Genomic DNA, 57,671 nt, shown 5'->3' with positions numbered 1-57,671 from the left:
AACATACGATTTGCAATACCTATCAATTCTTCAGCTGCCGGGCTATCTCCCATACCTGAATGTTGAGCTTTAATATTTAAACCAAGAGATTGGAAAAAACCTATACCTTTTGCTCCAATTAAACCTAAAGAAACTTCGATATTTTGTTCTTTCCAATTTTTTATTTCAGAAAGTGCGGTCTTAAATAAATTTATATTTAAACCTCCGCACAAACCACGATCGGTTGAAATAACTAAAACACCAACATTTTTAACTTCTCGTTCAACTAAAAATGGATGTTGATAATCAATATTGGCTTTTGATATATGGCTAATTACACTTCGTATTGCTTTAGAATACGGGCGTGAAGATGACATACGATCTTGCGTTTTACGCATTTTCGATGCTGCAACCATTTCCATTGCTTTAGTAATTTTTTGCGTACTTTGCACACTGGATATTTTGGTTCTTATCTCTTTTGCACCAGCCATTTTATTTCTCCGTTAATTAACTATTACTACGCAACATTTGCTTTGAATTGATCTAAAATGGTTTTTAATGTGTCTTTAATTTCATCATTATAATTACCAGTTTTAGTTAATTCCGTCATAAATTCTGCGTAGTTATAGTTTGCATATTCTAAAAGTGCGGTCTCAAAAGCGCCTATATGACTTAATTCAACATCATCTAAATAACCAAATTCAACAGCAAATAATACTAAAGCCTGTTGAGCAACACTTAACGGCGAATATTGTTTTTGTTTTAATAATTCAGTTACTTTTTGTCCATGTGACAATTGTTTGCGTGTAGCCTCATCAAGATCTGAAGCAAACTGAGCAAAAGCCGCCAATTCACGATATTGAGCAAGTGCAGTACGAATACCACCAGCTAATTTCTTAACAACTTTAGTTTGCGCAGCACCACCCACACGAGAAACCGAAATACCAGGGTTTACCGCAGGACGAATACCTGAGTTAAATAAGTTAGACTCTAAGAAGATCTGACCATCAGTAATAGAAATTACGTTGGTTGGCACGAATGCAGAAACGTCACCAGCTTGAGTTTCAATAATAGGAAGTGCGGTTAAAGAACCTGTTTTTCCTTTGACTTCACCCTTAGTGAATTTTTCTACATATTCTTCACTAACACGTGATGCACGCTCAAGTAAACGAGAGTGTAGATAGAATACATCACCAGGGAAGGCCTCACGACCAGGTGGACGGCGTAAAAGCAATGAAATTTGACGATAAGCAACAGCTTGTTTTGATAAATCATCATAAACAATCAATGCATCTTCACCACGATCACGGAAATATTCCCCCATTGCACAACCAGAATATGGGGCAAGATATTGTAAAGCTGCGGATTCAGAAGCTGATGCAACAACAACGATTGTATTTTGTAATGCGCCATGTTCTTCTAATTTACGCACTACGTTAGCAATTGTTGATGCTTTTTGACCAATAGCAACATAGATACATTTAATGCCTGAATCACGTTGGTTAATGATTGCATCAATAGCTAATGCTGTTTTACCTGTTTGACGGTCACCGATAATTAATTCACGTTGACCGCGACCAATTGGTACCATTGAGTCAACCGCTTTATAGCCAGTTTGTACAGGTTGATCAACAGATTTACGCTCAATTACCCCTGGAGCAATAACTTCTACAGGAGAGAAACCGTCATTTTCAATCTCACCTTTACCATCAATTGGTTGACCAAGCGTATTGACTACACGGCCAAGTAATCCACGACCAACTGGTACTTCAAGAATACGGCCTGTACATTGAACTTCCATACCTTCTGCTAAATCAGAATAAGGACCCATAACTACCGCACCTACCGAATCACGTTCAAGGTTAAGTGCCATAGCATAACGATTACTAGGTAATGCAATCATTTCCCCTTGCATTACGTCGCTCAAACCATGGATACGAATAATACCATCGCTCACAGAAACTATTGTTCCTGTATTACGGGCTTCGCTTACCACTTCAAACTGGGCAATACGTTTTTTAATTAATTCACTAATTTCTGTCGAATTTAGTTGCATCTTCTATATCCTCTTATAATTGCAACTCATTTGCTAGACGGCTAATTTGTCCACGACTACTACCATCAATAACAAAATCGTTTGTACGAATAATAGCTCCTGCAATTAATGAGCTGTCTATTCTGCAATTTAATTTCACTTTACGAGCAAGTCTTTTTTTCATTGCGGTAACAATTTTTTGTTGCTGCGCATCATTTAATGGTTGAGCAGAAATAACTTCAACTTGTGCTATAGAATTATATTCTTCAACATAAGATTTAAATTCGTTAAATACAGCAGGAAGAGCTGCTAAACGCTTATTTTCTGCCATCAACCGAACTAGATTTTGCCCATATTGATCAAGTTGTTCGCCACAAATCGAAATAACAGTATCAGCAAGTTTTAAAGTAGAATTTGAACTTGTTAGATATAATTGAACTTTATCATGATGAATAAGTTCTGCCAAAAAAGCTAACATATTAGTCCATTTTTCTACCGCACTTTTATATTGTTCAGATTGCTCAACTGCAAAATCAAATGCTGCTTTTGCATAGGGGCGAGCTATCGTAGTTAGTTCTGACATAAGCTCAATCTTCCTATAAATCTGCAACTAATTTATCAATAATGTCATTATTCGCCGCTTCATCAATGGAACGACCAACAATTTTCTCAGCACCAGCAACCGCAAGCGATGCTACTTTAATGCGTAATTCCTCTTGAACACGTTTACGTTCATTTTCAATTTCAGCGTAACCTTGCGCTATAATTTTAGCTTTAAGCGCTTCTGCTTCAACGCTTACTTCATCTAAAATTTCATTGCGACGTTTATTAGCTAGATCTACAATTTCTTGAGCTTGAAGTCTAGCTTGGCTAATTTCTTGTTCTACTAAAACTTTTGAATCAGCTTGCTCTTTTTTTGCAGCTTCAGCTGAGGCTAATGCATTTGCAATAGAACTTTGGCGTTCTTCAATAGCTTTGATAATTGGTGGCCATACATATTTCATACAAAACCACACAAAAATAGCGAAAGCAATTAACTGACCTATTAATGTTGCATTTAAGTTCACAATCTCCCCCTTAAAGTTGGATTTATTGTTCTGGATAACAAAACAACTTTTTTGCTTTACCCAACTTTAAATTAACCCAATAAACCGATAAATGGATTTGCAAAAATAAACAACAATGCAATACCAACCGCAATCATTGCTATCGCATCTAACAGACCTGCAACAATAAACATTTTTGTTTGTAAATTACTTGCTAATTCTGGTTGGCGAGCTGAAGATTCTAGAAATTTACCCCCTAAAATGGCAAAGCCAATTGCTGTACCAAGAGCGGCAAAAGCAAGTAAAATAGATGCTCCAATAATTGTTGCTGTAATAACAGTTTCCATAATATTCTCCTATAGATTTAGATAGAAATTTTAGCTAAAAGCTAAGTTTTTTAAAGTAATTAACTGAAGTTAGAAATATAAAACAAAAACTAATGTTGTGTTTTATTGTAAGCTATACTTAGATATACCACCGTAAGCATCATAAAAATAAAAGCTTGCAAAGTGATAACTAAAATATGAAAAATAGCCCAAATTAAATGTAACGGAATTCCCAGTAATTGTGGCACAATGCTATTCGCCATATACATAACTGCAATAAGAACAAAAATGAGTTCTCCTGCATACATATTACCAAATAAACGGAAAGCTAATGAAATAGGTTTTGCAACGAGAGTAACAGCCTCTAATATAAAATTTACAGGAATAAAAATCCAATGATTAAATGGATGTAGAGTGTATTCTTTAGCAAAACCTGTTAAACCTTTTGACTTAATAGTATAAAAAATAATAAGAAAAAAAACACCAATAGACATACCCAACGTAGCATTTATATCTGCTGATGGCACCGCACGCAAGTAGTTAATACCTAAAAGTCTTGCAAACTGCGGTAAAAAATCAACTGGAATTAAATCAATAGCATTAATAACAAAAACCCAACAAAATACAGTTAAAGCCAATGGTCCAATTTGATAACGAATAAAATTTCCATGAAAATTTTCTTTCACTATACCATCAATCCATTCTACTAATATCTCAACTAAACACTGGAATTTATTGGGTACGCCTGTGGTTATCTTTGTGGCTACACGATAAAAAAGGAAAAGAACAAAAAAACCTGTAATTAAAGAAAAAAATAGAGTATCAAGATTAACATTCCAAAAACCTTGCCCAGTAGTTAAGAATGTTAGGTGATGACCAATATAGTCAGCGGTAGTGTGACCAGCCATAGTTAATCCTTTTAAAATTAAATTTTAAAGTACTTACTTACCATAAAAGGTAACAGATTATTTAATAAAAGAGTTATAAAATAACCAATAAAAAAAACAATAAAATTAACCATAAATGTTTTAAAAATAAAAACAACAATACAAATGGTTAATATAAACTTAACTAGTTCTCCATAATAAAACATTTTTAGAGTATTTTCGTATTCTTGCTTAACAAAGAACATCAACCATACAAAAACACAATACGGAACAAATACAGATAATGAACCAAATAAAAAAGACAAAAATACTATATAATTATCTGCACTAAAAAAAACTAAAACTACTATAAAAATAACAATTTCAACTAATAATGAAATTTTATATTTTTTTTGAGTTTGTTTTAATACAGCGGACATTTTATCTTTTAATTCACTACTTGCAAAAAGCGAGCCAATTATACGCCTGTTTTTAGGGCTTTCAACTCAAAAACTAAAAAAACAAGAAAAAAAATTTTATATAAATCACAAATTTAGCATTATTATAAATAAATTATTACACTTATTCTAACATTTTTTTAATAAAACCAAATGTCTTTCACCAATCAATTCTGGGATTTCCAATTTAATCACTTTTACTACAGAAAACTCATTAGGTAAAAGTAGCACTTCTTCAAGGTTGTATTGCCCTTTTAATGCATAAAATAAACCTTGTTCTGTTAATAAATGTTGGCACCATACAGTCATATCTTTTAAAGATGCAAAGGCTCTACTTAAAATACCATCAAATTGGTAATTAGGCTTAAATTCTTCAACTCGACTTAATACTGGTTCAACATTTGTTATCCCTATTTCACGGATCGCATTACGAATAAAGCTGATACGTTTACCAAGACTATCTAATAAAAAAAACTGTTTATCAGGATTTATTATAGCCAAAGGCAAGCCAGGCAAACCTGGACCTGTTCCAACATCAATAAAACGCTGACCTTGTAAATAAGGGCTTACAACGATACTGTCTAAAATATGCTTAACAAGCATATCTGTTGGATTACGCACGGATGTCAGGTTATAGGCTTTATTCCATTTATTTAGTAACAAAACTAACTGAATTAACTGCTCTTTTTGCTTTTCTGTAAGTAAAAGGTTGGTACTTTTTAGTAAAATATTTAGTTTTTCAGTTAGTTGCCTTTGTAAATCAGCCATTATTCACCTCGTTTTAGCATACCTTGCTTTTTCAAATTTACGAGTAAGATAGAAATAGCTGCTGGTGTGATGCCTGAAATTCGACTAGCTTGTCCAATAGATACTGGTCGATGTTGTTCTAATTTAGCACGAACTTCATTAGATAATCCGGATACACTTGTATAATCAAAATTAGTAGGAATAGCTGTATTTTCATGACGTTTTTGGCGCTCAATTTCTTCTTGCTGATGTTCAATATATCCTTGATATTTAATTGCAATTTCAACCTGCTCAACCGCTTCTTTATCTTCCATTGCTGGTTTAAATGGCGTAAGTGCGGTCAAAATTTGATAATTTATTTCAGGGCGACGCAATAAATCTTCACCATTTGCTTCACGAACAAGCGGGCTACTTAATACTTCATTAGCCTCATTTAAATATTCAGAACGAGGATGTAACCAAATTGAACGTAAACGCTGGCGTTCTAATTCAATATTTTCCATTTTTTTATTAAATCTTGCCCATCGAGCATCATTAATTAGCCCTAATTCTCTTGCAATTGGCGTTAAACGAATATCTGCATTATCTTCACGTAGTAATAAACGATATTCTGCACGAGAAGTGAAAACACGATAAGGTTCTTTAGTGCCTAAGGTACAAAGATCATCAACTAATACACCTGTATAAGCTTGATCTCGTCTTGGGAACCATTGATCTTTATCTTGAACAAATAATCCAGCATTAATACCAGCTAATAATCCTTGTGCTGCCGCTTCTTCATAACCCGTTGTTCCATTAATTTGTCCAGCGAAGAATAATCCCGAAATAGTCTTAGTTTCTAAAGTAGGTTTTAAATCTCTTGGATCAAAATAATCATATTCAATTGCATAGCCTGGTTTAACAATTCGTGCTTTTTCTAGCCCTTTCATTGAATTAACAATTTTCATTTGAACATCAAAAGGTAGACTAGTTGAAATACCATTTGGATAAATTTCATTACTGGTTAAACCTTCTGGTTCTAAATAAATTTGATGTGAATTACGTTCAGCAAAACGCATGACTTTATCTTCAATTGATGGGCAATAACGTGGACCAATACCTTCAATAATGCCTGTATACATAGGACTACGATCTAGATTGTTACGAATCACATCATGGGTTTGCTCATTAGTATGAGTTACATAGCAAGGTATTTGACGGGGATGCTGCTCAACAGAACCCATAAAAGAGAAAACAGGTAAATTTTCATCGCCATGTTGTTTAGCAAGAATATCAAAATTAATAGTACGAGCATCGATCCTTGGAGGTGTACCAGTTTTTAATCGATCAACGCATAAATTAAGATCTCTTAGTCTAGCTGCAAGATTGATGGATGCAGGATCTCCAGCTCGTCCACCAGCATAATTTTCTAATCCAATATGGATCTTACCTGCTAAAAATGTACCTGCAGTTAAAATAACTGATCTTGATCGAAATTTCAGACCCATTTTTGTTTCAACGCCAGTAACACGATCATTTTCCAAAATGATGTCTGTAACTTCTTGTTGAAAAATGTCTAAATTAGGTTGATTTTCTAAAGCGATCCTTACTGCTTGGCGATATAAAACACGATCCGCTTGAGCTCTTGTCGCTCGCACAGCTGGCCCTTTACTACTATTTAAGGTACGAAATTGAATACCAGCTTTATCAGCAGCAGTAGCCATTAATCCACCCATAGCATCAATTTCTTTTACTAAATGCCCTTTTCCAATTCCACCAATCGCTGGGTTACAAGACATTTGCCCCAAAGTATCAATATTATGGGTCAATAAAAGGGTTTTTAATCCCATATGTGCTGGAGCTAGCGCAGCTTCTGTTCCTGCATGTCCACCACCAATCACAATCACATCATAATTTTCTGTATAAAACATAATAGTCCGAAATTTTCTCAAAGATCTTTCATTTAAAAGTAACTGCGTATTCTACATGAAATTACTAGAGACATAAAAGAAGATTTAAAGAATAGATCACTATGAGATCTTTTATGATCGAAAATTAGATCTGATTTAATATTAATAAGATCTCTTTTTATATATAAAGATCTTATTGTTTTTATTATTAGGATCTTTTTTATTGTGAATAATGCATTTTTTCCTTTTTAAATAAACAAGTTAGATCCTATTTTAAATTGTTATGATCCAGATCTATTACAGTATTATTTCCTGTGGATAATATATTAATTTATCCACAGTTTCTTTTTATTAATGACTTATTATTATAAAAATAACAGGATTTTTACAGTTTTTAATTGAGTTATCCACATTTTATTTTGTTCAAAATTTAGCTAAATAAATTTAGATCAATCTCATTTAACCAGTTTTCAGCACAATGATCAGGGTCATTTACGCTAATTACATCAATTTTTAAACTTTCAGAAATTTTAACCGCACTTTTGCTTAGTAATATGTCTTCTACTTGGTTTACCGCATAACAAAAAGTGTCATAATCAGAATTTCCTAAACCAATGACAGCAAAATAGAGCTGAGAAAGATCTGGGTTTTGTTGGACTATTTCCTCAAATAATGGCTTCAAATTATCTGGTAGTTCACCAGCACCATGAGTGGAGGTTACTATTAACCAATTTTTATGTTCGATCACATCATTTAATGATGGACCATGTAATAAATGAGTAGATACATTTTTTTCATCTAGTAAGGATTGAACATGTTCAGCTACATATTCTGCTCCACCTAGAGTGCTTCCTGTTAAAATACAAATACTTTTATTCATTTTTATTTCCTTAATTTTAGCTAAAAAAATAGGCTTAGAATAAATCTAAGCCCATGATATTTTATTATAAATTAAACGTTATCAATACGACCTAACAAGGAGCGTAAACGTTCCTGCCAGTTATTATGTTCACTTTTTAAATGTTCATTTTCGTTACGCAGTTGTTCATTAGCTTGGCGAGATTGCTCATTTTTTTCTTTTAATTCTTCAACTTCTAATTGAAGTAATTGGATGGTTTCAACTGCTTGTTTAATTTTTTCTTCTAATTGGTCTAAAATTTCTAAAGACATAATGGTTTCCTTTTAAATAAAACTGATTTGCGCGTTTATTCTAACTCAGTTGACAGTTATTTTTAAAGGAAATTGTAAAAATTCAGTATTTTTTTATTTTCCATTATGCAAGCGTTTGCTTGGTGCTAAAATAGCGGTGTTTTTTATTAATGGCAACAGTAAGTAAGGATTATCAGTATGAATAGATCATTGGCTATTGAATTTTCAAGAGTTACCGAAGCTGCGGCTTTGGCTGGATTTGCTTGGTTAGGGCGTGGGGATAAAAACTCAGCGGATGATGCTGCTGTGCAAGCTATGCGTTTGATGCTAAATCAGATTGATATGGCTGGTGAAATTGTGATCGGCGAAGGAGAAATTGATCAAGCGCCAATGTTATATATAGGTGAAAAAATTGGTTCTGGTAAAGGCGAAGAAATTTCTATAGCCGTTGATCCAATTGAAGGAACTCGAATGACTGCTATGGGACAAGCAAATGCTTTATCTGTTTTAGCTGCTGGTGGTAAAAATACTTTTTTACGAGCGCCAGATATGTACATGGAAAAATTGGTTGTTGGTCCTGAAGTGAAAGATATGGTGGATTTAGATTTACCTTTAGAACAAAATTTACGCCGTGTTGCCTCTAAAATGGGAAAATTACTTTCTCAATTGACAGTTGTTACATTAGATAAGCCTCGTCATTCTGACTTTATTAAGCATATGCAGAATTTGGGCGTGAAAGTGATGGCTATTCCTGATGGTGATGTTGCAGCCTCAATTTTATGTTGTTTACCTGAAACTGGAGTAGATATGTTATATGGCATTGGTGGGGCTCCTGAAGGTGTGGTGGCTGCGGCAGCAGTGCGAGCACTTGGTGGCGATATGCAAGCGCGTTTAATTCCTCGTGATCAAGTCAAAGGGGCATCAGCAGAAAACCAAGCAATAGCAGCGGATGAAATTCGCCGTTGTCAAGAAATGGGCATTGACGTAAATAAAGTACTGAAATTAGATGATTTAGTTCATGATGATAATTTAGTTTTTTCTGCAACAGGTATTACAAATGGTGATTTGTTAAAAGGCATTCAACGTCGCGGCAATTTAGCGACTACAGAAACCTTATTAATTCGTGGTCGTTCAAGAACAATTCGCCGTATTCAATCAATTCATTATTTAGATAGAAAAGACACCGCACTTTATCGTTTAATTGGTGCATAATTTACTTTTCATTATCAATTGCTAAGTGATAATAATTAGCCTATTAAGCAAATTTTTGCTATAATTCGGGCTAATTTTTTATTGATAAAACAGAGAAATTTTATGTCAGAAAATACAGCTGAAAATTATGGTGCAGGAAGTATCAAAGTTTTAAAAGGGCTTGATGCGGTACGTAAACGTCCGGGAATGTATATTGGTGATACTGATGATGGTACTGGCTTACACCATATGGTTTTTGAGGTTGTAGATAATGCAATTGATGAAGCTTTAGCAGGTTATTGCAAAGATATTATAGTTACTATTCATGCGGATAATTCTGTATCTGTGCAAGATGATGGTCGTGGAATTCCTGTTGATATACATCCTGAAGAAAAAGTTTCTGCTGCAGAAGTGATCATGACTGTACTACATGCAGGCGGTAAGTTTGATGATAATTCTTATAAAGTGTCCGGTGGTTTGCATGGCGTGGGTGTTTCAGTGGTAAATGCCTTATCAGATAAACTGCAACTTACTATTCGTCGTCAAGGGAAAGTACATGAGCAATTCTACCATTTAGGTGATCCTCAAGCACCTTTAGCTGTCATTGGCGAAACGGAACAAACAGGTACAACTGTACGTTTTTGGCCAAGTCCTACAATATTTACTAATATTGATTTTGAATACGAAATTTTAGCAAAACGCTTGCGTGAACTTTCATTTTTAAATTCTGGTGTATCAATTAAATTATTTGATAAACGCAATGATCGCCAAGACCATTTCCATTATGAAGGCGGTATTCAAGCATTCGTTGAATACTTAAATAAGAACAAAACGCCTATTCATCAAAAAATCTTCTATTTCAGTGCAGAAAAAGATGATATTGGTGTAGAAGTTGCTTTACAGTGGAATGATAGTTATCAAGAAAATGTTTATTGTTTTACCAATAATATCCCGCAACGAGATGGTGGTACGCATTTAGCTGGTTTCCGTGGAGCATTAACTCGTGTATTAAATAAATATGTAGAAGAAAACTCAAACAAAAAAGATAAAAAAGATGTAGCAACTTCTGGCGATGATGCAAGAGAAGGTTTAGTTGCGATTGTTTCTGTTAAAGTACCAGATCCAAAATTTTCCTCACAAACCAAAGATAAATTGGTTTCCTCTGAAGTTAGAGCGCCAGTTGAATCTGTTATGAGCGATCGTTTACAAGAATTTTTAGAAGAAAATCCAAACGATGCAAAAATTATCGTGATGAAAATTATTGAAGCAGCGCGAGCAAGAGAAGCGGCGCGTAAAGCTCGTGAAATGACACGTAGAAAAGGGGCATTAGACATTGCTGGATTGCCAGGAAAATTAGCTGATTGCCAAGAACGAGATCCTGCTTTATCTGAATTGTATCTTGTGGAGGGGGACTCTGCTGGAGGTTCTGCAAAACAAGGACGTAATCGTCAAAATCAGGCTATTTTGCCATTAAAAGGTAAAATTCTGAATGTAGAAAAAGCGCGTTTCGATAAAATGTTATCTTCGCAAGAAGTGGGTACATTAATTACCGCACTTGGTTGTGGTATCGGGCGTGATGAATATAATCCAGACAAATTGCGCTATCACAGCATTGTTATTATGACCGATGCAGACGTGGACGGTTCTCATATTCGCACATTGTTATTAACTTTCTTCTATCGCCAAATGCCAGAATTAATTGAACGTGGCCATGTTTATATTGCGCAACCGCCTTTATATAAAGTGAAAAAAGGAAAACAAGAACAATACATTAAAGATGATGAAGAAATGCAACAATTTGAATTAAATTTAGCATTAGAAGGTTCATCACTTTATGTTAATGAAAATGCACCTGCAATGAGCGGAATGGCGTTAGAAAAACTGATTTCTGAGTACAATTCTGTACAAAAAATGATTAGTCGTTTATCTCGTCATTATCCAGAAACTTTATTAAAATCATTAGTTTATCAACCTGAATTAATGCATGAGTTAATGGCTAATGAAAGTGCGGTGGATTTTTGGGCTAAATCTTTAGTTAATGTTTTAACTGAAAAAGAAGTAAGTGGTAGTAGCTATAATTATCGTATTAGTTTCAATAATGAACGTAAATTACATGAAGTTATTATTACAGTTCGAACTCATGGTGTAGATACAGATTATTTCTTGAATTTTGAGTTTGTAAATGGTTCAGAATATAACCGTATTGTTAGTTTAGGCCATCAATTACAAGGTTTATTAGAAAAAGGTGCTTATGTTGCTCGTGGTGAACGTCAACAACCAGTTTCATCTTTTGAGCAAGCGATTGAATGGCTTACAAAAGAATCTCGCCGTGGTTTAATTGTTCAACGCTATAAAGGGTTGGGGGAAATGAATCCTGAACAATTGTTTGAAACTACTATGGATCCAAATAAACGCACTATGTTAAAAGTTTCCATTAAAGATGCCGTTGCTGCGGACCAATTATTTACCACATTAATGGGAGATGAAGTTGAACCTCGTCGTGAGTTTATTGAAACAAACGCATTAAGAGCTAACCTAGATATTTAAATTTATCTTTATATTAATTAAAGCCTATTTGTTTAAATGAACAAATAGGCTTTTTTTCTATCATAGAAAATATTTATAAATATATTGAATATTAATGAAGTAAAATTTCTAATTAAATAAATTTGGTGATGTTATTTTTATTTATTAAATTATTTTAAAGGTTTTATATAATCTATTAAATTGTGATCTATTTCACGGATTTTAAATAAGTGGCTAAATATAATGAAAATGATGATTTTATTTCATAATTTTTTACATCGTTTAATTATCGGAGGATTATTATGAAAGATGAAATAAAAAAACGTTATTTGTTTTCAAAAGAGTTAGTGAAAAAAGTCGGTGAAAAAGCATTGGATTTTTATTTAAATAGAGAAAATTTAAATATAGAATTTAAAAAAGGAGAACATCAAGATCTAGTTAGTATTGCAGATAAAACAATAGAGAATATTATTAAAAGTGAATTAAAACTAAATTTCCCTAATGATGGTTTTTTAGGAGAGGAGTCAGGATTTGATAATATTGAACAAGAGTTTTGTTGGGTTATTGATCCTATAGATGGTACAAGTCCATTTTTATATGGATTACATGCATGGTGCATATCTATAGCTGTTTTATATCAGGACAAAATAGTATCGGGGGTTATATTTGATCCTGTTCATAATGAACTTTTTCATGCAATGAAGGATAATGGTGCATTTCTAAATAATAAATCAATATCTACCGCAAATGCTATTTCTTTAAAAGATGGGCTAATGGGGCTTGGTGTTTCTCATCGGGTTCATCCAAATTCATTTACTCCAGTAATGCAAAATATATTGTTAGAAGGTGGTATGTTTATTAGAAATGGTTCAGCTGCATTAATGCTGGCTTACATTGCTGCAGGACGTTTAATAGGTTATTTTGAACCTCATATAAATTCTTGGGATACTTTTGCTGGAATATTGTTAATTAATGAAGCTGGAGGAATGACTAATAATTTCATGGAAAATGATGGATTATTAAAAGGAAATTATATTTTAGCCGCTTCATCAAAAGAAATTTTCGATAAATTAAATGATATTAGAAATTTAGCTGTTAAATAAAAATTTATTTTAATTTCATATAAATAGTGGTTGGTCTTATCAAATTTATATTAAAGGAGGATTACCATGTCTATTTTTACTTTTTTTAAAGCTAGTCCATCTATTCCATTAAAAAATTACACAGAAAAAATGTTCAAAAGCACTAGAATGAAGAGCTTTTGGGCTTTTTCTTTTGCTTATGCTATTTATTATGTTTGTCGTTTATCTTTTAATGTAGCAAAACCAGTTTTAGTAAATAATAATGTGTTAACTGCAACCGAGTTAGGAGTAATTGGCTCAGCAGTTTTTATTACTTATGCGGTAGGTAAATTTGTAAATAGTGCTGTTGCTGATCATTCTAATATTGTTAGGTTTTTATCCGTAGGTTTATTTTTTTCCGCATTATGTAATTTTGCTATGGGGATGAATACCAGTGCAATAGTTTTAACCATTATTTGGGGATTTAATGGATGGGTTCAATCAATGGGTGTTGGGCCTTGTGTAGTTGCATTATCTCGTTGGTATCGAGATGAGGAAAGAGGCTCTTATTATGGTTTTTGGTCTGTAGCTCATAATGTTGGAGAAGCTATTACATTTGTAGTTACAGCAGCTGTTATTACAGCATTTGGTTGGAGAGCCGGATTTGGATTTGCTGGTGTTATGGGATTATTGGGTGTACTCATTGCTTTAATGTTTATGAAAGATTCTCCAGCCTCTTGTGGATTTAAACCTATCATAAATGTCAATACTAATAAGGAAGAATTAGATAACAAAGAAGTTCTAAAACATCAGTGGGCAGTAATTAAAAATCCAGCTATCTGGATTTTAGCAGTGGCTTCTTGTTGTATGTATATCGCTCGTTATGGGGTAAATAGCTGGGGAGTATTTTTTCTAGAAAACGGAAAGGGTTATTCAACTCTTGAGGCTGCATCTATTATTAGTATTAATAGTATAGTCGGAATTTTAGGTACGATAGTTTCTGTGGTTATCAGATAGATTTTTACATGGAAAACGTAATCTGATGACAATAGGAGTGAGTTTACTTAATACTATATCTCTTGCTGCATTTTTATTTGCTCCTATAGGAAATACTTGGTTTTCTATCATATCATTATCCGTTTTTGGTATTACATTAGGTATTCAACTTTGTTTTTTAGGTGGATTATTAGCAACAGATATTTCTCATAAATCAGCTTCAGGAATAGCTCTTGGTATGATGGGTGTATTTGGTTATGCTGGTGCAGCTGCAGGAGAATTTTTAACTGGGTTTATGATTGATAAAACGGCCGTAATTAATGAAGCTGGGCAAAAAATATACGACTTTGATAGCTTATCTTATTTTTGGATTAGTGCTGATCTATTTTCTGTTTTGGCCTCAATATTGTTTGCTATCGTTGTTTACTATCAGAATAAAAAAACGAGCTAACTTTTACTATATTAGTGGGTAATGGAGTTGGGTTCACTCTGAGTGTATAGAAATAAACGCATTAAGAATTAACTTAAATACTTAATTTTGTATTTATCCTAGCTAAAGCCTATTTGTTTAAACGAACAAATAGGCTTTTTTTTGATATAGATCTTATTATTAAACAAATGATAATAATTGTTATTTATTTTTGTTGTAAGTTTTTATATGATACGCCTAATCTTTTAGACTTTTAATTTAGGAATTTATATGAAAACAAAGAAGAGTTTGATGCGGTTATCTTTGATTACCATCGCAGTGATGAGCTATTGTTCTTTTGCCTCTGCTCAAGGTGATTCTAGTGAGCTTGATACTATTAATGTTAATGGAAGTTATAGCTCTGAAGATGTAAAACAAAAAAAAGTCGGTGAAACAGTAAAAACAGCGAAAGAATTAAAAAAACAACAAGTGCAAGATAGTCGAGATTTAGTTCGTTATGAAACAGGCGTGAGCGTTGTTGAAAATGGTCGTTTTGGTTCCAGTGGTTATTCTGTGAGAGGAGTTGATGAAAACCGTGTGGCAATTACTGTTGATGGTTTACATCAAGCAGAAACTCTATCATCTCAAGGATTTAAAGAGCTTTTTGAGGGATATGGTAATTTTAATAACACAAGAAATAGTGTAGAAATTGAAACATTAAAACAAGTATCAATTAGCAAAGGTTCAAATTCAGTAAAGGTAGGTAGTGGGGCGTTAGGAGGTGCGGTCATTTTTGAGACTAAAGATGCTCGGGATTTGTTGATTGATAAAGATTGGCATGTTTCTTATAAAACAGGTTATAACTCGGCTGATAATCAAAATATGGACAGTATTACATTAGCTGGTCGCTATAAATGGTTTGATGCAATAATTATAAAAACTAAACGAGATGGGCATGAATTAAAGAATTATGGTTATAAAAATTACCCCAATGTAAATACTAAAATTCGTGAAAAAGCAGATCCTTACAATATCATAAAAGAAAGTTCATTAGTAAAATTATCCGTTTCACCTACAGAAAATCATCGCCTTACAGTTATAGCAGATTTGTATAAAAATAATACAAATGGTCAAGATCTCTCTTATAGTTTAAATGCAACTCCAACTCAACCGAATGAACCAAACACATCAACACGTCATGCTAAAGATTCTAGTGAACGTAAAAATTATGCAATAAGCTATGAAAACTATTCAAGCAATCCATTATGGGATACGCTAAAAATTACCTATTCTGAACAAAAAGTTAAAAATAGAGCACGTACAGAAGATTATTGTGATGAAGACAGTTGTAAAGGAACTAAAGATCCGCTAGCAAATCCATTAGGTATTGCTTTAAAAAACGGAAAAATTGTTGATAAAAATGGCGATCCAATAACGTTGAAAGCTACTAAAAAAAATATGTCGGGGGATTTTATTTATGAATTAGTGGATAAAAATGATAAAGCATTTGATTATCCCAACCCTGATGGAACAGTATCACAAAGTGCTTATTTCAATCTAGCTCCAATAGACGGTCAATGGTTTGACTGTAGTTTATTTGATTGTGATAAACCAATAGAATATTACGAACTTCCATATTATAACAATGGAAATAAATTAACAAAAAAAAGCATTAACCTTAAGAAAGAAGAATTTAATGGAAAATTTTTCGCAAGACGAGAGGGTCAATCTTACTTAGGTCCTAACAAAGTAGTTATATTGCCAAATTCAGTTGGCTATTTAGAACGTAACTATCATGATCGCTCAATTAATACCAATACTAAACAATTAAACTTAGATTTATCTAAAGCAGTAGATATTAGTAATATTATGCATAACATCGATTATGGTTTAAGTTACAGCAAAATAAGAAAAGAAATGATAAATTACTCGGGATATGATGCTAAATCCCCACAATGGTGGGCAGAACGCTTTTTAGGAACAGATTTTTCTGATAAACCTAAAACTTGTGAAAGTTCAGGAAGTTTTAACGCACTTTTATGTCCAAAAGTTGATGGTCCCTATTCCTTCCTTATCCCTGTAGTAACAAAAAATTCAGCCGTTTATTTGTCTGATAATTTTAAATTAAGTAATCATTTTAGCTTTGATGTGGGTTATCGGTATGATCGTATTAGATATAATCCTCATTATGTTGCAGGTTCTACGCCTAAAATTCCTGATGATTTGGAGGCTGGATTAGCTAAAAATTTTGTTCCTCCTCATCAAATAAGTAATGAACAGCCTAAATATTATGATAATGGTTATAGAGGTCCAACTGATCCAAAATTTCTTAAAGATCTAAAAGAATGGCAAAGAAAAAACGAAGAAAATAAATTAGCTAAGCATCAAGCTGATATTGATAGCTTAGCTCAACCAAATAAATATTCAGCTAGCTCTTATTCTTTATCGATGAATTTTGATCCAACCGATTATTTGCGTATACAACTTCATCATGCAAAAGGCTTTAGAGCTCCAACCTCTGATGAAATTTATTTCACATTTAAACACCCTGATTTTACAGTATTGCCGAATCTTAATTTGAAATCTGAAAAATCGAAAACACAAGAAGTTGCTATAACCTATTATGGCGATTTTGGTTTTATTAGTACTAGTTTATTCCAAACTAAATATCGTGATTTTATTGATTTGAAATATCTCGGATCGAGAAATTTTCAAACAATCCATGGAGGACAAGCTAGAGCTCACCCATTCCAAGTTTATCAAAACGTAAATCGTCAAACCGCAAAAGTAAAAGGAGTTGAGATTAATTCAAAACTCTATTTAAACAAAATACATAGTAGTTTAGATGGTTTTAGTTTTAGTTATAAATTCAGCTATCAAAAAGGTAGAACAGACGGAAATATTCCAATGAATGCTATTCAACCCAAAACATCAGTATATGGTTTAAGTTATCAACAAAAAGAAGATAAATTTGGCATTGATATTTATTTAACCCATGTTGGAGAGAAAAAAGCAAAGGATAGCTATAATATGTACTATATGGAGCAAGGTTTGCCTAACTCAAATTTAAAATGGAGAAGTAAATCTTATACAGTTACAGATATTATTGCCTATGCAAAACCGTTGAAAAATTTGAAATTACAATTTGGCATATATAACCTAACTAATCGTAAATACATCACTTGGGAATCAGCTCGATCTATTAAGCCATATGGTACAAGTAATTTAATTGATCAAAATACTGGAAAAGGCATCAACCGCTTCTACTCGCCAGGCAGAAACTTCAAATTCAATATGGAATTTGTTTTCTAAAATCCTTTAAATTAACAATCAACTTGAGTATTCTTTACTCAGGTTGTTTTTTTTATTTATTTGTATAAAAAAGGAACATTATTTTATGATGATCGATAAACGATTAATTAATACTGTTACCGATAGTAAAAAATGGATTGCTGTTAATGTACTATGGAATTGGGTAGCATTAATCGGCGGGATTATTAGTAGCCTCGTGTTTGCATTTGTGTTGCAACAAGCCTTTCAACATCAGCTTAGCTTAAAAAGTGCGGTGCTTTTGCTAGTAGTTTTATTATTGGTTTTAATTCTACGATCTTACGCAGGTAAAATGGCAGTTCAAGCCTCTTATAAAGCCAGTACCAAAGTAAAACATCAGTTGCGTAGCTTAATTTATCAAAAGCTGTCTTCTATGCCGTTAAATCAAGTTAATCAACAATCAACATCATCAATAATTCAAGTTGCCTCAGAAGGTGTTGAACAATTAGAGATCTACTTTGGACGTTATTTACCTCAACTTTTTTATAGCTTATTAGCACCCTTAACCCTATTTATTTTTCTCGTCTTTTTTAATGCGCCAACCTCTCTAATTCTATTGGTGTGCGTTCCCCTTATTCCTTTATCCATTGTTGCTGTAAACAAAATTGCAAAACGTTTATTGCATAAATATTGGTCTGTTTATGTGGGCTTGGGAAGTAGTTTTTTGGATAATTTGCAAGGCTTAATTACCTTAAAAATCTATCAAGATGATGCTTATAAAGCACAAAAAATGGATATAGAAGCAGAAAATTTTCGTACCATTACGATGAAAGTGCTGACCATGCAATTAAATTCCGTTTCTATTATGGATTTACTGGCTTATGGCGGTGCAGCATTAGGTATTTTGACCGCACTTTTACAGTATCAAGCAGGAAATTTAAGTATTTTTGGAGTGATTTTATTTATTTTATTATCCTCAGAATTTTTCATTCCATTACGTTTATTAGGTTCTTTTTTCCATGTAGCAATGAACGGCAAAGCGGCATCAGATAAGATTTTTACTTTGCTCGATACACCCGTTGAGAAAAATGAAAGTGCGGTAGATTTTCAGGTAGAAAATTCGATTCGAGTTGATATTGATAATTTACATTTTGCTTATGACAATGAGAAGAAAGCAATTAATGGACTAACCCTTTCCATTAAACCACAAAAATTGACGGTATTTGTTGGAAAAAGTGGTTGTGGAAAATCAACCTTAGTTTCTTTATTAATGGGCTTTCATCAGGCTCAACAAGGGCAAATTTTATTTAATCAACAGCCTTCATCACAGCTCACTCGCCATTCCTTTAACCAACAAGTTTGTTTAGTCAGTCATAGCAGTTACATTTTCAAAGGCAGTTTGCGTGAGAATATGTTGATGGCGGATTTACAAGCTACAGATGAGCAAATTTATCAATGTCTTGAACAAGTAAATTTGGCTCAATTCGTGCGTGAAAATGGCGGTTTAGATATGCAGTTACTCAGCAGAGGAACTAACTTATCTGGTGGACAAATTCAACGTTTAGCATTAGCTAGAGCCTTATTACACAATGCTTCACTTTATATTTTTGATGAGGCAACGAGTAACATTGATGTAGAAAGTGAAGAAATCATTTTGCGATTTATTCAACAACTCAAAGCGGAAAAAACCATCATTATGATTTCTCATCGTTTAGCCAATGCTATTCATGCAGATCAAATTTATGTTTTAGATAAAGGTTTATTAATTGAACAAGGTACTCATACACAATTAATGGCACAAACAGGGATGTATTTTGAGATGTTCAATCAGCAAAAAAATCTAGAGAATATTAGAGGAGCAAATCATGCGTAAAAATGGCTTTGTAATTATGTGGCATTTGCTCAAATTAGTGATGCCATTAGCCCATATTATGAGTTTTACCATTATTACTGGCGTATTAGGCTTTCTATCCGCTATTTTTATTATGGTGCTTGGGGCAATGGGGCTTACCAATTTATTAGGGTTTAGCTCTCATCTCAGTTTCTCTCATATTTTAATTGCTTTAATTGTGCTCGCTGTTGCTCGAGGCATTTTGCGTTATTTAGAACAAATGTCAGGGCATTATATCGCTTTTAAATTATTGGCATTATTGCGTGATAAAGTCTTTTCAAGTTTACGAAAATTGGCTTTTGTTAAATTACAAGGTAAGCAATCTGGGCAACTTTTATCATTAGTGACTAACGATATTGAATTATTAGAAGTTTTTTATGCTCATACCATCGCCCCTATCGCCATTGCCTTTTTAACTTCATTAATTTTACTTGGCGTATTTGCCCATATTTCTTTGTGGTTCGCTATTATTGCCTTATTTGCCTATATTACTATTGGCTGTATCCTACCTATTTTCACCACCAAAATGGCACGTGAAGAAGGGCGTGAATATCGAGAGTTAGTCGGCGAAATGAACGATTATTTTCTTGATAGCGTGAGAGGAATGAAAGAAATTCAGCTGTTTAATCATGCTGAACAACGTATGGAAGCTATTCAACAACGCAGTGAAAAAATCGATCAGGCGTTTGCTCGGATTAAAAAGCAAGAAGGTAAAGTGCGGATTTATACAGAAAGTGCGGTGTCATTTTTCAATATTTTGATTTTATTTACAGGGCTTATGCTTTATAGCCAATCAAGCATTGATTTCGCTGGTTTGCTTGTTGCCGTGATTTTATTAATGTCAAGTTATGGCCCCGTAATTGCCTTAAGTAATCTTTCTAATAATTTGCTGCAAACATTAGCCAGTGGCGAACGTGTTTTAGCCTTATTAGCTGAACAGCCAGATTTGCCAGAGGTAGAACAAGGACAAGATTTAACAGATATTGAAAAAATTGAAGTGAAAGATCTCAGTTTTGCTTATGCTGATGAACAAATTTTAACGGATTTATCTCTTAGCTTAAGCAAAGGCAATATATTAGGTATTCATGGACGTAGTGGAAGTGGCAAAAGTACCTTATTAAAATTGCTAATGCGTTTTTATGATCCAAAAGGCGAAATTAGCATTAACGGTGTTAATTTGAAAGAGATTAATACACAAAATTTGCGTGATAACATGGCTTACATTACGCAACAAACCTATATTTTCAACGAAAGTATCTATGAAAATATTTTAATGGCAAATCGAAAAGCCACTAAAGAACAAGTGATTGAAGCCGCAAAAAAAGCCTCTATTCACGATTTTATTATGAGTTTGCCACAAGGTTATGAAACTAAAGTCGCTGAATTAGGCAGTAGCCTATCTGATGGTGAAAAACAACGCATTGGCATTGCTCGTGCATTTTTACATAACGCACCAATCATTCTGCTTGATGAACCGACCAGCAATTTAGATAGCTTAAATGAGGCAATTATTCTGCAATCATTATTGAATGTAAAAGCAGACAAATTAATTATCCTCGTAAGCCACAGAGCCTCAACCATGGCAATTTGCGATCAAGTTATCAAAATAGAAAATGGAAGGATGTCGTAAATAGACGAAAAAAACACCGCACTTGTGAAAAAGTGCGGTGTTTTTTTATCTGAAATTTATTATTCTTTAGGTAGTTTTAAGACTGATACAGCTAGTCCGCCCCAAATAATTACCAAAGAAACAATCATCATCATAATAGCGCTATTACTCATTTTACTCTCCTTTTTTATGAGCCAATTCTTCATCTTTCCATTTCAAACGAGAAAGCAAGAAAGCGGCAACTAATAAACTTACTGACATACCCCAACCGAAAGTATTCACAAACCAAGCTGGATAACCTTCATAGCCTTCAGAGAACACTTTAGCACCTTCACTGAATAGCATAAATGCGAGGATACCTGTTGTTAAAACGATACATAAGCGCCAGAAGAAACCCACTTTGAAAGAAGATGTTTCATTTAAGTGGTTACCTAATAAAGTTAGTTTTTCATTAGAAACAATTGCTACTAATGATACAAATGCAACAGCTACAATACCAAAGTAGTTTACAAATTTATCTAATACATCAAGCATTGGTAAACCTGTGGTGGTGCCAAATAAAATCACAGAAACAAACATCATTGGTAAGCCAACAATAAAGGTAACTTTTACACGGCGCATTCTTAATTTATCTTGTATCGCAGAAATAATAACTTCGATAACAGAAATAAAAGATGTTAAAGCAGCAAAAGTTAGTGAACCGAAGAATAATACTCCCACAATTTCGCCAAAAGGTAATTGATTGATGATTGTTGGGAAAGCAAAGAATGCAAGTCCAATACCACCTTTTGCCACTTCACTCACTTCTTGTCCTGCAGCTGTTGCCATAAAGCCAAGTGCTGCAAATACGCCGATACCTGCTAATAATTCAAAACTACTATTGGCAAAACCAACAACTAAACCACTTCCCGTTAAATCAGAGTCTTTTTTCAAATAAGAAGCATAGGTGATCATAATGCCGAAACAGATTGAAAGTGAGAAGAAAATTTGTCCATAGGCTGCAATCCATACACTAGGATCAGCTAATTTAGACCAATTTGGTGTAAATAATGCATCTAATCCTTTTGTTGCTCCAGGTAGGAAAAGTGATGAAACAACGAGAACCATGAACATGACAACAAGAATAGGCATTAAAATACTTGAAGATTTTGCAATCCCTTTTTGTACGCCTAAAGCTAATATGCCTAAAGCAACTAACCAGACTGCAATCAATGGACCAGTGACCACGCCAACAAATTCAAAGCTAACGCCTTGTGTGATGTCGCCCATTTTTAGAAATTCGTGCAAGAAGAAATCAATGGGTTTATCGCCCCAAGCCCCACTTATTGAAAAATAGGTATAACTTGCTGCCCAACCTAAAACTACGGCGTAATAAATACCGATAATGACATTCACTAATACTTGCCACCAACCAAAAGTTTCAAAGTGCGGACTAAAACGGCGATAAGATAAAGGTGCACCACCACGATGGCGATGTCCAATAGCATAATCTAAGAAAAGTAATGGAATACCTGAGGTTAATAATGCGATTAAATAAGGAATGATAAATGCGCCACCACCATTTTCATAGGTAGTATAAGGAAAGCGCCAAATATTTCCTAAACCAACGGCAGATCCAATCGCTGCAATAATAAATGCGCGGCGACCAGAAAAGGTTTCTCGCTTTTGAGTTGAATGTTCCATATTGTAGACCTTTTATGTTATTTATTTGTTATAAGACCTTTAGCAATATATCCAAATATTTTAACTAGTCAATAGGTTGTATTTAGATTAAATATCTTTGTTTTGTTGGTTTTTGTTTGTTTTGTTAGTTTTATATTTTATTTTTGTTTTTATTTTTAGGTTTTTATATGTTTTTGGTTTTTGTTGTGATTTTTGTCACTAAAAAAATAATATGGAACCAGAATAAAAAACTATGTTTATTTAGGTGAACTTTTCGCAGAAAAAATAGACTAAACTTAGTTAATTAATTTATGAATTGAGGAAACTTTATGAATTTTAATAGTCTTTTAAATCAAGTATTAAATGTTGCCAAAGAGCAAGTAGGTAACACAGTGAAAGGGAAAAGCACAGCAGACACCATAACAAAAGTTGGTGGTGGAGCGGCTGCTCTTGGACTACTTTCTATGTTTCTAGGAAGAAAAGGTGGTGCAAGTTTAACTAAATTAGGATCACTAGCTGCACTAGGAAGCCTTGCCTATAAAGCCTATCAAAGTTATCAGCAAAACCAAGACAATACATCAATCACAGAACAACAATTTAATTCTGTTATTGAAGAAAATACTGATGTAAGCCAATTAATTTTACAAGTGATGATTGCTGCAGCTGCATCTGATGGCGAAATTTCAGCAGAAGAAAGACAAGCTATTATGGCTGAAGCTGGCAATGATCCAGAGGTTTATCAATGGTTGGAAAATGAAATTAAACAACCTATTACTGTTAGTGAAATAGCAAGTAAAGTAGGTAATAATCAAGCATTAGCGACACAACTTTATCTTGCAGCACGTATTATTTGTGCTGATCTACAACGTAAAGAAATTGTCTTTTTAGCTAATTTAGCGACCGCACTTAATTTAGATGATCAATTAGTGGAACAATTGGAAAAACAAGCTGGGTTTTAATTTAGCTTGCTTCAATGGATTTTAATGGAAAATGGGCGAATTAATCGCCCATTTTTTATGAGTAAAATTATATTTACAGCAAATTTTCTAAACGCCACAATTCTGCAAATTCTTCACGGCGCTTAATTAAATGGACTTGTTCATCATCAACCATAATTTCAATAGCTCTTGGACGAGAATTATAGGTTGATGCCATACTTGCGCCATAAGCCCCAGCTGAACGTTGAGCAATAAAATCGCCTTGTGCAATAGCAAGAGAGCGTTGTTTGCCAAGGAAATCCGAAGTTTCACAAATTGGTCCCACCACATCATATACTTGCGTTTCTCTTGGTAAAGTGCGGTCGATTTCAATGATATTCATGTATGCTTGATATAAAGCTGGTCTAATCATGTCATTCATGCCTGTATCAACGATAGCAAAATGGCGACCTTCATTGCTCTTTATATATTCGACTTTGGTTACTAAAATCCCTGCATTTGCCGTAATTGCTCTACCGGGCTCCAAAATAATTTCGAGATCTGGATAATCTTTTAATTTTGCTAATAAAGCTGCTGCATATTCACTTGGATGTGGTGCTTGTTCATCGCTATAAGTGACACCTAAGCCACCGCCAAGATCTAAATGTTCTAGCGTAATTCCATCTTGTTTTAATTGTTCCATCAGCACAATCAGACGATCTGTTGCATCTAAAAATGGTTGGAGCTCTGTTAATTGCGAACCAATATGGCAATCCATTCCCACAATTTTTATATTTTCTAATTGGCTAGCTTGGCGATAAACTTCTTGCGCTTGCTTTACACTGATACCGAATTTGTTTTCTTTAAGTCCTGTTGAAATATAAGGATGAGTATGAGCATCGACATCTGGATTTACGCGCAAAGAAATAGGTGCAACTTTTCCCATTTCTCCTGCAACTTGATTAATTCTGATTAATTCATCCGCACTTTCCACGTTAAAACAGCGAATGCCCACTTCTAATCCACGAGCAATTTCTTGAGCTGATTTCGCCACCCCAGAAAACACTACTTTGCTTGGATCTCCGCCTGCAAATAATACGCGCTCAAGTTCGCCTTGTGACACAATATCAAAGCCAGAACCCAGCTTTGCCATCATATTCAAAATAGCAATATTGGGATTAGATTTGACCGCAAAACAAATTAAATGAGGGTGCTGCCCCAACGCCTGATCAAAAGCATGCCAATGACGTTCTAATGTGGCTCGTGAATAAATATAAGCAGGCGTACCAAACTGCTCTGCAATTTGTTTCACAGGAACATTTTCAGCCATTAAATGCCCATCTTTATATAGAAAAAAATCCATAAAATTGTCCTTGCATATTGATTATTGTTATTTTTATGAGATTGTTTATTTATTAATTTTTTTGTTGATTTTGTTCTGTTTCAGGAAAATATAAGGGACCTTTAACTCCACAGCCAGTTGCTAAAAAAGCCATTGCACTCAGTAATAAAATGGAAATTATTTTTTTCATTGTCTATATCCTCGTTAGTTGAAAACTTACACTTTTTACCATTAAAAACGCCTTTGTGCTATCACTATCTTTTAAAAATCTTTATAATTCTTTGCCATTCATTTTTATTAATAGGTAAACTTTATGAACGTAGCTGAATTTCACCAAAATATCGAACAAGTTTGGTTAAAAATTGAAGAACAATTGGAAGAACAAGGCTGTGATGTAGATTGTGATACGCAAGGTTCTGTGTTTACGATTACCTTCGCTGATCGTAGTCAAGTTGTGGTAAATAAACAGGAGCCATTGTTAGAATTATGGCTGGCAAGTAAGGCTGGCGGTTTCCATTTTGCATTTAAAGATAACCAATGGATTGCCAATGATGGAAAATTATTCTGGCAATGTTTGGAACAGGCTTGTTTAACACATGGTGAGCAAGTGAGCTTTTCTTAATGTCTGTTGAGGAATGGAAACAACAAAAAAGTGCGGTGGATTTTAAGCAAATTTCTGCGGAAAAATCCACCGCACTTGCTGTTTTACATTCTGTCTTTGGCTATCAATCCTTCCGCAAGGGGCAACAAGAAGTTATCGAAGCAACCCTAGCTAAACAAGATAGTTTAGTGATTATGGCAACAGGTAACGGCAAGTCCTTATGTTATCAAATTCCAGCTCTTTGTTTTTCTGGCTTAACTTTAGTTATTTCGCCATTGATTTCATTGATGAAAGACCAAGTGGATCAATTATTGGCAAATGGCATTAATGCTGATTATTTAAACTCTAGTCAAACCTTTGAACAACAGCAGTTAGTTCAAAATAAAGCCATGTCTGGCGAATTAAAATTGCTTTATATTTCGCCTGAAAAAGCCATGACAACGAGCTTTTTTCATTTTATCTCTCATTGCAAAGTCAGCTTTATTGCTATTGATGAAGCTCATTGTATTTCACAATGGGGCCATGATTTCCGCCCTGAATATACGCAACTTGGCGGATTAAAAGCGAGTTTCCCTGACGCACCAATTATGGCATTAACCGCCACCGCAGATCAGGCAACCAGACAAGATATTCTTGTTCATCTCAAATTAGACGAACCTCATATTTATATTGGTAGTTTTGACCGCCCAAATATTCGCTATTCCTTAGTAGAAAAATTTAAACCCATGGAACAACTCATCCAATTTGTTGCAAGGCAGAAAGGAAAAAGTGGGATTGTTTATTGTAATAGTCGCAATAAAGTAGAGCGGATCGCAGAAAGTTTACGCAAAAAAGGCATTTCAGCAGAAGCTTATCATGCGGGAATGAGTAATGAGCAACGTGAGTTTGTGCAACGAGCTTTTCAACGAGATAATGTGCAAGTGGTTGTAGCAACAATTGCTTTTGGTATGGGAATTAATAAATCTAATGTACGTTTTGTTGCGCATTTTGATCTTCCTCGTAGCATTGAAGCTTACTACCAAGAAACAGGGCGTGCAGGGCGAGATGATTTACCTGCTGAAGCAGTTTTATTTTATGAGCCAGCAGATTATGCTTGGTTACAAAAAATTTTATTGGAAAAACCAGAAAACCCACAGCGCCAAATAGAACAACATAAATTGCAGTCCATTGGCGAATTTGCCGAAAGCCAAACTTGTCGGCGTTTAGTGTTGCTAAATTATTTTGGTGAATATCGCCAAAAACCATGTAATAACTGCGATATTTGCTTAGATCCACCAAAAAAATATAACGGTTTGATTGATGCACAAAAAGTAATGTCAACTATTTATAGGGTAGGACAACGCTTCGGTGCTACTTATGTTATTACAGTGTTGCGTGGTTCTTATAATCAAAAAGTTAAAGAGCATCAGCATGATAAACTTAGTGTTTTTGGTATTGGTCAAGATCGTAGTTGTGAATATTGGCAATCAGTTATTCGACAATTAATTCATTTGGGGTTGGTTAAACAGGTAATTGAACGATTTAATAGCACTTTACAACTCACGCAAGAAGCGTTGCCGATTTTAAGAGGTGAACAACCGCTACAATTGGCTGTACCGAGAATATCTTCTATAACCAACGTAGTTATGACATCCAAAAGTGCGGTCAAAAATTACGATAAAAATCTTTTTGCACGTTTACGCTTTTTACGCAAGCAAATTGCCGATAAAGAAAATATACCTCCTTATATTGTGTTTAACGATGCGACATTGCAAGAAATGGCTCAATATAAACCAACAACAGAACAAGAAATGTTACAAATTAATGGTGTTGGGTTGATAAAACTAGAGCGTTTTGCTCTGCCGTTTATAGCGTTGATTAGGGAACATCAATCATCTAGGAATCAATAATTAGATATCATTCAAAAAAATCATTGTTTACTCTTTGTTTTACAAAATTTTTATTTTCTAATTTTTATAGTTGTTTGAATGTTTACACCTATTTCATCTATAATCTAAATCAAACATTTATTTTGTTTAAAAATATTTCATTTATTAATTTTAAGGTACAGCCCATGAAAAAATTTACTTATACTTGTATAGCTGCATTTGTTATGTGTTCTGTAAGTGCTTATGCGACTAATGATGAAGAACTTGTAGCGGAAGATCCAAATGTTTCTACAACATTCCGTTAAGTTGAAAAATTGGGGCATGCAAATTGGTTACGATCACCCATTCCAATTAGAAAGTGCGGTATTAAGATTGGGATTTGCTGCTGACTTAGGGAAAGGAAAGGGGGGAATCAAGAATACAGATGAGCGTTTAACGAGTAATCAACATGGTGTGACGCTTTATGGTTCTTATGAAACTGAAACAAATCATTATATTGATTTCTTCTTGAGAGCTGCTCGTTCTTCAATTAAATGGACTGATTCCAGTAAATTCCATAACAACAGTTATACTGTCGCATTAGGCTATAGCAAATTGATTGATGTCTCTAATATATTATCTCTTGAGCCAAGTGCTAAGTTATCTTACAGCCATGTAAGTGGTACGAATTTTGTGAAAAATAATTATCCAGTTTACTTAGAGCCTATGGACATTATGGTTGGAAATGTAGGGCTAAAAGGTATTGTGAAACTAAATGGTAAATTCTCTACTCATGCTAAAATTGAGCTAAATAAAGAACTTTTAGGTAAAACTAAAGGAAGTGTAGGTTCAACATATTTCATGAGTAAACAAAGAGCGTTTTGGACAACTATTGGTGTTGGTGTTAAGTCTCAACTTAGCCAAAATTCAAGCCTATATTTAGACGCAGATACGAATTTAGGTAATGGCTATAGAAACACTTATCAACTAAACTTAGGTGTAAATATTAAGTTTTAAATGAAAATAATTAGAGTGCAAAGCGTTTCAGAAACTGATTACATTTAACTTCGAAATCATCAACTTTAGAGCGGTTCAAAATAATAAAAATTTTGACCGCTCTTTTCTTTAGAAATCTAACTTTATTTATAAAACCTAAGTGCTTTTCTTTTGTTATTTTGGTAAAGTATATGCACCAAATTTCAAATTGATTAATTAAAAATTGAGAAAAATGATATGTATACATCAAATTTTACCAATTTAATCTTAAATGTAGATAGCTATAAAGCCTCACATTGGTTGCAATATCCAAAAGGAACAGAATATATTTCCTATTACATTGAAGCTCGCCGAGGCGAGTTTGATGTGGTCATGTTTGGCTTGCAAGCCTTTATCAAAGAATACTTACTCAATCCGATTAGCCAACAAGATATTGATGACGCTGAAATTGTATTAAAAGCTCATGGCTTACCTTTTCACAAAGAAGGTTGGCAACATTTATTAGATAAACATCAAGGCTATTTACCACTAAAAATTGAAGCAGTACCAGAAGGTACAGTTCTACCTGTTGGCAACGTGGTGTGCCAAATCACCAATACCGATCCTAATTTCTTTTGGTTAGTCGGTTATTTAGAAACCGCACTTTTGCGTGCCATTTGGTATCCATCTACGGTTGCAAGCCTTTCCTATCTTTGCAAAAAACAGATTAAACAAGCCCTAATCAAATCTGCCGATGATTTGTCTAGCTTAGATTTCCAATTACATGATTTTGGGGCAAGGGGCGCTTCAAGCCTTGAAACCGTTGCCTTGGGCGGATTGGCGCACTTAGTCAATTTTAAGGGAACGGATAGCGTTTCTGCATTACTTGCAGCAAAACGTTGGTATAACGTGAATGAAATGCCTGCCTTTTCTATTCCTGCAGCAGAACACAGTACGATTACTGCTTGGGGTAAAGAGCGAGAAGTAAATGCTTATCAAAATATGGTTGAGCAGTTTGCTGGAGAAGGAAAACTTTATTCAGTGGTGTCAGACAGTTACGATCTTTGGAATGCCTTAGAACATATTTGGGGTGAGCAGTTAAAAGATATGGTAATTGAGAAAAGTGGACGATTAGTTATTCGTCCAGATAGCGGCAATCCAATTGAAATAGTTTGCAAAACCTTAGAAATCCTTGCGGAGAAGTTTGGCTATCGCCTAAATCGAAAGGGCTATAAAGTCTTACCTGATTATCTACGGATTATTCAAGGTGATGGCATTAATCCTAAGAGTTTGCCACAAATTCTTGATGCAATTATGGAAAAGGGATTTAGCGTTGAGAATGTCAATTTTGGAATGGGCGGCGGGCTGTTACAGCAAGTCAATCGAGACACTATGAGCTGGGCGATGAAAGCCAGTGCAATTTGTATTAACGGGCAATGGCAAGAGATTTATAAAGATCCTATCACTAGCCAAAGCAAGCGTTCTAAAAAAGGGGTGTTGGCGTTAGTGAAATCAGAAAATAATTGGGAAACAATTAAATTATCCGAATTAAACGGGCAAACCAATCAGCTACAAACTGTTTTCCTAAATGGAGAACTCTGTTTTGAAGAAAATTTAACGGAAATTCGCTTGCGGAGTGAGGCGTATTCTTTGTAAGAACATAAAATAATTTTCTCAAAAAAGAGAAGAGCGGTAAGAAAAAATTATTTTTTCCTACCGCTCTTTTTCTATTACCTTAAGTTGTGCTTTTGACAACTATTTTGCTTGGAGTAATAAATTAATTTGAATAATAGTGAATTGCTCTTGATATATCTTGATCTTGATAAATTGATTTAGTCATATCATCTAATGTGCGTTTGAGTACTTTCTGGATTTCATCGTTATTTGCACCAAATGCACCTTCTTGGACATTACTTGCACTTATATTTTTGCTGAATTGTCCTTTTTGTCCTTGGACTTGAACATTCAAATTAATTCTACTGGTGATTTTATAGCGTAAGTTCCCTTGGTCAACTTGTGCATAAAAATCTGTTACATTAATTGTAAGGTTGGTATTTGCTTGTGCTAGTGTTGTGGCAATACGAAATCCCTTTGCATTTAAGTCTTGTTTCACAATTTGATCAAATAGCTGTGCTACATCAGGCGATGAATATAATTTGAACATTTCTCCATTACGTACATAAGATGAAATTTCTTGTGTATTTCTTGTGTTACGTGTTGCAACATTAACAATTGAAGTTTGATTTGCTGCGTTAAATGTACTATTTGGTGATAAAGGGGTAAATCTTAAAGTGTTACTTTGAGAGCTACAAGCAGCAAGAAAAAGAGTGTTTGTTGCAAGTAGTGCAAATGAGATTTTTTTGTAAGATGTCATATTTTTCTCCATGTATAATATATGTCGTTATTCTTGCAAACATTCACAAGGAATGTATAGCCTTAGGCGCTAATTAATAAAAGTAAGGAATTGTTTATGTCGATAGAAAAAGTATTAGAAGAAAAACTATTTCAGGAATTTGCACCGCTCTTTTTACAAGTGGAAAACGAAAGTTATATGCATAGTTCTGGTCGAGGCGCTAATTCTCATTTTAAATTTGTGGTTGTCAGCGACAAGTTTGTAGGAATGACAAAAGTTGCTCGTCATCGTTTGGTTTATTCGCTCTTTAGTGATGAATTACAACAAGGCATACATGCTTTAGCATTGCATTTATATAGTCCAGAGGAGTGGGAAAAATTAGGTAAGGCGTTTCCTAAATCACCAAATTGCTTAGGTGTAGGTCAGTAACTCTTTAATGGTATTTTTATTTGGAATTAGGTATTTTCACAAATTTAGATCAAATTTTTCATTAAAAACCATAAAAAAAGACCGCCTAAAGTGGAACCAAAGGCATTATTTAGTTAAAATGTCTTGCTTATTTTTATCAAAATTTTAACTTTATTGTTTCTATTTTGGCTGGAAACGATAAACAAACAGAATTTGAGTTTTATTTTTATGTGATAGATGCCGATAAATTGATTTTCTTTGTAATTTATCGGTTGAAATCATTACTCAAGATGCGGTTGCTACTTTTTGTGGCAACTATATTTTTAATCTAACGAAAAGTAGTGCAAACAATATGATTACGATTAAAAAAGGCTTGGATCTTCCTATTGCAGGGAAACCAGAACAAGTAATCCATAACGGCAATGCTGTTAAAGAAGTTGCTTTGCTTGGCGAAGAGTATGTGGGTATGCGTCCTTCAATGAAGGTGCGTGAAGGTGATGTAGTAAAAAAAGGTCAGGTGCTTTTTGAAGACAAAAAAAATCCTGGTGTTGTATTTACTGCGCCTGCAAGTGGTACTGTAACTGCGATCAATCGTGGTGCTAAGCGAATTTTACAGTCTGTAGTAATTAAAGTAGAAGGTAATGAGCAAATTACTTTTACTCAGTATAGTGCAGATGAATTGAAAAACTTGACTTCAGAGCAAGTTCGTCAAAATTTACAATCTTCTGGTTTATGGACCGCACTTCGTACGCGTCCTTTCAGTAAAGTGCCAGCAGTTGATGCTGTTCCTTCTTCCATCTTTGTTAATGCAATGGATACAAATCCATTAGCAGCAGATCCTGAAGTTGTTTTAAAAGCACATTGGCAGGATTTTACCGATGGTTTAACGGTGTTAAGTCGTTTACATGAAGGTAAATTACATTTATGTAAAGCTGGCGATAGCAATATTCCAACTGTTGATTTACCAAACTTAGCAGTGCATGATTTTGGTGGTCCACATCCAGCTGGTTTAAGTGGTACGCATATTCATTTTATTGATCCTGTTAGTGCAACTAAGTCTGTTTGGTATTTAAATTATCAAGATGTTATTGCAATTGGTAAATTATTTACGACAGGTGAAATTTATACTGATCGTGTAATTTCTTTAGCTGGACCACAGGTTAAAAATCCTCGTTTAATCCGTACCCAATTAGGTGCGAATCTTTCTCTATTAACGGAAAACGAATTAAGTGCGGGCGAAAATCGAGTTATTTCTGGATCTGTATTAAGTGGTAACACGGCAACTGGACCTCATGACTATTTAGGCCGTTATGATTTGCAAGTATCTGTGATTGCTGAAGGTCGTGAGAAAGAGTTTTTAGGCTGGATCATGCCGGGCGCAAATAAATTCTCTATTACTCGTACCGTATTAGGTCATTTCACTAATAAATTATTTAACTTTACCTCAGCGGTAAATGGTGGTCATCGTGCTATGGTGCCAATCGGTGCTTATGAGCGTGTTATGCCATTAGATATTATCCCTACATTATTATTACGTGATTTAGCATCAGGTGATACTGATAGTGCTCAAGCTTTAGGTTGCCTTGAATTAGATGAAGAAGACTTGGCTTTATGTACTTTCGTTTGTCCAGGTAAAAATGAGTACGGTCCAATGTTGCGTGCAGCATTAGATAAGATCGAGAAGGAAGGTTAAAAATGGGTTTAAAACATCTTTTAGAGAAAATGGAACCTGCATTTTTACCGGGTGGTAAATATGAAAAATGGTATGCGTTGTTTGAAGCTACTGCAACATTTTTATATACACCAGGTACTGTAACAGGTAAGTCTTCGCATGTTCGTGATGCACTAGACTCAAAACGTATGATGGTGCTTGTATGGCTTGCGTTATTCCCAGCTATGTTTTATGGAATGTATAACGTTGGTGCACAATCAATCCTCGCATTAAGTGTTGGCGATTTTTCTGCAAATCTAGCTCAAAACGTTGCAAATGACTGGCATTTTGCTTTAGCAAATATGCTTGGTTTAGTATCTGTCGATGCTGGCGTTTTAGCTAAAATGACATTAGGTGCAATTTTCTTCCTACCAATTTACTTAACTGTCTTTTTAGTGGGTGGTTTCTGGGAAGTTTTATTTGCAATGGTGCGTAAACATGAAATCAATGAAGGTTTCTTTGTTACGTCAATTTTATTAGCATTAATCGTTCCTCCAACATTACCATTATGGCAAGCAGCATTAGCAACAACATTTGGTGTTGTTGTAGCAAAAGAAGTATTTGGTGGCGTAGGTAAAAACTTTATGAACCCAGCATTAGCTGGTCGTGCGTTTTTATTTTTCGCTTATCCAGCTCAAATCTCTGGTGATTTAGTTTGGACTGCTGCTGATGGATTCTCTGGCGCAACCGCACTTTCTCAGTGGGCCGCAGGTGGACAAGCTGCATTAAAACATGTTGCAACAGGTGAGCCAATTACTTGGATGGATGCTTTCTTAGGTAATATCCCTGGTTCTATTGGTGAAGTTTCTACTCTTGCCTTATTAATTGGTGCTGCTGTGATTGTTTTTGCTCGTATCGCATCTTGGCGCATTATTGCTGGGGTGATGATTGGTATGATCGCAACTTCAACATTATTCAATATTATCGGCTCTACAACTAATCCACTATTTGCAATGCAATGGCATTGGCATTTTGTATTAGGTGGCTTTGCATTAGGTATGTTGTTTATGGCAACAGATCCAGTTTCTGCCGCATTTACTAATAAAGGTAAATGGTGGTATGGCGCATTAATTGGTGTAATGGCTGTAATTATTCGCGTGGCAAACCCTGCGTATCCAGAGGGTATGATGTTAGCTATCTTATTTGCTAACTTATTTGCGCCATTATTTGATTACATTGTTGTTCAAGCAAATATTAAACGTCGGAGAGCTCGCAATGGCTAAATTTAATAAAGATAGTATTGGCGGAACAATCTCTGTTGTTGTTCTGTTGAGTTTAGCTTGTTCTATTATTGTGGCTGGTTCTGCGGTATTGCTAAAACCAACACAAGAAGAACAAAAGCAACTTGATAAACAAAAAAATATTTTAAGTGTTGCTGGGTTATTACAAGCTGATACCAAAGCAAGTCAAGTTAAAGAAATTTTTGCTAAGAATATTGAAGCACGTTGTGTGGAATTAGATTCTGGTGATTATGTCGCTTGCCCTGCTGGCTTTGATGCAAAATCTGCAGCAAAAGACGCTACTCAAAATGTTTCTATTGCACCTCAAGATGATAAAGCTGGTTTACGCCAACGTGCTAAATTGGCAGAAGTTTATCTTGTGAAAGATGAAAATAGCCAAGTAAACCAAATTGTTTTACCTATGTACGGCACAGGTTTATGGTCAGTTATGTATGGCTTCGTTTCAATTCAACCAGATGGTAATACAATTAAAGGTATTACATTCTACGATCATGGTGAAACTCCAGGTCTAGGTGGTGAAATTGAAAATCCAAAATGGCAGGCGAATTTTGTGGGTAAATTATTACTTAACGAGCAAAATCAACCAGCTATTCGTGTAGGTAAAGGCGCATCTTCTGATGCAAAACATGGAATTGATAGTCTTTCTGGAGCAACATTAACCTCTAATGGTGTGCAAGGAACCTTTGATTATTGGTTTGGTGCTAACGGCTTTGGTCCATATTTAGCAAAACTAAAAGCGGGGGCTAACTAATGGCAAATGCAAATCTTAAAAAGTTATTGTTATCACCAGTTACAGATAACAACCCAATTGCATTACAAATTTTAGGTATTTGTTCTGCGTTAGCGGTAACCACTAAACTTGAAACTGCGGTTGTTATGGCGATTGCAGTAAGTTTTGTTACAGCTTTCTCAAACTTATTTATTTCTTTAATCCGTAATTATGTGCCGAACAGTATCCGTATTATTGTTCAAATGGCAATTATTGCATCTCTAGTAATTTTGGTTGACCAAATTTTACGTGCTTATGCTTATGGATTATCAAAACAACTTTCGGTTTTCGTTGGTTTGATTATTACAAACTGTATCGTAATGGGACGTGCTGAGGCATTTGCGATGAAATCTGCACCAGTAGAAAGTTTCGTTGATGGTATTGGTAACGGATTAGGCTATGGTGCAATTTTAGTGACTGTTGCTTTCCTACGCGAATTAATTGGTTCAGGTAAACTATTTGGTATGACTATTTTCCAAACTATCCAAGATGGTGGTTGGTATCAAACTAACGGTTTATTCTTATTAGCACCAAGCGCGTTCTTTATCATTGGTTTCATTATTTGGGGTCTGAGAACCTGGAAACCAGAACAGGTGGAGAAATAATTTATGGAACATTATATTAGCCTTTTCGTTAAATCTGTCTTTATCGAAAATATGGCGCTTTCTTTCTTCCTTGGAATGTGTACATTCCTTGCTGTTTCTAAGAAAGTGTCAACTGCTTTTGGTTTAGGTGTTGCAGTAATAGTTGTATTAGGTATTGCTGTACCAGCAAACCAATTAGTTTATTCTTTAATTCTTAAAGATGGTGCTTTAGTTGAAGGTGTTGACTTAAGTTTCTTAAACTTCATCACTTTCATTGGGGTAATCGCTGCATTAGTTCAAATTCTTGAGATGGTTTTAGACAAATATTTCCCCGCACTTTATAACGCATTAGGGATTTTCTTACCATTAATCACAGTAAACTGTGCAATTTTTGGTGGAGTATCTTTCATGGTTCAACGTGACTACAATTTCGCAGAGTCAGTTGTTTACGGTGTTGGTGCAGGTACTGGTTGGATGTTAGCTATTGTTGCGCTTGCTGGTATTACAGAGAAAATGAAATATGCAGACGTTCCAGCAGGTCTTCGTGGATTAGGTATTACCTTCATCACTGTTGGCTTAATGGCGCTTGGCTTTATGTCATTTTCCGGTATTCAGTTGTAAGAGGGGATACTTAAATGGAAATTACTCTTGGTATTGCAATGTTCACTGTTATCGTTTTAGCTTTAGCTGTGCTAATTTTGTTTGCTAAATCTAAATTGGTAAATTCAGGGGACATTACTATTGAAATTAATGATGATCCTAATAAGGCAATTAGCTTACCAGCTGGTGGTAAATTATTAGGCGCATTAGCAAGCAAAGGTATCTTCGTATCTTCTGCTTGCGGTGGCGGTGGCTCTTGTGGTCAATGTATTGTTAAAGTAACTGAAGGTGGTGGCGATATTCTACCAACAGAACTTTCTCATATTTCTAAACGTGAAGCGAAAGAAGGCTATCGTCTTTCTTGTCAAGTAAACGTGAAAAACAGCATGAAAATTGAATTACCAGAAGAAGTTTTTGGTGTGAAAAAATGGGAATGTACTGTTATTTCTAATGACAATAAAGCGACCTTTATTAAAGAGCTTAAACTTCAAATTCCTGAAGGGGAAGAAGTTCCATTCCGTGCTGGTGGTTATATCCAAATTGAAGCTGAACCTCATACAGTTCATTACAAAGATTTTGATATTCCAAAAGAATACCACGAAGACTGGGATAAATTTGATTTATGGCGTTACACTTCAAAAGTAGATGAGCATATTATCCGTGCCTACTCTATGGCTTCATACCCAGAAGAGAAAGGTATTATTATGCTAAACGTGCGTATTGCAACGCCTCCACCACGTAATCCTGATGTTCCACCAGGTCAAATGTCTTCTTACATTTGGTCATTAAAAGAAGGTGATAAAGTAACTATCTCTGGTCCATTTGGTGAATTCTTCGCTAAAGAAACTGATAACGAGATGGTATTTATCGGTGGTGGTGCAGGTATGGCGCCAATGCGTTCACATATCTTTGACCAATTAAAACGTTTGAAATCAAAACGTAAAATGTCATTCTGGTATGGTGCTCGTTCTAAACGTGAAATGTTCTATGTAGAAGATTTCGATATGCTGCAAGCAGAAAATGACAATTTCGTATGGCATGTGGCTCTTTCAGATCCTCTTCCAGAAGATAATTGGGACGGCTACACAGGCTTTATTCACAATGTTCTTTATGAAAACTATTTGAAAAATCATGAAGCACCTGAAGATTGTGAATACTATATGTGTGGACCACCAGTGATGAATGCTGCCGTAATTAAGATGTTAAAAGATCTTGGTGTTGAAGACGAAAATATCTTATTAGATGATTTCGGTGGTTGATCCTAAATAATATCAATTAAAAGTGCGGTCAGATTTCATAAATTTTGGGAACTGACCGCTTTTGTATTTCATCTAGATGGGTTATAGGAAGGAGAAAATATAATGAATATTCAGACTATTTATCTCGCAGGAGGCTGTTTTTGGGGATTAGAGGCTTATTTTCATCGTATTGATGGTGTGTTAGATGCTATTTCTGGTTATGCTAATGGAAAAACTGAAAACCCAAGCTATCAGGATGTTTTATATAACAACACAGGTCATGCAGAAACAGTCAAGGTTATCTATGATCAGGATAAACTCAGTTTAGAAGATATTTTGCAATATTATTTCCGAGTGATTGATCCGACTAGTTTAAATCAACAGGGTAATGACAAAGGTACTCAATATAGAACGGGGATCTATTATACAACCCCTTTACAAAAAGAGATTATTTCAACCGCACTTGCACAGGAGCAAGCCAAATATTCCCAACCCATTGTTGTGGAGAATTTACCATTACAACGTTTTGATCCAGCGGAGGAATATCATCAGGATTATTTGCTGAAAAATCCAAATGGTTATTGCCATATTGATATTAGAAAAGCAGATGAACCCTTGCAAAAAACTCGCTCAGTAAAGAAGTTTATTAAACCTTCGGAGCCACAATTACGCCAAATGCTCACACCAGAACAATATTTTGTTACTCAACAAAACGGTACGGAACGACCGTTTAGCCATGAATATGATCACTTATTTGAAGATGGTATTTATGTTGATATTGTGAGTGGAGAGCCTTTATTTAGCTCAAAGGATAAATTTAATTCTGGTTGTGGTTGGCCAAGTTTTAGTAAACCTATTACAGCTGATGCACTCATTGAGCATCAAGATTATAGCCATAATATGTTACGCACAGAAGTTCGTAGCCAACAGGCAGATTCTCATTTAGGGCATGTATTTCCTGATGGTCCTAAAACACTAGGTGGAATGCGTTACTGTATTAATGGCGCAAGCCTAAAATTTATACCTCTCAGCAAAATGGATGAATTAGGTTATGCTGATTGGAAAGATAAGCTAAAATAAGCTCATTCAATGAAAAATTATAGAAAATAGACCGCACTTTATGACTAAGAAATTCCTATTAAATTTAATAAATATACTTGCATTAGCATTCTTGCTTAGTGCTTGCCAAAAAGAAGAAGTTGTATCATTAAATGGCAAAACCATGGGTACAACCTATCACATCAAATATATTGATGAAGGTAAAGCAAAGTTAAATTCAGAGCAAATTTATCAAGGCATAGAAGCAATTTTGCAAGATGTAAATGCCAAAATGTCCACTTATATTCCTGATTCAGAATTAAGTTTGTTTAACAAAAATCCTGAAGTTAATACGCCAATTGAGGTTTCTGCTGATTTAGCTCGTGTAGTGGCTGAGGCAATAGAATTAAATCAAATCACTCAAGGTGCTCTTGATGTAACCGTTGGGCCAGTGGTGAATTTATGGGGGTTTGGACCTGAAAAACGAGTGGAAAAAGCCCCAACAGCAGAACAAATAGCTGAACGAAAAGCTTGGGTGGGTATTGAAAAGGTCAAATTAACACAAAAGAATGACAAATTCTTTTTAACAAAATCTGTTCCTCAGCTGTACATAGACTTATCTTCTATTGCCAAAGGTTTTGGTGTGGATAAAGTGGCGGATTATATTGCAGAGCAAGGGATTACTCATTATTTAGTGGAAATCGGTGGCGAAATTCGTGCTAATGGCCATAATGCTGAAAATAAAGCTTGGCAAATAGCCATTGAAAAACCAACTTTCGACGGAACAAGATCCGTATCACAAGTGATAGGTTTGCAAGATTTTGCAATGGCAACTTCTGGGGATTATCGCAACTATTTTGAGCAAGATGGAAAACGTTTTTCTCATGAAATAGATCCTAAGACTTGCCAGCCCATTCAGCATAATTTAGCTTCCATCACGGTTTTATCTAAAAGCTCAATGACGGCTGACGGGTTATCTACGGGGTTATTTGTCTTAGGGGCGGAAAAAGCATTAGAAGTTGCTGAACAGTATAATTTACCCATTTATTTAACCGTCAAAACGACACAAGGTTTTGAAAATAAAATGTCTTCTAAATTTGCAGAAATTTTATCAACACAGAAAAAATAAGGAACTTTTATGAAACTCTTTTTAGTCACTTTTGCAATTTTCCTCTTAGTTATCTTTGGTATGGCGCTTGGTTATATCGTAAAACGTAAATCCATTGCAGGAAGCTGTGGTGGTATTTCTGCATTAGGTATGAAAAAAGTTTGTGACTGCGACACACCATGCGATAACCTACAAGCTAAACTTGATGCAGGCGATGAAGAGGCAAAAGCAGAATACGAAGAAAAATTCGCTAAAAAACAACCGCAGTTTTACGAAGTGAAATAGCTAATTTGCTTTTCCTTTGGAGGATATATGCAGCAAGATATTCGCTGGAAACAGCGTTTTGATAAGTATAAACAAGCTTTGCATCAGCTTGAAAGTGCGGTGCTAGAATATGCCGATACTGAAATTGATATTATTAAAGAAGGTATTATTCAACGCTTTGAATTTACCCATGAACTTGCTTGGAAAGTTATGCAAGATTATTTAAAAGCACAGGGTGAAGTGGATGTTTTTGGTTCAAAAATAGCGACTCGTTTAGCCTTTAATCGTGAGTTAATTAATCAAGGGGAAATTTGGCTTGATATGATTGAGACACGTAATATCACCGTACATACTTATGATGAAAAAATCCTCAATGAGCAATTTAACAAAGTAGTGAATAATTACTTGCCACTGTTCTTACAATTTCAACAAAGACTCGAAAAATTATGTCAGATTTCGGATTGAGTGAGCGCTCAACAAGCAGAATAAAAAATATTCTGAAAAAATATCCCGAAGTTGAGCAAGCTATCATTTATGGCTCAAGAGCAATGGGTAATTATCGAGAAGGATCTGATATTGATTTAACCCTAAAAGGCGAAAATTTGACCAGAGAAATAGCTTGTAAAATTTGGAATGACTTAGATGATTCTTATCTTCCTTATTTCTTTGATTTATCTATTTATCATCAGCTGAGCCATCAACCTTTTATAGAACATATCGATCGAGTAGGAAAACTCTTTTATCAACGAGAAGACAAATAATGAAATCATCAACTTATGAAAAAACTTTCCCAAAACTGACCGCACTTGAGCTTGTGAAAAATCTCGGCAAAATGCAATTTTCGAAAAAATTAGTTTTTTCAGTCTTTATATTTGCGCAAGTTTTTTCGCTCGCTTTTGCAGCAGATAACAAAGTTGAACCAAAGAAAATCAGCATTGATGGCTCAAGTTATACCCTTGTTGCACCAACAAATAATGCGGAAAAAATAAAACAGAATTTGACTAAGGTAGATGAAATTCTTGCTGAAAAACGGAAAATCTCAGAGCAAATCAATTCCACAGAGGATAAGCAAATCCTTGAGGAACAATTTGAAAATAACTATAAATTGATGATCGAACAGGATAATCTTCTCAAAGATATTTTTCAGCAAGGTAATTATTCTCATGGCTTGCTCGTCAAATTTATCAATATGAGAAAATCTTTTGCTCATAGCTTGAAGAAAGACTTTGAAAAATTTGTACAAAAAGGGATTGCAGATAGAAATGCTGCGGATAGATTTTTACAAATGTTTGATGTGAATACTTCACAATATGAAAGCGTATTTATCTTTTTATTTAAAAACTACCTGCAATAAAATTTTTTAACTTAACTGGCAAAAAGAAATATATGAAATCCATTGTTTACGAAAAAACTTTCCCAAAACTGACCGCACTTGAGCTGGCTGAAAATAGCAAAAAGAAAGTCATTTGTGGGATGTCCGGCGGCGTTGATTCTTCCGTTTCTGCCTTTATTCTTCAACAACAAGGCTATCAAGTAGAAGGCTTGTTTATGAAGAATTGGGAGGAAGATGATGATACTGATTATTGTACTGCGGCTAGTGATTTAGCTGATGCACAAGCCGTTTGCGATAAATTAGGCATTAAGCTACATAAAATCAATTTTGCTGCGGAATATTGGGATAATGTATTTGAGCATTTTTTAGCTGAATATAAAGCGGGCCGCACGCCAAACCCTGATATTTTGTGTAACAAAGAAATCAAATTTAAAGCCTTCTTAGAATATGCTGCGGAAGATTTAGGGGCGGATTATATTGCCACAGGACATTATGTTCGTCGACTGGATGTAAATGGGCAATCACAACTCTTACGTGGCTTAGATAGTAATAAAGATCAAAGCTATTTCCTTTATACCTTAAGCAAAGATCAAGTTGCACAAAGTCTATTTCCTGTGGGCGAAATTGAAAAGCCGATTGTGCGTGCCATTGCAGAAGATTTGGGCTTAGTAACAGCGAAAAAGAAAGACTCCACTGGCATTTGCTTTATTGGCGAACGTAAATTTAAAGATTTTCTAGCCAGATTTCTGCCAGCTCAACCGGGCGAAATTCGTACTGTTGATGGCAAGGTCATCGGCAAGCATGATGGCTTAATGTATCACACTCTTGGTCAACGCAAAGGCCTAGGCATTGGTGGAGTCAAAGGTTTAAGTGAAGATCCATTTTATGTGGTAGAAAAAGATTTAATTAACAATGTATTAGTGGTTGCTCAGGGGCATGATAATTCAGCGTTATTGTCATCTGGCTTAATTGCAACTCAACTACATTGGGTTGATCGCCAACCTATTCAGCAAAATTTACGTTGTACAGTAAAAACTCGTTACCGCCAACAAGATGTCGCTTGCGAGATCATTCCAATCAACGATGATTGTATTGAAGTGCGGTTTGATGAACCACAAATCGCCGTGACCCCAGGGCAATCAGCTGTGTTCTATCAAGGTGAAGTCTGCCTTGGTGGTGGCGTGATTGAACGACAAATTAAATAAGAAGAATGGCTAATCTTTCGTGATCTGCCCCCAAAAAGTTGGGCGAAACAGCCAACTGATTAAGGTGCAGATTTTTATGACTAAATATACCCAGTCGTTCAAACAACAGATCATCGAATTTTATCTGCAATCAACCTTTTGCAAACTTGAAAGAACGATTCACGGGTATGTGCATTACTATAACTATGAGTGAATTCGAGTTAAATTAAAAGGACTGAGCCCTGTTGAATATAGAACTCAGTCCTTAAATTAAATGTGTCTAACTTTTTTGGGCAGATCATTTAATCTCGTCTTTAATTTATTATTTATTTTTAAGCAATTCATTCATTTCTATAAGCAATTTATTTTCACGCTTGAGGTTTTCAATTAATTCATCTTTATGAGAAAGCATTAATTGTAAGCGTTGAATTTCTAGCTCTAAATCTTTATTTCCTGAACCGAAAAAAGCATTATTAAATGAATCTGTATTTGTTGAATGATTAAAATTGATTTGTGCATCTTCACCATAAGCCAATAATTCAACTACATCGATCCCAAACACTTCTGAAATTTGCTCTAATCTATCCAGATTAGAACGTGTATCGCCCCGCTCAATTTTTGCATATCCTTGCGTGGACATGCTTAATTTATTTGCCATATCTTCCTGTGTCCATTGACGACTTTCTCTTAATTGGCGGATTTTTTCATTTGTTTTCATAAGCAATACTTTTTAGATAGGTGTGATTAGTTTTTGGGGATGCAAGCTGTACTCGTTGTTGATTGTAGCATAAGGTGTAAAAGTTACATAATTTTAACTTCGAGATTCAAGTCTAGAATCTAGTTTTTTAACGCTTTTGGAGAATTAAATTATGGCTAAACGTACTGTTGGTTCATCATTATCAGCAAGGATTGCAGCAGAAGCAAAGGAAATTGATCTAAGGTTATGGAATCTGACACCAGAAGAGCAAGAAATAAATACCTTTCTGATGGAAAGAAATATTAAATGGTTGTGTCATTTTACACCAAGAGAAAATCTAAATAAGATAAGGAGGGATGGCTTAAAAATCAGAAGTGATTTAGATTTTGATGCGGTTGTTACAGATCAAGGGCGATATGATCGTTACAATAATGCTATTTGTTTATCTATTAGTAAACCGAATAAATGGATGTACCAAAAGAAAATTGATCAAGGATTTGATTTATGTTTACTCTTAATAAGTCCAGCCGTTCTCTGTAAGAAAAAATGTGCATTCTACCCACATAATGCAGCAACTGCGAGTTATCGTCATATAAATTTTGAACAAATGGCTGGCTTATCTGCATTAGAAAAATTATTCAATAATCCAATAACATTCCAAAAATCAGGATAAGAACCACAATCAATTTGGCGACATGATTGGTTAAACCCATGTGAAACCACCTCTGATCAAGCAGAAGTGCAATGCTTGGAGAATATTGAACCATTCTATATTGATCATATTATTGAAGATAATATCCCTTTAACATATGATGAAATACTAAATTTTATTAATACAATAGAATTAGAAAAACAACGTGAATTAGAAAAACAACGTGAATTAGAAAGACAACGTGAATTAGAAAGACAACGTGAATTAGAAAGACAATGTGAATTAGAAAGACAACGTGAATTAGAAAGACAACGAGAGTTAGAAAGACAACGAGAGTTAGAAAAACGGCGAGAGTTAGAAAAACGGCGAGAGTTAGAAAAACGGCGAGAGTTAGAAAAACGGCGAGAGTTAGAAAAACGGCGAGAGTTAGAAAGACAACGAGAGTTAGAAAGACGGCGAGAGTTAGAAAGGCAACGTGAGTTAGAAAAATTACGTAGAGAAAGAGAAGAAAGTAGTCACTCTATCTCTAGTTATCGTTCTAAATCTAGTGGAGGTGGTTGTTTAGGCATTATTATTTTAATCATCATTGCTATGATTTTCATATTTTAGGAAGGTTTTATGAAACAAAAAAGTATAGGAAAAACTAAACGCCCAATTTTTATCCCTAATGTACAGAATATCGGTGTTATTGAGCAAGAAATTGAATTTGATTGGCATATGGGAATGAGCGCAGAAGTTCGGAAACGTTCTATAAAAAGTTTACATGAACAAGCTAAGTTAAAAGGTTTCAAAAAAATACTTGAAGCATCAAGTAAATCAGAACAATCAATTGGTATTCAGCTAAGTGCATTTTATTTAAAGAATATTAAAGGCTACTCAGTTGAAAACTTGTTTCAGAGTAGTAAGATTTTTGAAAATGGTGGACCTTATAGAGATTTATTAACAGTAACGCCAAGAGAGGCAAAAAAAGATCTCCGTCTTAAAGAAAGTGGGAATTTAATAAGATTTGAGATTAATGGAAATCAATATCCACTGGAACCTAAAAGCTTATTTTATGATTGGTTATATCTTAATGTTTTATTCTCAGAAAGAAATTTAGATCTTAGAGAAGAATTTTTTGAAATGAAATTTGATGCTTTTAGTGATATTGAATTTAATCCGACGAAATCATTTAGCTGTCAAGCAAGAACACTGGCTCTTTGTGTATCATTATATCGAAACGAAAGTGTGCAAGACTTTATTAAAGACCCTATATCATTTTCTCAAGAGTTTAATCTATATAACAAAGTAGATGACTCTAATAATTTATCTTTATTTCCAGATATCTGACAAACAATAATAAAAAACTAGAGTTTCCTATTTAATATCTAAGCTCAAATTAAAAGGAAACTCTTATTTTATTTTTATCAGGTAATAACTAACTTTCCCTATAATGCTCACGTCCTCACGAGTGCTTTATTTTTAATCAAAAGTGTGGTGGTATTTTGATAGTATTTTCAGATACCCGTGAGGATACTAGCATCAGCAAAGTAGATTGTAGAGCAATGCGAACTATTTTCTATAATTGAAGTTTCATTTCTAAATCAAAATTTTCAATCATAAAAAATAAAATAGGAATTGTTGAAGGGGCAATCTTATAGAAGCAGATCTATCAAGGCGAAGGCTGCCTTGGGGGGCGTGATTGAACGACAAATTAAATAAGAATAATGGCTAATCTTGAGGTTAGCCATTTTTTTCGTTATATTCTTACCTAAGCATATACTCATAGATTTTTGGAGCGTATTCTTTTTTGCACTATATGTATAAAAATTAGTCATTGTAAATACGCATTTATACTTAACTTGATAAAAATCATGTCATTTTTCTACATTCTCTTTATAATTCGAACTACCTAATTTTTGGTAATTTTTGATTTTTTTATTTATAAGTGGAGTGATTTTAATGTCAAAATTTAAAAAACTTTTGACTGGTGTAGGTTTAGCCGCAATTGGTGCCGCAGCTTTATTAGGAACACAATATATGATGAAAGAAACTAGCAGTGTTGAGTTTTGTGTAAGCTGTCATTCAATGTCTTATCCAAAAGAAGAATGGGAAGGAAGCGTACATTTTTCTAATCGTAAAGGGATTAGAGCGGAATGTGCGGATTGCCATGTGCCACAAGATGGATTGCATTATGTAAAAGCTAAATTTATTGCATTAAAAGATGTTTGGTATGAGTTCCAAGGCAAAATCAAAGATCAAGATGATTATGAAAAACATCGTGCAGCTATGGCACAGAAAGTTTGGGAAGATATGAAAGCAACTGATTCTGCCACTTGTAAAAGTTGTCATAGCTTTGATGCAATGGTGCTTTCTGAACAAAAAGAAGCTGCACAAAAAATGCATAAATTAGCGCAAGAAACCAATCAAACTTGTATTGATTGCCATAAAGGTATTGTTCATTTTATGCCTGAAATTGAAGTTGATTCAGCTGCAGCAACAGGTGAGTTAACTAAGCATGGTGGTGAATTTAACCAAAATGATGAAACCCTTTATTCTTTGTCAATGTTTAATGGAAAACTCGTAAATGGCGGTGAAGTACGTTTGATGCCTTATGCTGAGTTAGTGAATTGGAAACTAAATGGCGATAATGTTGTTGCAACTGTACATGGTTGGCAACAAGTGGGTGCAGAATCCGTTGTTTATGCTCATTTAGGTAAACGTATTATGGTTGCATTACTAACTGATGAAGTTAAAGAAAAAGTCACTGTCGCAAAAACGGTTTATGATGATGTAACTGCATCAGATTGGAAAGAAATTACCTTTGATGTAGAAGTGCCAAAATCGGCAATTACGGCAAACCTGAACGCTTTAAATCAATTTGGCGATAACTTAAATCAAACAAATTGTAGCGGTTGCCATGCAGCAATTGGTGCAAGTCACTATACAGCAAATCAATGGATTGGCGTAGTGAACTCAATGAAAGATCGCACATCAATGTCCGCTGATGATGTTCGTGCCGTAACAATTTATTTGCAGCGTAATGCAAAAGATATAGTGGGTAGTTCACACTAACCTCTCTTGTTAAGAGATTATATAACTTGACTCCGAGCCTAATTTCCTAAGTTAAGATTAATATGGAAATAGTGCCTGCAACTTGATTGCACAAGGTGTATTTAGAAATGAATACGCCTCCCCTTTGGAAAGGTGTCGTAACTTAAACTTTCGCAATATTTGAGAAAGTGCGGTGGCTTTTTAGGCTATTTGCAAACGACATCTTTCGTCTTCTTTTCTCAATACTTTTGCGATACTCAATGGGAGTCTATACATGAAAAAAGACAACGTTAACGCAAGTCGTAGAAGTTTCATTAAAAATTCATCTTTAGGTGTAGCTGGTACATCTTTACTTGGTGGTACAACAGGTGTAGTTGGATCGTTAATTGCACCAAGTGCGGTTGCTGCTGAAAGTAAAACTGTCGTGACAGCAGCACACTGGGGACCTTTAGGGGTTGTAGTGGAAGATGGCAAAGTCGTTAAATCAGGCCCAGCAATTCCAGCACCAGTTGAAAATGAATTGCAATCTGTTGTGGCAGACCAACTTTATAGCGAAACTCGAGTAAAATATCCGATGGTGCGTAAAGGTTATTTAGAAGGCAATAAAGATAATAGCTTGCGTGGCCGTGATGAATGGGTTCGTGTTTCTTGGGATAAAGCGTTTGAATTAGTTGATAGCGAATTTAAGAGAGTTCGTGCAGAAGGTGGCGCTGAAAATATTTTTGGCGGTTCATATGGTTGGAAAAGTTCTGGCGCATTACATTCTTGCCGTACTTTGTTGCACCGTTATTTAAATGCAACTGGTGGTTTTGTTGGTCATAAAGGGGACTATTCAACAGGTGCTGCACAAGTCATTATGCCTCATGTATTAGGGACTATTGAAGTATATGAACAGCAAACTAGCTGGGAAACTATTTTAGAAAGCAGTGAAATCGTTGTACTTTGGTCTGCAAACCCGATGACGACTTTACGTATTGCTTGGACTTCTACCGATCAGCAAGGTATTGAATATTTCAATAAATTGAAAGAGAGCGGCAAACGCATTATTTGTATTGACCCTGTGCGTAGTGAAAGCTGTGAATATTTAGGTGCTGAATGGATTCCTATTCATACCGCAACAGATGTTCCATTAATGTTAGGTATGGCTCATACATTAGTTGAAGAAAATAAACATGATCAGGATTTCCTTAAAAAATATACGACTGGCTATGACAAGTTTGAAGCTTATTTATTAGGTAAAGAAGATGGTCAAGTGAAAAATGCGGAATGGGCAAGTAAAATTTGTGGAATTCCTGCTGATGTAATTAAACAGTTAGCTCGTGATTTTTCATCTAAACGTACTATGTTAATGGCGGGTTGGGGTATGCAGCGTCAACGTCACGGAGAACAGGCACATTGGATGTTAGTTACTTTAGCTTCAATGTTAGGACAAATTGGCTTACCTGGTGGTGGTTTTGGTTTAAGTTATCATTACTCCAACGGTGGTGCTCCAACAGCAACTGGTGGTAGCTTAAGTTCTATTTCTGCAACCTTAGAAAATAATAGTTCAAATACAGGGCAATCTTGGTTAGCCAAAACATCAGCGCTAAGTTTCCCATTAGCTCGTATCGCAGATGTTTTATTAAATCCAGGCAAAAAAATTCAACACAATGGAACAGAAGTAACCTATCCAGATATTAAATTAATCTATTGGACTGGTGGAAATCCTTTCGTTCATCACCAAGATACAAACTTGTTAGTGAAGGCATGGCAAAAACCAGAAACTGTTATTGTTAATGAAATTTACTGGACACCAACTGCTCGTATGGCTGACATCGTATTACCAGTCACTACTAGCTATGAGCGTAATGACTTAACAATGTCAGGCGATTATTCAATGATGAATATTTTCCCAATGAAACAAGTTGTTGAGCCTCAATTTGAAGCAAAAAATGATTATGATATTTTTGCTGAATTAGCCAAAAGAGCGGGTGTTGAACAGCAATTTACCGAAGGAAAATCGGAAATGGATTGGTTAAAAGCGTTTTATCAAGATGCCTTTGATTCAGCGCGTAAAAACCGTGTCATCATGCCTAAATTTGAAAAATTCTGGGAAGAAAATAAACCAATTACTTTCAAAGCTAATGAGAAAGCGAAAAAATGGGTTCGTTACGAAGAATTCCGCAATGATCCATTGTTAAACCCATTAGGCACACCTTCTGGAAAAATTGAAATTTATTCTGATGTTGTGGCTAAAATGGGTTATGACGATTGTAAAGGTCATGCAAGTTGGATGGTACCAGAGGAGTTTGCTGGTAATGTAACGCCAGAAGCGCCATTAGCATTGGTTACTCCACACCCATATTATCGTTTACATAGCCAATTAGCGCATACATCATTACGTCAAAAATATGCGGTAAATGATCGTGAGCCAGTATTAATTCACAAAGATGATGCTGCTGCTCGTGGAATTGTGGATGGCGATATTGTTCGTATTTTCAATAAACGTGGTCAAGTGCTTGCTGGTGCAGTAGTGACTGATGGCGTGATTAAAGGAACAGTCGCATTACACGAAGGCGCTTGGTATGACCCTGCTGATTTAGGTCAATCAGAATTGCCTTTATGTAAAAATGGTTGCCCGAACGTATTAACTCGTGATGAAGGCACATCTAAACTTGCACAAGGTAACTCGCCTAATACCTGTACTGTTCAAGTAGAAAAATTCACAGGACAAGCACCAGAAGTTACTGTATTTAAACAACCAAAACATGCTAAAAGTTAACCGCATTTTTAGTTAAGATGTGATGAAAAGCCCCATTATTTTTTGATAATGGGACTTTTTTATGTAAGGCATGGAGCTAAATATCAGTAAAAGTCCTCATATTTAGCACCCAAAATACTCGTTATTAACTGATGTGTTGATGAATTTCATCAAACACGCCAACACCTTTTGAGCCAATTGCAGAGGCAATACCGACAGCATAAGCACCAACTGCTTTCATACGTTGATATCCGCCGATATCACTTACCCCACCGACACCAATTAATTGTAAGGATTGTAATTCTGGATGTTGATCTAACATTTTGCGTAACGTGTACACATTACCGAGTGCAAGTGGATGGATTGGTGCGCCAGCCATTCCGCCAATGCCTGTGCCAGCCATGGATTTGAGAACGGTATTTGGTAAGTCTTGGCTTTGTAGCAACAATGAAGAACCAAGAGTATTGGTAGATACAATAAATTGAATTGGTAAGCCTTGTTGCTGGCTAATGCTGAGCAACGCATCTATTACACGATCATATTGCTCTTGATAGGTAAATGGAGGTGTTTTAATACCAATTGGTAATTCAAGATATTGGTTTGCTTGTTTTAATTGTGCAATGGTTTGATTGAGTTGGTTAAGATAGGTTAGCAATTCATCGCGGTCATAAGCTGGGGAAATTTTACCCGGAATGTTTGGGCAAGAAAGGTTAATTTCCATCGCTAAATCCATTTTTACTTTAGGCTGGAATGCGGTGATTTTTTCATAGGCCTTGCCCATTTCTTCAGGGGTTCCAGTCACGGAAACAATAAATGGTTTAAGTTGGAAATCAGCAGGTAGTTCGTCAGAAATTGTTTGAATGAAAGAGAGGTATTCGTCTAAGGTAAAAGGGCTGAAGCCAATAGTATTTAATGTTGCTGTTTGATCTGGGGTACTTTCTGAAAGATTTGGAATTGAAGGAGAATGGTCGGAAGGATTAAAGAAAACAAATTGATTTACAGCAGGATCATCTGGAAAGCCATCTATCATTGAAGTCCTCGTGGTCACTGCGCCAGTTGACTTACAATGATAAAGCTCTCGCAACTGATCTAATGTTTTTGCCCAAGGACATGGTGTGTTGAGTAATGGTGGATTGATGTGTAGTGTTTTCATTTTTCTTCCTCTATGTGTTAAAAAAATCGGCGGATTATTTCATTAAATGAAAAAATTTGCAAGCCGATTTTTTAACAAAAGTGCGGTGTTATTTTGTAATTTTTAACACGACTGAAACCATATCCCCTTTATTCAATAATTGACTTAAGCGTGCGGTTTCTAAGCAAAGCATATTTTTATAGTCCTGCGGCTGCATCGCACTCATTTCTTTATGCCAAGGATTCCATAACACTAACTCTGTGGCATTATGATGTTCGATCTCAATTTGGCGTTGATAGCTTTTATCTGTAATCAGGTTTTGGCTTTGCTCAAGGGCATAAATACAATCAATATGCTGATCAATTTTGCGTGGCGATGGATATTGTTCTTTTTGTTGGCTAACAGCATTAAAAGCAACGGTTGGCAAAGGATGCACTTCCACTTGTGCAATATCGCCCACACTGAAATAGCTATGTAATGCTAGTTGTACCTGTTCATCAGTACAATGGGTAAATTGTACTTCACACTTATCATCAAACAACATACAAACTTTCGCTTGTAGGACTTGTTGCTGATCAAAATAACTAAATTCCAACCGCACTTTATCCTGAGCGATGCTGTAATCTGTAAGCTGCCATAATGCAATACGAGCCGTACCATGAGGCGGTTGTTTTGCTCCACCAAACCAAGGGTAACAAAGTGGAATACCTCCACGAATTGCAACACCTAATTGAAAAGGATCGATTTCACTTAACCACAGCACATCTTGCGACTCATTTGCTGGTTTCCAGCTTAATAGCTGTGCACCTTGTAGGGAAATTTTTGCTTCGCCAAGTGAATGCTTTAATTCTAAAACGGGAATTTCATTGTAATGAAATAGGTTTAATTCCGAGCTGATTTGTTGAATATGTTGGATTAACATTTTTTCTCCTTAATTATCTGAATTGTCCAAGACGAATTTGTTGGCTCATATTTTGCATATCTTGTGCTGTGTTTTGAAAGAAGTAACGATAAGAGGCACATAAATAATTATGTTTAACAGGTTCATTTTTTACTTCGATAATCCGATGTTTCGGGCAACCGCCATAACAAAATCGCTTAAATTCACATTGTTCGCAAATTTGCGTGAGTTGTTGCTTAGCAAAACCAAATTGCCGTTGCTGTTTGGAAAGCACTAAATCCACTAAACTCGTTTGATTGAGATTGCCGATTTTATGTTCTGGATAAACAAAATGATCGCAGCTATACACATCGCCATTCGCTTCAACCACTAAAGATTTGCCACAACTCTCTTGTTGAACACAGCTACTTGAAGGATAACCTAACCATTGCCCCAATAAATTATCAAATTCTAAAACAAAGATTTTGCCAATATCTTGCTGTTTCCATTGCTCAAAAACATCCACTAAAAAACGCCCATATCCTTCGGAAGACACGGAAAAAGGCTGAAGTTTGTCCGATGGAGCTATTTCCACAATGGGAATAAATTGCATAAAAGTTGAGCCTAGTTCTTTTAATGCTAAATAGGTTTCTTTGCCTTTTTGCCAATTTTGATCGTTTACTACGGTCAAGGTATTAAAATCCACCTGATATTTTTTTAATAACTCGAGAGATTTAAGTACACGATCAAAAGTGCCTTGCCCATTATTTGCGATGCGATAACGATTATGCACCGCAGCAATGCCGTCAATGGATAAGCCAATAAGAAAATGATGCTGTTTAAAAAATTCTGCCCATTGTTGATTTAAGGCTATGCCATTGGTCTGAAAAGCATTAGTAATGGTTTTACCATTGGCAAATTCTTGTTGAAAACTGACCGCTCTTTTAAAAAAATCTAAGCCCAACAAAGTAGGCTCGCCACCTTGCCAAGCAAATTCCACTCGATTTCCCGCATGAGATTCTATGTAATTTTTAATATAGTTTCGCAAGGTGTCTGTTGACATAAACGCCGCTTGTTTACCAAAATCCTGTTCTTTTTGTAGGTAAAAACAATATTTACATTGGATATTACAATGGAAACTACTCGGCTTTGCCATTAAATGAAAATGGGCTTGTGGGGTAAAAAATGCCATAAAACGTCCTAAAACTCACCGCACTTATTTGCTTTTATTGTTAGGTAATACATTGTTAAATAAGCCATTTTGCTTCAATTCTTTGGCAATACGAATGGCGGTTTCTGTTTCACAGCCCGCATATTCGGCAATTTCACGATAAGTCCAATTATAGTAAGGAAAGTTGGTCGTAAGAAAATATAGGCTATCAATCACACGATCTAAAGTGCGTAAATAAGCACTTTTAGCTAAACGCTCTTCCGCATCTCTTAATTCATTGGCAAGAGTCTGCATAAGGATTTTGCTTAATTGGGCATTTTGTGCGAGAAATTGATCGATATCTTCAGGGCAAACTTGCACAATCTCCGCCTCAATTAATACTTTCGCATTACAATGATAACGCCCATCTCCCAAGCCAAATAAAGTGCGAAAACCAAAATAATCCCCTTGTTTATACAAACGCACCAAACTTTCTTTGCCATTATCTAAGGTATGACAAAGCCCAATCAGCCCTTGTTTTAGAAAATAAAAACCCTGTGCTGATTCTCCTTGTTGGTAAACAGTCATCCCTTTAGGTAGTTGATGCAAATAACTGAGATGACAATGCTTTAAATCTGATGGCAAAATTAGCTGGCTAGTCATAATTATCCTTTTTTATTGGAAAAGTGCGGTTGTTTTTATTGGTTATTTACTGATTGAATAATGTAACAAAAAAGGCGAGTTTAATCTCGCCTTTCTTTAATTTTTAAGTAGTTCGTTTATTTCTGTAAGTAATTTGTTTAATCACCAGTTACAACCCTAAATTTTAAGATAATTCACTGATAATTCTATTTGCAACACGAATAAACTCGTCCGCATTTCGATGAGTATTCATTTGTATTGGATTACTTTTACAAAATTGAATAATAGATGCTTTCACTTGCTCATCATTCATAAAATGACGAAAGCTATAATGATCAATTTCGTATAATCTCAACAGAGCAATTTTGCTTAGAGCATTAGTTGCCCCTTTCGGTTGAATAAAACTTTTCAAACGTTCACTATTAAAAGATTTCATTTGCTCCCAGTTTGTAGAAATAAGTTCCTTACTTTTTTCTTCTGCTGCAGATACCATACTTTTTCCTGCATCAAATAAAGCGTCAAAAAATCCCATAGTTTTCTTTCTCCTATATGTTTATTTAAATAATTGATTGGTACTAAACACCATTTTCGCAATGGTTTTAAGTTTGCATTTTAGGTGTTCCAACGTTAGAGCAAAATTCACATTCCTCTAAAAAGGAAATTTATTTAGACTTATTCCACCACAATTTTGAAGAGCTTACTTATTGGTACCCCAAATAATTAGATTAGTAGATAAATTCAAACTTTGCTAGAATATCTGAGCACCGCTTATTTTGCCATTAAGAAATAGGCAAGTAATCAACCTAAAAACGATGTATTTACATCGAAAAAAGAGGGCGTTATGACAAAAATCAATGAACGTATTCGTGTACTGCGAGAAGAACATTTATTTTCTCAAGAGCAAATGGCAGAAAAAATGCACTTGTCGCCAAATAGCTATGGAAAATTAGAACGAGGTGAAACGAAATTAACTTTAGATAAGTTAGAGCAGATTGCGAATATTTTCGATATGGATATCGTAGAATTAATTAATTCTGGTGATAGAAACATTTCCTATCAAGTGAATCATTATGTTTCGGGAGTAAATGCGGTAAACATTGGCTCAGAACTCAAAGAGTTTAAAGATTTTATTTTCGAGAATGAAAAGCTACAGCTAATTATTGCCCATAAAGATGAAACCATAGAACATCAAAAGCAAGAAATTGCACTATTGAGACAGATGTTGGAAATGTATCAAATAACTCAAAAACCATAATAATCGATTCACTTTTTTCTCGCTAGTACTTGTATCTTCATTAATGTTTAAGATTCAACCAAAAGTGCGGTGATATTTTGATAATATTTCGGGCACCTGTGAGGACACTCAGCTACTATTTCTCCTAAAAAGTATTGTCATCAAATGTATTTATAATTGAAGTTTCATTGCTAAATCAAAAAAGTTTCAATTATACTTTAAACTTTTTTATGTTTTGAAAAAGTTACAATTATAAAAAAGAAAATAGGAATTATTGATAGATCAATTTAATGGGGAATTTGTAGATTTGATAAAGTGCGGTTGGAATTGTCCGCAACTCAATTTGCAAAAAATAATAAAAAATCGACCGCTTGTTTGGATTAAAAAAGGACGCCAGCGTGGCGTCCTACAAAGGTTATTTTTTTAGATTTCATCAATAATACGATATACCCAATTTTCCAGCGGGTCGTTGAGACGTTTCATCTCTACTCGCATTTCTTCCAACATCTCTTTTTTGATCTCGCGGTATTCAGGATCGTAGAAGAGATTGTGCATTTCATCTGGGTCTTTGCGAATATCGTATAGCTCACAAAGATCAGTCGCGTTGAATGCTAGCTTGTAATCTTTGCGACGCCACATTCGCTGTTCGAAATAGACGAAATGCCCTGCCAGTTGCCCTAATAACCCTTTGCGTTGGTTAGGTTGGTTTTGGCGAGTGATTGGAAGGATGGTTTCCCCTTGGAATGCTTCTGGGATTTGTTGCCCTGCAATATCGTAAACTGTAGAAGTTAAGTCGTGTAGATAAACGAGATTATCATCCACTTGATTTTTACGATCAGATTTTGGGTCTTTGATGATCAACGGAATGTTGTAGGTGGATTCAAACATAAATTCACCTTTTTCAATCATTCGATGAGCGCCCATTGCATCACCATGATCCGCTGTAGCAACAAGGAAGGTGTTGTCATAGAGATTATTCTCTTCTAAGAAGGTGAATAATTCGCCGATGGCATCATCAATCATTGTAATGTAGCCCCAGAATTTAGCGATCACTTCACGCCAATGCTCTTCGCTGGCTTCCCACATTCCCCACATTTTCGAAATGGTGCGGAAATGGTTTGGTTTGCCTTCTAATGGTGTGAAGAAACTTTCATCGAGTACGATTTGTTGTGGATCGTACATCGAATAATAAGGCTCAGGCACAACACAAGGAGTATGAGGTCCCCAGAAGTTTACCCATGTAAAGAACGGTTTCCCTTCGGCTAAGGATTCTCGAATATAGCGTTTAGTTTCATCAATAATGAAATACTCAATGGTTTCTTCTTTCGTTCCCGACAATAATCCGCAAAGTTCTTGTACGCGTAAATGAGGATTATCGCCAAAGTACGCATTACTTACCGTCGGTGCTTCATAACCTTTTTCTTCCAACCATTCTTTATAACGGTTGGAATGTGTTGGTGGCTGATTAAACACTAAATTTTTATACACGCCACTGCCAGGGTAGCCGTAGCCATCAAAATTATGCCCTTTGATGTCATAATCTTCAGGCACAGATTTAGTACCCACATGCCATTTACCTACAACATAGGTGTTATATCCTTCTAAGCGAGCAATATTCGGGGAAGTTTGACTGATTTCCCCTGTTCCGCCTTTTTCACCATTTTTGATAATGCCATGGCTAGATGGCATTAATCCGGTAAAAAGTGAAGTTCTCGCAGGACCACACACTGAAGCTGGTGTAAATGCATTATTAAAGCGAATACCATCTTTTGCTAAGCGATCTAAATTCGGTGTTTTAACAATTTGGTGACCATAGGTACCCAACATATCTTTACGCACCTGATCAAGCAAAATATAGATAATATTATTCATAGATAACGCCTTTATGCTTTTTGTTTACGTCCGAATACAAAGATTACAATCACTTGTAACACTGCCCATACACCTAAAATTAGGCTTGTATTACCTTGTTCTGAAGCTAATCCTAAAGGTGACAAGATAGTATAAAGAGTAACTAAGCCTAATACTAATGACGCAACAGTCAATTTCGCATATTCCCAGTTGGTTAAATCAACGTTTGCATGGTTGATTTTGTTATCTTCATAAGGAGTTGCACGTTTTAAGAACTGACCTAAGAATAACATCAATACAACATCGAAGACGAATAATGATGCCATGACGTACACGAAGTTCCATTTCACTTGGAAGACCCAAACGATGCAGAAATAAAGTACAACGTGAACTAATAAAGCGATACGAGCGGCTAATCCAGACACAGTTTTGTTAAATAAACCGACAGCAAATAATGCAACAATTGGAATATTAACGAAACCTGCAAAACGTTTTGTCACTAAGAAAATACCATCAGTACCAAACATGAGTAACGGAGCAATAATAATTGTTACCACCGCCATTACCGCAGAGATTTTTTTCGCAAAGGCGATAAGCTCAACGTCTGAACGCTCTTTTTTGCTGATTGAAGGTAATAGGTCTTTACAGAAAATAGTCGCTGCTGAGTTTAAGAATGAGTTAAATGTACTCAATACTGCACCGAATAATGCTGCAACAAAGAAACCTTGTAATGCTGTTGGCAATACTTTATTCACTAATTGAGGATAGGTTACGTCCATTTTTAAGCCTTCGCCTAAAATATGGAAACTTAATAAGCCTGGAAGGTTAAGAATAATTGGTAATAACAGCAAGAATAATGCCGCAATTAAAATACCTTTTTGCCCTGCTTTTAAGTCTTTCGCCCCTAATGCACGTTGAACAATTGCTTGGTTAGTTGTCCAGTAGAAGAAGTGTACGATTAAGATACCGGTAAACATTGCAGGCCATGGCACAGCATCGGTTGCACTACCAATCGCATTAAATTTTTCAATATGAGT

General features: G+C 35.1%; 55 protein-coding genes, 2 pseudogenes and 1 riboswitch (2 of these 58 cut by a window edge). Of the genes and pseudogenes, 33 read left to right on the top strand and 24 right to left on the bottom strand.

What is annotated here, in order from left to right:
* The 11 genes from atpG to zapB form a co-directional block, all read right to left on the bottom strand.
* On the bottom strand, positions 1-470 hold the 5' portion of the coding sequence (atpG, locus tag B0186_RS06425) for a F0F1 ATP synthase subunit gamma (protein ID WP_078218551.1). 400 nt of this gene lie to the left of the window's left edge; the window shows 470 of its 870 coding nt (coding positions 1-470); the start codon lies at positions 468-470; the stop codon falls past the left edge of the window.
* A 26-nt stretch (positions 471-496) separates the two neighbouring features.
* A complete protein-coding gene (gene atpA / locus B0186_RS06420) occupies positions 497-2,035 on the bottom strand; it encodes a F0F1 ATP synthase subunit alpha (RefSeq protein WP_078218550.1) in 1,539 nt (512 codons plus the stop codon).
* A gap of 13 nt (positions 2,036-2,048) precedes the next feature.
* Positions 2,049-2,597, bottom strand: a complete 549-nt coding sequence (gene atpH / locus B0186_RS06415; protein WP_078218549.1) for a F0F1 ATP synthase subunit delta — start codon at positions 2,595-2,597, stop codon at positions 2,049-2,051.
* Between the two features lie 13 nt (positions 2,598-2,610).
* Positions 2,611-3,081, bottom strand: a complete 471-nt coding sequence (gene atpF, locus B0186_RS06410) for a F0F1 ATP synthase subunit B (RefSeq protein WP_078218548.1) — start codon at positions 3,079-3,081, stop codon at positions 2,611-2,613.
* Between the two features lie 71 nt (positions 3,082-3,152).
* On the bottom strand, positions 3,153-3,407 hold the full coding sequence (gene atpE / locus B0186_RS06405; RefSeq protein WP_078218547.1) for a F0F1 ATP synthase subunit C: 255 nt from the start codon (positions 3,405-3,407) through the stop codon (positions 3,153-3,155).
* 89 nt (positions 3,408-3,496) lie between these two features.
* Positions 3,497-4,294: a F0F1 ATP synthase subunit A gene (atpB, locus tag B0186_RS06400; RefSeq protein ID WP_078218546.1), complete on the bottom strand. Its 798-nt coding sequence runs from the start codon at positions 4,292-4,294 to the stop codon at positions 3,497-3,499.
* Positions 4,295-4,311: 17 nt separating this feature from the next.
* Positions 4,312-4,692, bottom strand: a complete 381-nt coding sequence (locus B0186_RS06395) for an ATP synthase subunit I (protein WP_078218545.1) — start codon at positions 4,690-4,692, stop codon at positions 4,312-4,314.
* Between the two features lie 147 nt (positions 4,693-4,839).
* Entirely contained in the window at positions 4,840-5,478 is a 639-nt protein-coding gene (gene rsmG / locus B0186_RS06390; protein ID WP_078218544.1) for a 16S rRNA (guanine(527)-N(7))-methyltransferase RsmG, read from the bottom strand.
* Complete coding sequence (mnmG, locus tag B0186_RS06385) at positions 5,478-7,367, bottom strand: tRNA uridine-5-carboxymethylaminomethyl(34) synthesis enzyme MnmG (RefSeq protein ID WP_078218543.1); 1,890 nt, start codon at positions 7,365-7,367, stop codon at positions 5,478-5,480. Before mnmG ends, rsmG begins: the two co-directional genes overlap by 1 nt.
* 409 nt (positions 7,368-7,776) lie before the next feature.
* On the bottom strand, positions 7,777-8,226 hold the full coding sequence (mioC, locus tag B0186_RS06380) for an FMN-binding protein MioC (protein ID WP_078218542.1): 450 nt from the start codon (positions 8,224-8,226) through the stop codon (positions 7,777-7,779).
* Between the two features lie 71 nt (positions 8,227-8,297).
* Complete coding sequence (gene zapB / locus B0186_RS06375; protein ID WP_078218541.1) at positions 8,298-8,516, bottom strand: cell division protein ZapB; 219 nt, start codon at positions 8,514-8,516, stop codon at positions 8,298-8,300.
* Positions 8,517-8,693: 177 nt separating this feature from the next.
* Between zapB and glpX the strand changes: the two genes are divergently transcribed.
* From glpX to B0186_RS06340, 7 genes and pseudogenes are all read left to right on the top strand, one after another.
* Positions 8,694-9,707: a class II fructose-bisphosphatase gene (glpX, locus tag B0186_RS06370; protein ID WP_078218540.1), complete on the top strand. Its 1,014-nt coding sequence runs from the start codon at positions 8,694-8,696 to the stop codon at positions 9,705-9,707.
* A gap of 102 nt (positions 9,708-9,809) precedes the next feature.
* Complete coding sequence (gyrB, locus tag B0186_RS06365) at positions 9,810-12,233, top strand: DNA topoisomerase (ATP-hydrolyzing) subunit B (protein WP_078218539.1); 2,424 nt, start codon at positions 9,810-9,812, stop codon at positions 12,231-12,233.
* 281 nt (positions 12,234-12,514) lie between these two features.
* The gene (locus B0186_RS06360) at positions 12,515-13,315 is read left to right on the top strand and encodes an inositol monophosphatase family protein (protein ID WP_078218538.1); all 801 of its coding nucleotides are present in this window, start codon (positions 12,515-12,517) and stop codon (positions 13,313-13,315) included.
* Between the two features lie 66 nt (positions 13,316-13,381).
* Positions 13,382-14,720 (top strand): annotated as a pseudogene (locus tag B0186_RS06355) (MFS transporter).
* A 249-nt stretch (positions 14,721-14,969) separates the two neighbouring features.
* Positions 14,970-17,990 (top strand): TonB-dependent hemoglobin/transferrin/lactoferrin family receptor, encoded by a 3,021-nt coding sequence (locus B0186_RS06350; RefSeq protein WP_078218537.1) that lies wholly within the window; start codon positions 14,970-14,972, stop codon positions 17,988-17,990.
* A gap of 85 nt (positions 17,991-18,075) precedes the next feature.
* Complete coding sequence (locus B0186_RS06345; protein ID WP_078218536.1) at positions 18,076-19,821, top strand: ABC transporter ATP-binding protein/permease; 1,746 nt, start codon at positions 18,076-18,078, stop codon at positions 19,819-19,821.
* Positions 19,814-21,469, top strand: a complete 1,656-nt coding sequence (locus tag B0186_RS06340) for an amino acid ABC transporter ATP-binding/permease protein (RefSeq protein WP_078218535.1) — start codon at positions 19,814-19,816, stop codon at positions 21,467-21,469. Before B0186_RS06345 ends, B0186_RS06340 begins: the two co-directional genes overlap by 8 nt.
* A 59-nt stretch (positions 21,470-21,528) precedes the next feature.
* On the opposite strand, the gene B0186_RS06335 is transcribed toward B0186_RS06340, so the two are convergent.
* Positions 21,529-21,621, bottom strand: coding sequence for a methionine/alanine import family NSS transporter small subunit (locus B0186_RS06335; protein WP_078218534.1), 93 nt, complete (start codon positions 21,619-21,621; stop codon positions 21,529-21,531).
* Between the two features lies 1 nt (position 21,622).
* Positions 21,623-23,131 (bottom strand): sodium-dependent transporter, encoded by a 1,509-nt coding sequence (locus B0186_RS06330; RefSeq protein ID WP_078218533.1) that lies wholly within the window; start codon positions 23,129-23,131, stop codon positions 21,623-21,625.
* A 308-nt stretch (positions 23,132-23,439) separates the two neighbouring features.
* On the opposite strand from B0186_RS06330, the gene B0186_RS06325 reads away from it, so the two are divergent.
* Positions 23,440-24,069: a tellurite resistance TerB family protein gene (locus tag B0186_RS06325; RefSeq protein WP_078218532.1), complete on the top strand. Its 630-nt coding sequence runs from the start codon at positions 23,440-23,442 to the stop codon at positions 24,067-24,069.
* A 73-nt stretch (positions 24,070-24,142) separates the two neighbouring features.
* Here the strand turns inward: B0186_RS06325 and lysA are convergent, their stop codons facing one another.
* Both lysA and lptM read right to left on the bottom strand, forming a co-directional pair.
* Positions 24,143-25,390 carry a diaminopimelate decarboxylase gene (gene lysA / locus B0186_RS06320; RefSeq protein WP_078218531.1) on the bottom strand — a complete coding sequence of 416 codons (1,248 nt, stop codon included), beginning with the start codon at positions 25,388-25,390 and terminating at the stop codon, positions 24,143-24,145.
* A 52-nt stretch (positions 25,391-25,442) separates the two neighbouring features.
* Complete coding sequence (gene lptM / locus B0186_RS06315) at positions 25,443-25,559, bottom strand: LPS translocon maturation chaperone LptM (RefSeq protein WP_078218530.1); 117 nt, start codon at positions 25,557-25,559, stop codon at positions 25,443-25,445.
* Positions 25,560-25,682: 123 nt separating this feature from the next.
* Between lptM and cyaY the strand changes: the two genes are divergently transcribed.
* The 4 genes from cyaY to B0186_RS06290 all read left to right on the top strand — a co-directional run bounded on the left by cyaY (position 25,683) and on the right by B0186_RS06290 (position 30,448).
* The gene (cyaY, locus tag B0186_RS06310) at positions 25,683-25,991 is read left to right on the top strand and encodes an iron donor protein CyaY (protein ID WP_078218529.1); all 309 of its coding nucleotides are present in this window, start codon (positions 25,683-25,685) and stop codon (positions 25,989-25,991) included.
* On the top strand, positions 25,991-27,859 hold the full coding sequence (recQ, locus tag B0186_RS06305; protein WP_078218528.1) for a DNA helicase RecQ: 1,869 nt from the start codon (positions 25,991-25,993) through the stop codon (positions 27,857-27,859). The genes cyaY and recQ overlap by 1 nt, the downstream gene beginning before the upstream one ends.
* 261 nt (positions 27,860-28,120) lie before the next feature.
* Entirely contained in the window at positions 28,121-28,834 is a 714-nt protein-coding gene (locus B0186_RS06300; RefSeq protein ID WP_078218527.1) for an autotransporter outer membrane beta-barrel domain-containing protein, read from the top strand.
* Positions 28,835-29,050: 216 nt separating this feature from the next.
* Positions 29,051-30,448 carry a nicotinate phosphoribosyltransferase gene (locus tag B0186_RS06290; protein WP_078218525.1) on the top strand — a complete coding sequence of 466 codons (1,398 nt, stop codon included), beginning with the start codon at positions 29,051-29,053 and terminating at the stop codon, positions 30,446-30,448.
* A 121-nt stretch (positions 30,449-30,569) separates the two neighbouring features.
* Here the strand turns inward: B0186_RS06290 and B0186_RS06285 are convergent, their stop codons facing one another.
* Positions 30,570-31,166 (bottom strand): YajG family lipoprotein, encoded by a 597-nt coding sequence (locus B0186_RS06285; protein WP_078218524.1) that lies wholly within the window; start codon positions 31,164-31,166, stop codon positions 30,570-30,572.
* 96 nt (positions 31,167-31,262) lie between these two features.
* Between B0186_RS06285 and B0186_RS06280 the strand changes: the two genes are divergently transcribed.
* The 15 genes and pseudogenes from B0186_RS06280 to B0186_RS11520 all read left to right on the top strand — a co-directional run.
* Positions 31,263-31,574, top strand: coding sequence for a BolA family protein (locus B0186_RS06280; RefSeq protein ID WP_078218523.1), 312 nt, complete (start codon positions 31,263-31,265; stop codon positions 31,572-31,574).
* 331 nt (positions 31,575-31,905) lie between these two features.
* Positions 31,906-33,246: a Na(+)-translocating NADH-quinone reductase subunit A gene (locus tag B0186_RS06275; RefSeq protein WP_078218522.1), complete on the top strand. Its 1,341-nt coding sequence runs from the start codon at positions 31,906-31,908 to the stop codon at positions 33,244-33,246.
* Between the two features lie 2 nt (positions 33,247-33,248).
* The gene (locus B0186_RS06270) at positions 33,249-34,487 is read left to right on the top strand and encodes an NADH:ubiquinone reductase (Na(+)-transporting) subunit B (RefSeq protein ID WP_078218521.1); all 1,239 of its coding nucleotides are present in this window, start codon (positions 33,249-33,251) and stop codon (positions 34,485-34,487) included.
* Complete coding sequence (locus B0186_RS06265) at positions 34,480-35,256, top strand: Na(+)-translocating NADH-quinone reductase subunit C (protein WP_078218520.1); 777 nt, start codon at positions 34,480-34,482, stop codon at positions 35,254-35,256. The genes B0186_RS06270 and B0186_RS06265 overlap by 8 nt, the downstream gene beginning before the upstream one ends.
* Positions 35,256-35,879: an NADH:ubiquinone reductase (Na(+)-transporting) subunit D gene (locus B0186_RS06260; RefSeq protein ID WP_078218519.1), complete on the top strand. Its 624-nt coding sequence runs from the start codon at positions 35,256-35,258 to the stop codon at positions 35,877-35,879. Before B0186_RS06265 ends, B0186_RS06260 begins: the two co-directional genes overlap by 1 nt.
* Before the next feature lie 3 nt (positions 35,880-35,882).
* Positions 35,883-36,479, top strand: coding sequence for an NADH:ubiquinone reductase (Na(+)-transporting) subunit E (gene nqrE, locus B0186_RS06255; RefSeq protein WP_078218518.1), 597 nt, complete (start codon positions 35,883-35,885; stop codon positions 36,477-36,479).
* 14 nt (positions 36,480-36,493) lie between these two features.
* Positions 36,494-37,717: an NADH:ubiquinone reductase (Na(+)-transporting) subunit F gene (gene nqrF / locus B0186_RS06250; protein WP_078218517.1), complete on the top strand. Its 1,224-nt coding sequence runs from the start codon at positions 36,494-36,496 to the stop codon at positions 37,715-37,717.
* Positions 37,718-37,819: 102 nt separating this feature from the next.
* Complete coding sequence (msrAB, locus tag B0186_RS06245) at positions 37,820-38,776, top strand: bifunctional peptide-methionine (S)-S-oxide reductase MsrA/peptide-methionine (R)-S-oxide reductase MsrB (RefSeq protein WP_078218516.1); 957 nt, start codon at positions 37,820-37,822, stop codon at positions 38,774-38,776.
* Between the two features lie 40 nt (positions 38,777-38,816).
* Positions 38,817-39,863 carry an FAD:protein FMN transferase gene (locus B0186_RS06240; RefSeq protein ID WP_078218515.1) on the top strand — a complete coding sequence of 349 codons (1,047 nt, stop codon included), beginning with the start codon at positions 38,817-38,819 and terminating at the stop codon, positions 39,861-39,863.
* Positions 39,864-39,872: 9 nt separating this feature from the next.
* Positions 39,873-40,127 carry a (Na+)-NQR maturation NqrM gene (gene nqrM, locus B0186_RS06235; RefSeq protein ID WP_078218514.1) on the top strand — a complete coding sequence of 85 codons (255 nt, stop codon included), beginning with the start codon at positions 39,873-39,875 and terminating at the stop codon, positions 40,125-40,127.
* A 27-nt stretch (positions 40,128-40,154) separates the two neighbouring features.
* Positions 40,155-40,571, top strand: coding sequence for a nucleotidyltransferase substrate binding protein (locus B0186_RS06230; protein WP_078218513.1), 417 nt, complete (start codon positions 40,155-40,157; stop codon positions 40,569-40,571).
* Positions 40,553-40,867: a nucleotidyltransferase domain-containing protein gene (locus B0186_RS06225; RefSeq protein WP_078218512.1), complete on the top strand. Its 315-nt coding sequence runs from the start codon at positions 40,553-40,555 to the stop codon at positions 40,865-40,867. Before B0186_RS06230 ends, B0186_RS06225 begins: the two co-directional genes overlap by 19 nt.
* Positions 40,867-41,460: a hypothetical protein gene (locus B0186_RS06220; protein WP_235817193.1), complete on the top strand. Its 594-nt coding sequence runs from the start codon at positions 40,867-40,869 to the stop codon at positions 41,458-41,460. The genes B0186_RS06225 and B0186_RS06220 overlap by 1 nt, the downstream gene beginning before the upstream one ends.
* Before the next feature lie 32 nt (positions 41,461-41,492).
* Positions 41,493-42,644: a tRNA 2-thiouridine(34) synthase MnmA gene (mnmA, locus tag B0186_RS06215; RefSeq protein WP_078218511.1), complete on the top strand. Its 1,152-nt coding sequence runs from the start codon at positions 41,493-41,495 to the stop codon at positions 42,642-42,644.
* Between the two features lie 133 nt (positions 42,645-42,777).
* Positions 42,778-42,897 (top strand): annotated as a pseudogene (locus B0186_RS11520) (IS3 family transposase); the annotation flags it as partial.
* A gap of 48 nt (positions 42,898-42,945) precedes the next feature.
* On the opposite strand, the gene B0186_RS06210 reads toward B0186_RS11520, so the two are convergent.
* The gene (locus B0186_RS06210) at positions 42,946-43,341 is read right to left on the bottom strand and encodes a helix-turn-helix domain-containing protein (protein ID WP_078218510.1); all 396 of its coding nucleotides are present in this window, start codon (positions 43,339-43,341) and stop codon (positions 42,946-42,948) included.
* 151 nt (positions 43,342-43,492) lie between these two features.
* Between B0186_RS06210 and B0186_RS06205 the strand changes: the two genes are divergently transcribed.
* From B0186_RS06205 to torA, 5 genes are all read left to right on the top strand, one after another.
* The gene (locus B0186_RS06205) at positions 43,493-43,993 is read left to right on the top strand and encodes a DarT ssDNA thymidine ADP-ribosyltransferase family protein (protein WP_078218509.1); all 501 of its coding nucleotides are present in this window, start codon (positions 43,493-43,495) and stop codon (positions 43,991-43,993) included.
* Between the two features lie 75 nt (positions 43,994-44,068).
* Positions 44,069-44,581 carry a hypothetical protein gene (locus tag B0186_RS11875; RefSeq protein ID WP_078218508.1) on the top strand — a complete coding sequence of 171 codons (513 nt, stop codon included), beginning with the start codon at positions 44,069-44,071 and terminating at the stop codon, positions 44,579-44,581.
* Between the two features lie 9 nt (positions 44,582-44,590).
* A complete protein-coding gene (locus tag B0186_RS06195) occupies positions 44,591-45,301 on the top strand; it encodes a DarT1-associated NADAR antitoxin family protein (RefSeq protein ID WP_078218507.1) in 711 nt (236 codons plus the stop codon).
* A 612-nt stretch (positions 45,302-45,913) separates the two neighbouring features.
* Positions 45,914-47,026, top strand: coding sequence for a NapC/NirT family cytochrome c (locus B0186_RS06190; RefSeq protein WP_078218506.1), 1,113 nt, complete (start codon positions 45,914-45,916; stop codon positions 47,024-47,026).
* Between the two features lie 18 nt (positions 47,027-47,044).
* A riboswitch (molybdenum cofactor riboswitch) is annotated at positions 47,045-47,177 on the top strand.
* A gap of 102 nt (positions 47,178-47,279) precedes the next feature.
* The gene (gene torA / locus B0186_RS06185; protein WP_078218505.1) at positions 47,280-49,766 is read left to right on the top strand and encodes a trimethylamine-N-oxide reductase TorA; all 2,487 of its coding nucleotides are present in this window, start codon (positions 47,280-47,282) and stop codon (positions 49,764-49,766) included.
* Between the two features lie 124 nt (positions 49,767-49,890).
* Here the strand turns inward: torA and B0186_RS06180 are convergent, their stop codons facing one another.
* The 5 genes from B0186_RS06180 to B0186_RS06160 form a co-directional block, all read right to left on the bottom strand.
* The gene (locus B0186_RS06180; protein ID WP_078218504.1) at positions 49,891-50,898 is read right to left on the bottom strand and encodes a dihydroorotate dehydrogenase; all 1,008 of its coding nucleotides are present in this window, start codon (positions 50,896-50,898) and stop codon (positions 49,891-49,893) included.
* Between the two features lie 88 nt (positions 50,899-50,986).
* A complete protein-coding gene (locus B0186_RS06175; RefSeq protein WP_078218503.1) occupies positions 50,987-51,799 on the bottom strand; it encodes a D-hexose-6-phosphate mutarotase in 813 nt (270 codons plus the stop codon).
* A gap of 13 nt (positions 51,800-51,812) precedes the next feature.
* Complete coding sequence (locus B0186_RS06170) at positions 51,813-52,949, bottom strand: anaerobic sulfatase maturase (RefSeq protein WP_078218502.1); 1,137 nt, start codon at positions 52,947-52,949, stop codon at positions 51,813-51,815.
* A gap of 24 nt (positions 52,950-52,973) precedes the next feature.
* The gene (locus tag B0186_RS06165) at positions 52,974-53,570 is read right to left on the bottom strand and encodes a Crp/Fnr family transcriptional regulator (protein ID WP_078218501.1); all 597 of its coding nucleotides are present in this window, start codon (positions 53,568-53,570) and stop codon (positions 52,974-52,976) included.
* 163 nt (positions 53,571-53,733) lie between these two features.
* Positions 53,734-54,081: a hypothetical protein gene (locus tag B0186_RS06160; protein ID WP_078218500.1), complete on the bottom strand. Its 348-nt coding sequence runs from the start codon at positions 54,079-54,081 to the stop codon at positions 53,734-53,736.
* Between the two features lie 309 nt (positions 54,082-54,390).
* Between B0186_RS06160 and B0186_RS06155 the strand changes: the two genes are divergently transcribed.
* Positions 54,391-54,804, top strand: coding sequence for a helix-turn-helix domain-containing protein (locus B0186_RS06155; RefSeq protein WP_078218499.1), 414 nt, complete (start codon positions 54,391-54,393; stop codon positions 54,802-54,804).
* A gap of 402 nt (positions 54,805-55,206) precedes the next feature.
* Here B0186_RS06155 and B0186_RS06150 read toward each other — a convergent pair whose 3' ends face one another.
* Positions 55,207-56,655, bottom strand: coding sequence for a sulfatase-like hydrolase/transferase (locus B0186_RS06150; protein WP_078218498.1), 1,449 nt, complete (start codon positions 56,653-56,655; stop codon positions 55,207-55,209).
* A gap of 11 nt (positions 56,656-56,666) precedes the next feature.
* Positions 56,667-57,671 carry the 3' portion of a solute:sodium symporter family transporter gene (locus B0186_RS06145; protein ID WP_078218497.1) on the bottom strand. It continues 675 nt past the right edge of the window, so only the last 1,005 of its 1,680 coding nucleotides appear in the window; its start codon lies off the right edge, out of view — the gene reads right to left on this strand; it ends in the stop codon at positions 56,667-56,669.

Source organism: Canicola haemoglobinophilus, from assembly GCF_002015075.1.
Taxonomy (GTDB): domain Bacteria; phylum Pseudomonadota; class Gammaproteobacteria; order Enterobacterales; family Pasteurellaceae; genus Canicola; species Canicola haemoglobinophilus.
This window is presented reverse-complemented; position numbering and strand designations above follow the sequence as displayed.

What these genes read in the sequence shown, in the direction of transcription:
- rsmG (WP_078218544.1), bottom strand. Translation starts at nt 5,478, where the DNA reads ATGGCTGATTTACAAAGGCAACTAACTGAAAAACTAAATATTTTACTA.
- recQ (WP_078218528.1), top strand. Translation starts at nt 25,991, where the DNA reads ATGTCTGTTGAGGAATGGAAACAACAAAAAAGTGCGGTGGATTTTAAG.
- B0186_RS06205 (WP_078218509.1), top strand. Translation starts at nt 43,493, where the DNA reads ATGGCTAAACGTACTGTTGGTTCATCATTATCAGCAAGGATTGCAGCA.
- B0186_RS06280 (WP_078218523.1), top strand. Translation starts at nt 31,263, where the DNA reads ATGTCGATAGAAAAAGTATTAGAAGAAAAACTATTTCAGGAATTTGCA.
- mnmA (WP_078218511.1), top strand. Translation starts at nt 41,493, where the DNA reads ATGAAATCCATTGTTTACGAAAAAACTTTCCCAAAACTGACCGCACTT.
- B0186_RS06160 (WP_078218500.1), bottom strand. Translation starts at nt 54,081, where the DNA reads ATGGGATTTTTTGACGCTTTATTTGATGCAGGAAAAAGTATGGTATCT.
- B0186_RS06325 (WP_078218532.1), top strand. Translation starts at nt 23,440, where the DNA reads ATGAATTTTAATAGTCTTTTAAATCAAGTATTAAATGTTGCCAAAGAG.
- glpX (WP_078218540.1), top strand. Translation starts at nt 8,694, where the DNA reads ATGAATAGATCATTGGCTATTGAATTTTCAAGAGTTACCGAAGCTGCG.
- lysA (WP_078218531.1), bottom strand. Translation starts at nt 25,390, where the DNA reads ATGGATTTTTTTCTATATAAAGATGGGCATTTAATGGCTGAAAATGTT.
- B0186_RS06225 (WP_078218512.1), top strand. Translation starts at nt 40,553, where the DNA reads ATGTCAGATTTCGGATTGAGTGAGCGCTCAACAAGCAGAATAAAAAAT.
- atpE (WP_078218547.1), bottom strand. Translation starts at nt 3,407, where the DNA reads ATGGAAACTGTTATTACAGCAACAATTATTGGAGCATCTATTTTACTT.
- atpA (WP_078218550.1), bottom strand. Translation starts at nt 2,035, where the DNA reads ATGCAACTAAATTCGACAGAAATTAGTGAATTAATTAAAAAACGTATT.
- B0186_RS06275 (WP_078218522.1), top strand. Translation starts at nt 31,906, where the DNA reads ATGATTACGATTAAAAAAGGCTTGGATCTTCCTATTGCAGGGAAACCA.
- B0186_RS06210 (WP_078218510.1), bottom strand. Translation starts at nt 43,341, where the DNA reads ATGAAAACAAATGAAAAAATCCGCCAATTAAGAGAAAGTCGTCAATGG.
- B0186_RS06300 (WP_078218527.1), top strand. Translation starts at nt 28,121, where the DNA reads ATGTTTCTACAACATTCCGTTAAGTTGAAAAATTGGGGCATGCAAATT.
- B0186_RS06195 (WP_078218507.1), top strand. Translation starts at nt 44,591, where the DNA reads ATGAAACAAAAAAGTATAGGAAAAACTAAACGCCCAATTTTTATCCCT.
- B0186_RS06285 (WP_078218524.1), bottom strand. Translation starts at nt 31,166, where the DNA reads ATGACATCTTACAAAAAAATCTCATTTGCACTACTTGCAACAAACACT.
- B0186_RS06220 (WP_235817193.1), top strand. Translation starts at nt 40,867, where the DNA reads ATGAAATCATCAACTTATGAAAAAACTTTCCCAAAACTGACCGCACTT.
- torA (WP_078218505.1), top strand. Translation starts at nt 47,280, where the DNA reads ATGAAAAAAGACAACGTTAACGCAAGTCGTAGAAGTTTCATTAAAAAT.
- B0186_RS06330 (WP_078218533.1), bottom strand. Translation starts at nt 23,131, where the DNA reads ATGGAACATTCAACTCAAAAGCGAGAAACCTTTTCTGGTCGCCGCGCA.
- atpH (WP_078218549.1), bottom strand. Translation starts at nt 2,597, where the DNA reads ATGTCAGAACTAACTACGATAGCTCGCCCCTATGCAAAAGCAGCATTT.
- lptM (WP_078218530.1), bottom strand. Translation starts at nt 25,559, where the DNA reads ATGAAAAAAATAATTTCCATTTTATTACTGAGTGCAATGGCTTTTTTA.
- cyaY (WP_078218529.1), top strand. Translation starts at nt 25,683, where the DNA reads ATGAACGTAGCTGAATTTCACCAAAATATCGAACAAGTTTGGTTAAAA.
- B0186_RS06180 (WP_078218504.1), bottom strand. Translation starts at nt 50,898, where the DNA reads ATGAAAACACTACACATCAATCCACCATTACTCAACACACCATGTCCT.
- B0186_RS06175 (WP_078218503.1), bottom strand. Translation starts at nt 51,799, where the DNA reads ATGTTAATCCAACATATTCAACAAATCAGCTCGGAATTAAACCTATTT.
- mnmG (WP_078218543.1), bottom strand. Translation starts at nt 7,367, where the DNA reads ATGTTTTATACAGAAAATTATGATGTGATTGTGATTGGTGGTGGACAT.
- B0186_RS06150 (WP_078218498.1), bottom strand. Translation starts at nt 56,655, where the DNA reads ATGAATAATATTATCTATATTTTGCTTGATCAGGTGCGTAAAGATATG.
- B0186_RS06165 (WP_078218501.1), bottom strand. Translation starts at nt 53,570, where the DNA reads ATGACTAGCCAGCTAATTTTGCCATCAGATTTAAAGCATTGTCATCTC.
- nqrE (WP_078218518.1), top strand. Translation starts at nt 35,883, where the DNA reads ATGGAACATTATATTAGCCTTTTCGTTAAATCTGTCTTTATCGAAAAT.
- B0186_RS06395 (WP_078218545.1), bottom strand. Translation starts at nt 4,692, where the DNA reads ATGTCCGCTGTATTAAAACAAACTCAAAAAAAATATAAAATTTCATTA.
- B0186_RS06340 (WP_078218535.1), top strand. Translation starts at nt 19,814, where the DNA reads ATGCGTAAAAATGGCTTTGTAATTATGTGGCATTTGCTCAAATTAGTG.
- nqrM (WP_078218514.1), top strand. Translation starts at nt 39,873, where the DNA reads ATGAAACTCTTTTTAGTCACTTTTGCAATTTTCCTCTTAGTTATCTTT.
- B0186_RS06240 (WP_078218515.1), top strand. Translation starts at nt 38,817, where the DNA reads ATGACTAAGAAATTCCTATTAAATTTAATAAATATACTTGCATTAGCA.
- mioC (WP_078218542.1), bottom strand. Translation starts at nt 8,226, where the DNA reads ATGAATAAAAGTATTTGTATTTTAACAGGAAGCACTCTAGGTGGAGCA.
- gyrB (WP_078218539.1), top strand. Translation starts at nt 9,810, where the DNA reads ATGTCAGAAAATACAGCTGAAAATTATGGTGCAGGAAGTATCAAAGTT.
- B0186_RS06190 (WP_078218506.1), top strand. Translation starts at nt 45,914, where the DNA reads ATGTCAAAATTTAAAAAACTTTTGACTGGTGTAGGTTTAGCCGCAATT.
- B0186_RS06170 (WP_078218502.1), bottom strand. Translation starts at nt 52,949, where the DNA reads ATGGCATTTTTTACCCCACAAGCCCATTTTCATTTAATGGCAAAGCCG.
- B0186_RS06290 (WP_078218525.1), top strand. Translation starts at nt 29,051, where the DNA reads ATGTATACATCAAATTTTACCAATTTAATCTTAAATGTAGATAGCTAT.
- B0186_RS06360 (WP_078218538.1), top strand. Translation starts at nt 12,515, where the DNA reads ATGAAAGATGAAATAAAAAAACGTTATTTGTTTTCAAAAGAGTTAGTG.
- msrAB (WP_078218516.1), top strand. Translation starts at nt 37,820, where the DNA reads ATGAATATTCAGACTATTTATCTCGCAGGAGGCTGTTTTTGGGGATTA.
- B0186_RS06335 (WP_078218534.1), bottom strand. Translation starts at nt 21,621, where the DNA reads ATGAGTAATAGCGCTATTATGATGATGATTGTTTCTTTGGTAATTATT.
- atpB (WP_078218546.1), bottom strand. Translation starts at nt 4,294, where the DNA reads ATGGCTGGTCACACTACCGCTGACTATATTGGTCATCACCTAACATTC.
- nqrF (WP_078218517.1), top strand. Translation starts at nt 36,494, where the DNA reads ATGGAAATTACTCTTGGTATTGCAATGTTCACTGTTATCGTTTTAGCT.
- B0186_RS06265 (WP_078218520.1), top strand. Translation starts at nt 34,480, where the DNA reads ATGGCTAAATTTAATAAAGATAGTATTGGCGGAACAATCTCTGTTGTT.
- B0186_RS06260 (WP_078218519.1), top strand. Translation starts at nt 35,256, where the DNA reads ATGGCAAATGCAAATCTTAAAAAGTTATTGTTATCACCAGTTACAGAT.
- zapB (WP_078218541.1), bottom strand. Translation starts at nt 8,516, where the DNA reads ATGTCTTTAGAAATTTTAGACCAATTAGAAGAAAAAATTAAACAAGCA.
- B0186_RS06350 (WP_078218537.1), top strand. Translation starts at nt 14,970, where the DNA reads ATGAAAACAAAGAAGAGTTTGATGCGGTTATCTTTGATTACCATCGCA.
- B0186_RS06270 (WP_078218521.1), top strand. Translation starts at nt 33,249, where the DNA reads ATGGGTTTAAAACATCTTTTAGAGAAAATGGAACCTGCATTTTTACCG.
- B0186_RS06230 (WP_078218513.1), top strand. Translation starts at nt 40,155, where the DNA reads ATGCAGCAAGATATTCGCTGGAAACAGCGTTTTGATAAGTATAAACAA.
- B0186_RS06155 (WP_078218499.1), top strand. Translation starts at nt 54,391, where the DNA reads ATGACAAAAATCAATGAACGTATTCGTGTACTGCGAGAAGAACATTTA.
- B0186_RS06345 (WP_078218536.1), top strand. Translation starts at nt 18,076, where the DNA reads ATGATGATCGATAAACGATTAATTAATACTGTTACCGATAGTAAAAAA.